We start from the raw sequence: 57,671 nt of genomic DNA on the forward strand, positions 1-57,671 counted from the left end.
TTTAGCGCGGTATTGGTTAACATAAAATAGTACCATTTTTTGAAAATGAAGCTCGCTTGATTCGGTAGCCACCATCTTTGAAAACGCAGGTTGAACAATACAAATCGAAAATAGAATTAGAAAAATTCGCACAAAAACTTTCATTAGTTAGCTTCTCCGCAATAACAAGGATAGGAATTTTGTGAAAATATTTTACATTTGTCTATAAATTTCGCCCGCGAAGTGCAAATTCTTTTCAGCATCAATCATTGGCCGTTAGCACCGGCCTACTTCACAATGTTACTTTGCAAATTCCATGAAAACAAAAATTCCCTGGTCCTCTAATACTCTAAATTCTTTCCAACCTTGTTCTAATGCTATCTCTTTAAAAGTAGCCACGGTTTCGGGGAAATCATCTTGGCGAGGATGTTCCATGCGAATTTTTATTTCCTCACTGCTGTCCGGGAGTGTATCTAGCATCCTTTTTTCTAAATCATTCAACCATTCTTCTCTTGTTTGCATAGGCTTCCTTACCCCATCAATGAGTAATAAGTATCCGCCAGGTTTTAATTTATTTTTACAGGCATTAATAAATAAAATTTTATCAGTGATAGAAAGGTGATGAACGGCATAGCTTGAAAAAATGACATCTACTTCAGAGTGAATTTTCTTTAAAGCAGATAACATATTTTCAGCAATAAATTTTTTCTTCCCCTTCAATTTGGATAAATTTTTCTTGGCCAAAGTCAAAACATCTTTAGCGGCATCTATGCCAATGTAATTTTTTATGGGAAATTTTTTAAGAACAGGAGCGATGGTGCTGGCGTCTCCACAACCTACGTCAATAAAATCAATCGATTCTTCTTTATTGAAATTATTTTTTAAAAAGCTCTCAAAACAACCCATCATCTCATGATGATACAAAGTATTGTTTTTAATCGTTCTTTGATAGCGTTGCCAATTTTCATTAAAATAAGCACTGGCAGAATTGATCTTAGCAGGCATAGTATTGCTTCCATATGTAAAAAATCTATTAATTTTTATTCTATTTTTATATCCATAGCCTATTCTTATATTATTGATTTTAAAAGTAGGTAGATAAAATGCGCAGATTATTTTTTGCTGGTTTACTATATTTCCAACTATTTAATATTGCCTATGCACAAACCTTTTCAGAACAGATTGACGCTGCAGTCCAAGGTGGAAATACCAGCACCCTGGCTACTTTACTAAGCGACCCCGCTAATCAAGACCAAATTGGAACGATTGACGCTAATGATTTTAAAAGTCCATATATGATAGGGGCTTTCAACCAGATTTCGCAAAATGATGTTACTAAAATAATGAGTAATTTAGGAACAACACAATATTCAAACCTAGTGGACTCGTTAAGTGCCAATCCAAATGACACAAGTACTTTACTCTCAAGCGTTTTAACATCTGCTGACAAAAATCAAATCGATTCTATATCACCCGATGATTTTAAAACCAAAAACATGGTTGGGGCCTTTAACCAAATCTCTACAAGTAATCTCTCTACAATTACTAATAGTCTCGGCACGCAACAATATTCAAACCTGGTAGACTCATTAACTGCAAACCCAAATGACACGAGTACATTGCTCTCAAATATTTTAACAGCCGCTAGTGGAACTCAAATCGGGGCTATTTCACCGGATGATTTTAAAACAAAAAATATGATGGGAGCTTTTAACCAAATTTCTACAAATAATCTCTCTACAATTATTAATAGCCTCGGCACGCAACAATATTCAAACCTGGTAGACTCATTAACTTCAAACCCAAACGACACGAGTACATTGCTCTCAAATATTTTAACAGCCGCTAGCGGAACTCAAATCGGGTCCATTTCACCCGATGATTTTAAAACCAAAAATATGGTGGGGGCGTTTAACCAAATTTCTACAAATAATCTTTCTACAATTATTACTAGTCTGGGCTCACAACAATATTCAAACCTGGTAGACTCATTAAGTTCAAACCCAAACGACACGAGTACATTGCTCTCAAATATTTTAACAGCCGCTAGCGGAACTCAAATCGGCTCTATTTCAAACGACGATTTTACTAGCAAAAATATGACGAATGCTTTAAGTGAGATCAAAAAAGATAACCCAAATGCCTACAATTTTATTGAAACTAATAGAAATACTAATACAACTACGCAAGCACTTGATTCTTTTAAAACCCAAGAGTCAAGTCCCCTGGTAGGTGAGACAGCACCGGATTTATAAAATGGAATTAAAAAATGGATATAAAGAAAAAAATCATAATTATCCTTATAAGCGCACCTGTTTTATTTATTGGGTGTGGAAAAACAGAGAAAAAAACACGTAGGAATAGTGACGCTATTCCGGTAACTACCGTTACCGCTAAATTATCGTCAGTCAATGTTCAATATAAGTCTACAGGTAACCTTGCACCCCGAGAAGCACCTGTTATTACAACCCGGATTGATGGACAAATTACAGAAATCCCTATCCATGAAGGGGAGGAAGTCAAAAAAGGACAATTGCTTTTAAAAATAGAAGAAGAGCATATGGCCTTATCTTTAAAGCAAGCACAAGCCCGTTTATTACAAGCGCAGGCATTAGTCAATGAGACACAAAAAAGCAAGGCGCGGGCTGATAAATTAATCGGTAAAGGATATGTCTCCCAAGAATCGTATGATGAAGCTCAGGCTAAATATGAAAGTGCACAAGCAAATTTAGCAGTTGCTAATGCAGATTTATTAAACGCACAGTTCTTAGCTAACCAAACTTCAATTATCTCCCCTATTAATGGGCAAGTAGGCAAGTTATTAGTTTCGGTTGGCGAATATGTTCCCGCAGGAACAAAACTGATGAATGTGGTTAATCATGATCAACTAAGAGCCGAGCTCCCTTTTTCCGAGCAAAAAACCGACTTGCTGGCAAAAGGGCAAAAAGTTACTTTAACTTCTCCTACCGATCCAAATGAAGTGCTTACAAGTACTGTTACATCCATTACCCCGGACATTAATCCAGAAAATCGCGCTGTAAATGCACTTATTGTTTTTAATAACAAGTACAATTGGAAGCCTGGCTCTAGTATACGAGGGGTGGTGTATGCCAAAACTTTTCGCGCATTTTTAGTACCTGAAGAAAGTATTATTGATAATGATGGCCAAACCATGGTTTACGTTGTTAAAAACAATAAAGCGATAGCCCAAAATGTGGAAGTGAGTTATCAAATAGACGGCAGTGCTGCGATTACAAAGGGCTTGGCTCCTAATGATCAAATTGTCACAATGGGAATGAATTATCTTTCAAATGGCACCCCTGTCACTATTAAAGCTACTAATGGACCAAAAAAATGAGTTTACCCACTTTATCCGTTAAAAGGCCAGTAATGGCGGTAATGATAAGTGCGGCAATAGTAATTTTTGGCTTAATTAGTTATTTTAGTGTCGGTATTCAGGCTAACCCAAATATAACGTACCCGGTTATATCAGTTAATACCGATCTTCCTGGCGGGGATCCCGAAGTCATTAACGAAACGATTACCAAGCCTATCGAAGCCGCACTCAATACTATCGCCGGCGTAAAAAATATTAATTCAACTTCTAGTCCCGGCACTTCAAGCATTGAATTAAAATTTGCTTTGGGAACCAATATGGATGCTGCATTCAATGAGGTGCAAAGCAAAATGAATCAGGTCTTCGGGCTATTCCCTACTGGTACCAGACCTCCCATTATCCAAAAAAATAGCTCTAGCGGCTCTCCGGTAATGTTAGTAGGTATTTATGGAAATCAATCACTGGAAGAGTTGGATAATCTGGCCAGAAACGTGGTCCAAAAAAGATTACAAGGACTTCCGGGAGTAGCTGAAGTTAGTGTAGTGGGAGCACAAGAAACCCAAGTTATGGTTGAGCTCAATTTAGCTAAAATGGCTTCTTTAAATATTAGTCCAGCCATGGTTAAAGAAGCTTTTGCCTCTCAACATATACAAATGCCAGGAGGTTTTGTTCTTGCTGGTAAAAGACAATACTCTTTAAATTTAGACTTTGAATTTCATTCCCTTCAAGCCTTGAAAAACATGGTAATTGCTTATAAAGAGGGCGCACCAGTTTATTTAAAAGAAATTGCAACCATTCAGTTAGCAGTTCCTGACCGAGCCAATGCTGCCACTTTAAATGGCAAAACTGCTTTAGGCGTTGAAATAATAAAATTCCCTACAGCCAACACCGTTGAAGTAGTAGAAGGTGTTAAAGAGCGATTGGAGCAAATCCAAAAAGCACTTCCCGAAGGCGTAAGTACACAGGTAGTTTTTGAAGAGGCGCATTATATTTTATCCGTGGTGCATGAGTTAGAAGAAGATACCATCCTCAGTATTTTTGCGGCAGGTTTAGTTATTTGGTTATTTTTACGTAACATGCGTTCTACTTTAATAATTGTAACGGCTATTCCGGTTTCTTTATTAGGCGCTGTACTTGCTATTTACTTTTTTGGATACACCCTCAATATTATTACTCTGCTTGGAATTATTCTTTTAGTAGGAGTTGTCGTAGACGATGCCATCGTGGTTTTAGAAAATATTTATCGGCAAATGGAAGAAAATCATCTAGGCTCCAAAGAAGCAACAATTTCGGGTAGTAATCAAGTAGTGTTTGCGGTAATGGCTGCCACCTTAAGTTTGGTTTCAATTTTCTTACCGGTAATATTTATGGGTGGAACGTTGGGCCTTTTTTTTAAATCTTTTGCAGTGGTAGTCACAGCTGGGGTATTAATTTCTTTGCTCGTTTCTTTAACTCTCACTCCTGTTCTTTGCGCTAACTTTTTACGGATTGTGAACAACCATGGCTCGGTTTATCTTTTTTTAGAAAAATTCTTTCTCTCTTTAGATAGAAAATATAAAAAATTGCTTCATTTTTCCTTACGCTTTCGTTGGTTAATGGTAGTTATTGCCGTATTAACTATAGCCGTTAGCCTTCCCGTCGTGATGGTTATTGGTAAAGGCATGATGCCCGAAGATAGCGAAACAGGTCATTTCCAAATCTTTATCCAAACTACGCAAGGTTCAAGTTCCGACTATACGAAATCAAGAGTAATGGCTGCGGAAAAGGTACTCGCTAAAACACCAGAGGTTGAATCTTTTTTTGCCTATTTACGTAAACCGAATATGGCTATGATAAATGTCAACTTGGTTCCAGAAGAGGAAAGGAATACGCCTCAAACTGAAACGATGCAAGCAGTACAAGCTGAATTAAAAATGATCCCGGGTGGCATGTTTATCGTAAGTAGTTCACAAGCAGGCGGTAGCATGACTTTCGAACTTCATGGGGAAGATTATAAAGAAACCATTCGACAAGCACAGCTATTAAGCAGCATCTTAAATAACGATAAAGACGTAGGCCCTGTCTATATCCACCTGTCCAGTAACCAACCAGAATATCAATTGAATATTGAGCGTGATTTAGCTAGCAGCTTAGGTATTTCCGCAGAAGAAGTAGCTTCGGCGGCTATGATCTTAAGTTCGCAAGGCATCCGTGTAGGTAAATTTAATCGAAGCGGAGGCAATCAACGCTATAACATAGTGATTAAAGCAGATGAAAGCCAATTTGTTACAGGAGAAGATTTAACCCAAATTTATTTACATAACCAAAAAGGTAAACCGGTAAGCTTGGATACGATTACTTCCTTCTCCAGTAAAACAGCCCCCTTGGAAATCACTCGAGCAAACCAAAATTATAGTGTAGGGTTTAATGCATCGCCGAAAATTTCTCTTAACAAAGCCATTGATAAAATTGAAAGTATTGCGGATGAGATATTGCTGCCGGGATATGAAGTGGTAATGACCGGGGATACGGAAGCTTTGGGTAAAACGGAAAAATCCCTAGGATTTACCTTGGTTTTAATATTGATAATGATGTATATCGTTTTGGCTAGCCAATTCAATTCTTTTATTCAACCTTTAATTATTATGGTCGCTCAACCCTTAGCTTTAATTGGAGGCGTATTAGTCTTATGGCTTACAGGACAAACATTAAATATTTACTCTATGATTGGAGCATTATTATTGATGGGATTGGTGGCTAAAAACTCTATTTTACTTATTGATTTAACCAATCAAATGCGAGAGTCAGGGTTTTCCATTCGAGACGCTTTATTAGAAGCTTGCCCACTGCGCATGAGGCCCGTAGTAATGACCTCCAGTGCAATTATTTTGGCTATGCTTCCCGCAGCTATTATGCCCGGAGAAGCATCTAGCTCTCACCGGCCGTTGGCTTTAGTTATAATTGGCGGGATGATTTCTTCCACATTTTTAACTTTAGTGATAGTACCAGCAATTTATTCTTTAATTGAAAATGGAAAAAAGCGCGTACTTGGTTCAAGAAAAATACCCGATTCAAATGTCGCCCCTAACGAGACCGACCTGCTTTAAAAATCTCTAGAGATGTATGCAGCCAGGCCATATTTGTCGGTTCGATTTCGTTCTCAGCAGACTTTTCATTTAGGAGTACTGTATTTTGCAATCCCCTCCAGGACACTTCAAAATAGTACCAATTTACTTTGCTTAAAATAAATTCGAAATGTATAATTAGTTTAAAGAGCTATCCTGCGTATTCGGAGTACACCATGCCTATTCTCTATTTTGATGGTAACGTTAGTGTTAACTCTTTTAAAGGACAAGCGGCAGCAGCAGGACTCGATCCGAAAAAGCTTGTTTTTATTTTTCCAGGCAACTCTACACATCATGCCCCCTCAAAAACTACCCTGTTTTCGGTAAAATCTGGCTCGGGCTTAGCACAAGCAGCCCGCCAAATAGGAGAAGCAGGCTTTCCAACACTGAGCTTACCCACTACTTCCATGGAGCAATGGAGTAGCAATGAGACACAAAAAGCATTTGTAGAAGGTGCCTTGGCTGATTTATACAGGGCGCTTGGGGCAGGTTATAGCTTGTTTTTGCCGGTTAGAGAGCATATGAATAGCCAGTATTTTAACCAAGGTCTGGCGTTTATTGATGGGGCAGTTGAACCAAACTTTTGGGGGGGCATACAAGCCCAGCCGAACAAGAAGTTAGCTGCGTATTATATTGCGGAATTAGATAGATTACATAATTTTATCGACGCATTGGAGCAAAAAGATACCGCTCATTTACAAAACAATCGTTTTTATGCCTATTTTTTGGAAGGACAAAAATTAAAAAGTGAGGATTTCAAGGTTTCGGGAAAATTAACCCACAAAACTCCTCCCGCTGCAAGTGAAAACACCCCAGACCTTCAACCACGCGCCACTCATCCACCGGCTATCTTAAATCAATCGCAATCGGAAAATAGAACACATCGCCAAGACACAGAAACGAATACCAAAGCACCCTATGAGCCCTATTTAAAATTGTGGAATACCAAGTCCACGCCTCTACTTAGCGCGCGAGAATTATTAAACGATTATACCAAGGGAAATTCATGCGTAAAACGCTTTTTTTATGGACATTGGAATCGTCATCATGTAGCGGAAATAGCCAAAATTGTTGACCAGATTGATAAAGGGGACATACGTTCTGCCGCTGATTTGATGGATGCACTTAATGCGATTGTACCAGGTAATCCAAAGGGTTCTTTTGCAAGAAGAAGAGAATTTACTGAACAGCGTTTTATAGACTGCAAGGTGTTACCTCCTACTTACAAGCCATTAGCCGAAAGGAAAATGCCTGCAGAATCTCCCAGTATAAAAATATAGTTATTATTACGCCAGGAACTATTTTTACACTGTCTATAGTGCGTTATAGACGAGCGTTTGAAGATTAACAACCATAAAATTGATTTTAATTATGAGTAGAATATTACTAAAAATCTTAGTACTCTTTGTATTTGCAAATGGACTGCTTTTTGCTCACCCTACTTCCCAATTAACAAGTAACAGACAGATGAATTCAATAAAAAATGATGTCCACTCTTACTCCAATTCAGCAGAAGTGGTAATTAAACATTTAGATTTAAATGTGGAAGTAGATTTTGCAAAGAAAATTATTGCTGGTAAAGCAAAGTACCGAATTGAGAATTTAAATAATGCCAGGGAAATTATTTTTGACTCGAATAACCTAACCATTGAAAAAATAACCTTGGATGAAAAAGAGACTCCTGCGCAGTTTCACTTAGGCCCTACCGACAAGCACCTGGGACAAGCCTTACATGTGGGGATTCAACCTCAAACGCAATACCTCACTATTTACTATCAAACAAATCCAAACGCGGCCGCTTTGCTATGGCTTGATCCGGAACAAACAGCCGGCAAAGAACATCCTTTTCTTTTTACCCAGTCAGAGGCAATCTTGGCGAGGTCATGGATACCTGTTCAAGATAGTCCTGGAATACGCATTACTTACGAAGCAACGGTTAAGGTACCCCCTTCTTTATTAGCCCTCATGAGCGCAAAAAATCCACAAGTAAAAAATGATAGCGGTATTTATCATTTCACCATGGAACGACCTATTCCCCCTTACCTATTAGCGCTTGCAGTAGGAGACATACAATTTAAAGCAATTGGCCCAAGAACGGGAGTTTATGCAGAGCCTTCTGTCGTTAATAAAGCGACTTATGAGTTGGAAGACATGGAGAATATGTTAACCAATGCGGAAAAGCTATATGGTCCTTACGCCTGGGAACGTTATGATGTTCTCGTTCTTCCTCCTTCTTTCCCTTTCGGAGGGATGGAAAATCCCCGTTTAACTTTTGCAACGCCGACCATTTTAGTCGGCGATCGTTCTCTGGTTAGTCTTATAGCCCACGAGCTGGCACATTCATGGAGTGGTAACTTAGTCACGAATGCAACGTGGAATGATTTTTGGTTAAACGAAGGATTTACTGTTTATTTTGAACGCCGGATTATGGAAGAGCAAGAAGGAAAGGATTATAGCGATATGCTTGAGGAGCTCGGCTATTATGATTTAGTCGATGCATTAAAAGAAGTAAAACCCCAATTTACTTCATTAAAGACAAATTTAACCGGTTATGACCCTGATGAAGGCCTCACCCGCATACCCTACGAAAAAGGATATTTTCTTCTTCGCTTTATTGAAGAACAGGTAGGGAGAGAGTCTTTTGATTCTTTCTTAAATCAATACTTTCAAGAATTTGCTTTTCAAACAGTTACTACAGAACAATTCCTTTCTTATTTACAAAATAATTTAGTGATTAATCCTTCTTTATTAGAGAAGATTAACTCCTGGATTTACGAACCCGGTATGCCCAAAGAGATAATCTTTACCTCTTCACAACGCTTTGCAAAAGTAAAAGAAAACCTTAAACGATTTGAGCAAGGAACCCCAGCTACAGATCTTGCCGTTAACCCTTGGAGTACCCAGGAGTGGGAGTATTTTATCCATCATTTACCCAGCACTCTAACTCTTGAAGAAATGAGCGAATTAGATAAGGCGTTTAATTTTACGCAATCAGGAAATATTAAAATTACTTCGGCTTGGTTTTCGCATGTGATTCAACATCACTATACAAATGCCTACGAGGCAATAGCCTATTTTTTACAAAACGTAGGTAGGCGACACTATGTGTTACAAGTGTATAAAGCCTTGGCCGCTACTCCCGAAGGGAAAGCCTGGGCTTTAGAAATATACAAAAAAGCGCGAGTCAATTACCACTCGGTAACCAGAAACAGCGTGGACAAAGTCTTGGGTTATATTGCTTAAGGTAGAAATTTATAATCTGCCAAAGTTTTGACAATTTGGCTCCCTATTCTTCCTCATTTGATTTTAATATGTCGTGATTTATTTGAGAAAGCTAACTATTCAATTACTTTCCCCTTATGTTTGCACGCAGCACACTCCATTAAATAATGGTACATGGTAAATAAAATGAGGGTTTTCTTAACTTAACTTGCCTGCCCTTGGATCAATACAGAAAAATCAAATTACCTATATGAGTTTTAAATATTTTACCAGCATAGATTCGAATATTTCGAATATCAACTATAATAGTTTTATACAAAAGGAGAGCCAATATGCTATCACCACATAACTTTGAGCTAAGTATCCCTAGCAAACATGATAGAGAAATTGCAAAAACATCTGTAAATGCCATTGAAAAAGCTCATTTAGATATGAAAAAAGCCAAGCTATTAATACAGGATATGCAAGTTGAGCTACCGTTGTCAGCTGTGAAACTTCTGCTAGAAGCCCTAGGACAGCTTGCTCAAGGGAATGCTCTTACAATGATCCCGCGACATGCCGCCTTGACAACGCAAGAAGCAGCAGATTTACTCAATGTCTCAAGACCATATTTCATAAAGCTTCTCGACTCAGGACAAATTCCATTTTCAAGAACTGGTAACAGAAGAAAAGTTTTGGCGAAAGATTTATTTAAGTTCAAAGATGAAAGCAGCAAAAAACAAAATCATGCTATTGATGAGCTGGTGAAGCAAGCTCAAGATTTTGGAATGGACTACGATGAATGACAAAATTCACTGCGCTTTATGATGCTTGCGTGTTATATCCTCCATCAATGAGGGACTTATTGATTCAACTGGCTGTAGATGGTTTGCATAGAGCCAAATGGTCTGAAAAAATCCATAGTGAATGGATAAGGAACGCGTTGATTAATAACCCCCATCTTAATATTGAGACATTAACTAAAACAAAAGAATTGATAAATAATGCAGTATTAGATTGTCTTGTTGAAGATTTTCATGAATTAGAAGCTTCCCTAAACTTACCAGACGAAAATGACAAACATGTTCTTGCAGCAGCAATTGTTTCCCACTCGGATGTAATTGTTACTTATAATCTAAAAGATTTCCCTAGAGGATCATTAGAAAAATATGGAATTGAGGCCCAACATCCTGATATTTTCCTTTTGCATTTGCTGGAATTAAATCAGCATATAGTTATAAAGTCGATTCAGGCAATTTATAAGAAGGCTTAAGAATCCACCATATTCGATAGATCAGTATTTAAATAAACTTGAAACGCTAAATTTAAAGGAAAGCGTAACTTCTCTTCGTAAAATACTTTAAAAATACCATCGAGTATTTGAAATATAAATTAAGAAACACAAGAGTTTCTTCAAAATATTAGCTTCTGGAACTAAGTCTTCTCGGCTCCTTCAACGGCAGAAAACTAGGGTTTTGTTTACTCCTCTGCCTTTCATCTTTGTTTATTTAAAATCAGTGTAATAAAGATTTAGGAAAGAATATTTCAATTGCTAGATATTTACTTACAAGTTTTAGCTTATCATCAAGTTGTAAGTCTAAATTCTGTTCATGTGTAAAAACTCGGGCATACCCTACTCTCATTATTGTTCCTTATAGTTCAGAAAGACTAAAAGAATAGGTTAAAATGAACTTTAATTTATGTATAGAGTTTTCGAACTGATTTTTAAGGTTAATTTCAAATTTTGGAAAAAAGATTTTAAGTGCCACAAACCCATTATATATTGAAAAAGAAATTCGTTTTAATATAAGAAGTAAGGCTGATACTGCATGAGTAGTGGAAAAGAAGCAGACTGGGTATGATTTGGGAAGGAGACCAAAATAAATTGTTCTATTTTTAGCCTAAATATAAGTTTTTAGAGTATAATTTGCTTATTTTGGTATCTCACGGCAAAACATAAATGGCAGGACCTAAAAAACACCTATTTGCTGATACGGTAAAAAAGTTATTTGAAGAGCAAGCTAGTAAATATCCTACGGCATTAGCCCTCAGAGATAGTAATACTGAATATAGCTATTTGGAACTCAATGAAAAAGCAAATCAAGTAGCGCACTACCTAAAAGGCGAATCAGTAGAAAAAGGAGATTTTGTAGCGCTCTTACTAGAGCCTGGGTCTGAATTTATTCTTTTCATAATAGCGATTATAAAACTGGATGCTGTTTATATCCCCATTGATACACATGCACCTAAATCCCGTTTAAAAGATATATTACAAGATGCTAATCCAAGCCTACTTATTACAAACGAATCGTTTGAACGTCAACTAGCCGGGATTGAAACTCAAATACTTCTTCCTAGGGTAATTTTTCAAGAATCAAAAACTTTTCAAAAAAATAATTTAAATTCCGATATCTCTACCATGGATCCAGTAAATATGATTTATACATCTGGTTCCACGGGTCGCCCTAAAGGGGTTATTATCCCTCATCAAGCAGTAATTAATATTGCTTTTACTGAAAACACCATACAAATTGGGCCAGGCGAGAAAATGGCCCAGTTTAGTAGCGTGGCATTTGATGGAAGCACTTATGAAATATGGACCTCTCTTTTAAATGGCGCTACTTTATGCATTATTCCTAGTGATGCCAAGTTTAATCACACCAAATTTAGAAAAATATTATTAGAATTTGAAATAGCTTATTTATTTTTACCCACGAGCTATCTACACCAGCTAATAATATCAGCGCCTCATACGCTAGACACAATACACACTATTTTATTTGGCGGGGAACAAATCAGTGTTGATCTGATTACTAAGTTTATTCATTATCGAAAAACTCTAAAACGCGACATAACCCTTATAAATGGTTATGGGCCTACTGAAACCACTTGTTATGTTATTAGACAGGTAATTGATACGCGGCATAGTTATGACAACTTATACTTGGAAAGTATTGGTCGTCCAGTAGCCAACACCAAGGCTTATATTCTAGATGAAGAATTAAACGAAGTACCCGAAGGGGAGCTTTACATTAGCGGCGCTAATCTAGCACTTGGATACCATAATTGCGATCTTCAAAATAATGAAAAGTTCATTTTAAATCCTTTCTCTAATATCCCCTCTCATACAAAACTTTATAAAACAGGGGACAAAGTAACATTACTATCTTCAGGTGACTTGCTATACCTAGGTAGGTACGATGATCAAGTGAAAATTGGGGGTTTTAGAATACACTTAAATGAGATTGAGTCGGCCCTCATCCAACACCCGCAAATAAGTATGGCCTCAGTAAATGTTGAATTAACAGGCGATCATCATAAAACACTAACCGCCTATCTGATTTTCTCAAAGACCAATACCATAATAAAGGCGGAAGAAATTCGGGATTTTATTAAACAAATTCTTCCTGTTTATATGCTTCCTGCAAAATACGTTAAAGTAGAAAAATTTCCATTAACTCTCATTGGTAAAGTAGATAAATCTAAACTTGAAAAGATACCCCACATTGACCTCTCGATTCATATTGACTCCTCTTCTGAGAGCACTATTGAAGAAAAAATTAAAGAAGTTTGGAAGCGTTTATTAAACCGAACTGTAATCGATACCAATAAAAACTTATTTGAATTAGGAGCAAATTCACTTCTTATAGCAGAAGCCTGTACCCGCATTAATAATGAAATAGAATCTGAAATACATATTGGCGATATTCTTGCTCATCCAACCATTCACAAATTAAGTCGTTACATTGAAGGCGATGCTGTATTCGTCACTCCTAAACAAAGACGTAAAGAATATAATACAGATATCGCCATAGTAGGTATGGCTTGCCGTTTTCCTGGAACCCATAGTGTGGAGGAATATTGGGAGAATTTATGTGAAGGAAGGGAATCTCTAACTCGATTCAGTCAAGATGTATTACAGGATGAAAACTCTAATTACGTACCGGTAAAAGGTATTCTGTCCGACATAGAATATTTTGATGCCCATTTTTTTGGATTTAATCCAATGGAGGCAAGCCTTGCTGATCCTCAACAAAGACTACTATTAGAGTGCTCTTGGCACGCATTAGAACATGCAAATATCGCACCCAGTAAAGTCTCGGATAAAACCATTAGTGTATTTGCTGGTATCAGCGATAGTTCGTATTTGCAAGAAAACATCTTAAAAAATAAATTAGTTAGTTCAGAAACCGATGTGTTGCATCAACGTATTTCCACCAGTACCAGTATGTTGAGTACGCAAATTTCCTATCGATTAAATCTTCGTGGTCGAAGTGTTAACGTAAATACCGCATGCTCCACAGGATTAATAGCCGTTGACCATGCATGCCAAGACTTAATTCATGGATATAGTGATGTGGCTTTAGCGGGCGCTGCTTCCATTGTCGTTCCGCAACACAAGGGCTATTTATATCAAGCAGGAAGTATTGTTTCACCCGATGGACATTGTAAGCCTTTTTCAGATAGTGCGAATGGAACAGTATTTTCAAATGGGGTGGGCGTTGTTGTTTTAAAACGACTAAAAGACGCGATTGAAGATAGGGATACTATTTACGCCGTCATTAAAGGGCGGGGCATAAATAATGATGGCGGGGAAAAACTAGGCTTTACAGCACCTAGTACCAGTGGTCAAATTAATTGTATACGTAGTGCCTTAGAGGAGGCTCAAATAAATGCGGAAGAAATTGGGTATCTTGAAGCGCATGGAACGGCCACCGCTTTAGGTGATATTGTAGAAATTGACGCATTAAAAACCGCCTATAAAGAGCACACCATTAAAACCCAATATTGTGCACTTGGCTCTGTAAAAGCCAATATAGGGCATACAGATGTGGTGGCAGGGATAGCAGGCTTAATTAAAACAGCGCTATGCCTATATCATAAACAGATACCCCCCTTGCTGCATTTTAAAAAAGCAAATCCCGATTTAGCTTTGGAAGACAGTCCCTTTTTTGTTAATAAAACTCTTTCTAATTGGAACAATGGTATAAAAAAACGCTATGCCGGTATTAGTTCTTTTGGCGTTGGAGGCACAAATGCCCATATGATACTAAGTGAATACGATAACCATTTTTCAGAAATTTCACCCGCGAAAGACGAAATACTGATTATCTCCGCTAAAAGTGAACAGGCCTTAAAAGAACATGCCTATAACTTAGCTAATTATTTATCTAAAGCAAAAGGAAGTGCCTCAAATCTTGGAAATATCGCTTATTCTCTGCAAGTAGGACGTGAAGATTTCCCCTGGCGAACTTTTGCAGTAGGCAACAACATCGATAGCTTAATTCGAGGATTCCAACAACGAAAACCGGTTTTTTTTGAAGAAAGCACTCAACACAGCATTGTCTTTATGTTTCCAGGGCAAGGTAGCCAATATTTTAAAATGGCGATGGAATTATATGATGCTATTCCTAGTTTTGCGGCTTATCTAGATAAAGGGTTCTCTATCGCAAAATCTTGTTTAAACCGTGACTTACTAGACATTATATGTGATCCGAGCCAAGAAGAAATTCATTTAACACAATATTCTCAGCCTTCTCTTTTTATTATTGAATATGCCCTCTCTAAATTATTAATTGATTATGGGATTAAACCCAATGCTCTAATAGGACATAGTCTTGGCGAATATGTTGCAGCTTGTCTTGCTGAAGTGTTCACCTTTGAAGAAGGTATCACTTTAATATGCAAACGAGGACTTCTAATGTCTTTGGCGCCTAAAGGGGCAATGCTTGCTATAGAATGTGCTGAAGAAGACGTTATTCATTTTAAAAAAACAATGTCCATAGAATTAGCTTTACATAATGCTCCATCTCATTGTGTAGTATCAGGGGATATTGAATCAATTAAGTCTTTGGAAAAGCATTTAATTGCTTGTAAAAAATCCTACCAAAGATTACAAGTCAGCCATGCTTTTCATAGCCGTTTTATGGAAGAAATAAAAGACTCGTTCCTAGAGCTGCTGTCTAAAATCCCTTTATCAGCTCCTTCAATTCCTATCATTTCCAATGTTACTGGAGATTGGCTGCCTTCTGAAAAAGCAATGGATCCTAACTATTGGTATGCGCATTTGCGCCAAACAGTAAAATTATGCGATGGATTTAAAACCATATTGAAAGATAAGCATCCGATTTTTATTGAAGTCGGATTAGGGCACAGTTTAAGTAATTTTATAAAAAATATAATAACTTTTTATGGTTTTAATAATAAACCATATGTAGGAAATGCATTGCCTAATCGCAATAAAGGCTCCAGTGATTTATATCAATTATTTACCATACTAGGCGCATTATGGGAGCAAGGCCTTCCTATTCAATGGGAAAAAATTCATAACACGCAACCTGCGCGTACACCACTACCCCCCTACCCTTTTCAAAGGCAAAAATATTGGATAGAACCCGATACATTCAAACAAAACGATAATAAGTTATATAAGCAAGCATGGTTTCAAAAACCAAGCTATGAGGACCATTTAAGTTCAGAACTTATTCAAAGTCACAGCTGGATTATTTTTAAAGAACCATCCGATATTAGTACCACTCTTATTGAGGTACTCACACAATATGGTGCACATATTATTATAGTCGAGCTCGGTGATAGTTATGAATCCTTACCTGAGAATCATTATAAAATAAATCCTGAAGAGAAAGACCATTATTTTAAATTGATAGACTCTATTAAAGACAACATAAAAGCACCGTATTTTGTTCATCTATTTTCTTTAACTGCCAATCAGAGCCAATTCCTTGAACCAACGGTGATTAATAACTTTCTTGCTTTAGGCTTTTATAGTCTTTTATATCTGTCGCAAGCATTTCTAGAGGCATTAGGAGACAATTGTCCATTAAAAGGATTAGTTTTAACAAAAGGTACGCAAAGAATAACTGGAATGGAATTAAGCATTCCTGTAAATGCATGTATTCATGGGGCATGCCAAGTAATCAGCAAAGAGTATCCCTCCCTTGAGTTTCGTTCAATCGATTTAGAGATGAGTAAAGCGTCCTCTCCTACCAGTATTTCCTTTTTAGTAAAATACTTAACCGACTCATGGGGTACTTACTATACGGGAATTGCATTAAGAAACAATATCTGCTGGAAATTAACTTATCAACCAATTACGGACAGCTCTGAAAAAAATCCATTTAAGGATGGGGGAGTTTATCTTATTACCGGTGGAATAGGAGATATGGCCCTTTCTCTTTGTGGCACTATTGCAATGCATGCAAAAAATCCAAAATTGATTTTACTTTCAAGATCCCCAGTTATCGAAGAAGAAACTTGGGGAGAAATAATAAAAGAAGCTGAGCATCCGTATTATCAAAAAATTCTTTCTTTGCAGAAATTAAAAAATGCGGGGGCTTTAATTTACTGGCATCAAATTGATATTACGCTTTCTGAAGCCGTGGAATCTATAGTGGAGTATTACAAGCAAAAATTTGGGCTTATAAATGGCTTACTCCACACCGCCGGGACAGCCGGCGGGGGGATTATTCCCTTAAAAACCAAAGCTATGACAGAACAAATCTTCTTACCCAAAATTCATGGTACATACAGTCTCGCAAAAGCTTTTAAAAATCACCAACTGGACTTTGTAGTTTTAATGTCTTCCCTTGTTTCTCTTTTAGGAGAGCCTGGGCAAATAGATTATGCAGCAGCAAACGCAGGATTAAATGCTTTTGCAATCACAGAGCTATTTCAATCAAATAAGGTGATAAGTATTAATTGGAATACTTGGAAAGATTTAGGGATGGCTGTAAAAAATATAAATGCGATAAGCTTCATAAACCGAGGTAACGATATCTCCTCAGCACAAGGTCAAGAGTTATTCTTCAAGATATTAAAAAGTGGTTACTCTCACGTAGTTGTCTCAAATTATGATTTGGAAGAGCACGAACTCGTACTAAAACAGTTTCAAGAAAACAAGTTATCCTCCATTACCAAAACTTCACGCAATTTGTTCTCAGTTACAAATGACTATTCAGCTCCTCAAAATACGGAAGAGAAGCAATTGGCTACAATTTGGCAGAATGTTTTGGGAATAGAGGCCATAGGGATTGATGATGATTTTTTCAGTATGGGCGGACACTCGTTAAATGCATTACAAGCGATCGATAAAACTAACAGACTATTTAAGAGCTCTCTCTCAGTCCAGCAATTATATAAACATCCCACAATTCGCGCATTTAGTCTTCTTCTGAATAAACATAAAACGGAAAGTGTAGATATTATCGTTCCCCTGAAACCCCAAAACTCAAACCCACCCTTCCTTTTTGTTTGTCACCCAGCCAGCGGCATGATTTATTGCTTCAACACGTTGTGTTCTCAACTTTCACACCCTATATCAGTTTTTGGAATGCAAGACCCGAGCATAACAGGCGGTGAATTACTGTTTGATAGTATTCATGAAATGGCAGAAACCTATCTAGCATCTATCAAAAAAATTCAACCGAAAGGCCCTTATTATTTAATGGGGTATTCTTTTGGAGGGAATCTAGTCTATGAAATGGCAAAGTTACTAAGAGATGAAAACGAAAAGATCCAATTATTAGCACTTATTGATAGCTGGTGCATTTTTTCAAAAGACCATAAAGATGAGCTTCGTTTTAAAACATTATTTCAAAAAACTAATCAACACTTTTCAGACCAACTAATTTCGCTTGCCTGGGACAGAATGCAATTATTAATGGACCATGTACCTTCTAGTATGAATCAAGAAATGATCTTGTTTAAAGCCACGGAATTGATGGATGAGTATAAAACTATCGATCATCCAACAAATGGTTGGTCTCGATATAACAAAGGCCTTATTACTTGTCATACAATAAATGCCACTCATGAAACAATCTTAAATGATATAAATAGTTCTTATATTTTAGATATACTTAATAAAAAAGGAGTTTTTGAATCATAGTTAATGGAATATTACAAAAATGATGGATTATGAAAAGTATTGAAGAAGATAAAATTACTACTTTTGGTGAAGCCTACACCTTGTTAGGTATTTCATTGATTGTAATCGATAAGCAGTTGAATATTAAATATATCAATGACTTTTGTAAAAAACTCTTAGGTATTCAGAAATCTAAAGTGATAAATACTTCAATCATCCCTTTCTGGAAAAGCTTAGGCCTGCCTTCGTTAATAAATTCAAATGCAAAATTGATAGGAAAACCTATACGCATAGGTCGTCATTATAAAAAATGGGCCAAGAAAAAAATACTAATAGATAATATACCTCATTATTTTTTAGTGGACGAAGATGTTACTGAGATTGAGGCGATTAAACATGCCGTAAGCAGCGAGTGCGCAAAAGTTACAGGACATCGCTTTAATAATAAATTGTCTACTGTGGAATACATCCATGAAATTTATAATTATCTAACAAACATTATTAATAAAATTCCTTGTTATATCTATTGGAAAAATACGAAGCTTGAATATATTGGTTGCAATCAATTAGCTGCTGATTTTGTTCATTTCGACTCACCGCAAGAGATTATAGGCAAAACTGATCTAGACATCTTTATCGATCGCAAACTTGCAAAAAGCTACCAAAAAGTGGATAAAATAATTCTACGCACAGGAAAGTCAATTTTAAATGAACCGGGTTTACTGGTTAATGAAGATCACAAAACCCTTCATACTTTAGTCAGCAAGGTTCCTATACATGATATAAGGGGAAAAATAATAGGGCTAGTTGGCATCACAGTAGATATAACAGAACTTATGGAGGCAAAGGACTCCGCCGAAGCAGCATCTCGTGCCAAATCTGAATTTATAGCCAACATGAGCCATGATATCCGCACGCCTTTAACAGGCATTATAGGCATGTCACACATTTTAGAAGAAGAAGTACATAATCCTGAAGAAAGACAGCATGCCCATTGGGTGAATGTAAGCGGAGAAAAATTGTTAGGCTTGCTGAATGGTGTTCTAGACATGGTAGCCACCGATTCTGCAAATGAAAATGAATTAAAACATGAGACATTTGATTTATATCAGGTCGTGAAGGACGTATTAGAACTCCAAAGTGCTGCCGTTAAAACTCGCCAATTAGACATTAAGAGCCACATAGAAGAGGCTGTTCCTCGATTTATTATTGGCGATAAAATGAAGCTACATCGGATTTTATTAAACTTAATTGGGAATGCGATTAAATTTACAGAAAAAGGACATGTTGGGATTGATGCGAAAGTGAAATCAATGAAAAACGGCGTAGCACATATTGAATTCTTAGTCTTTGATACTGGTATTGGCATTCCAGAGGAATTTCTAGATAAAGTTTTCGATCGCTTTTTTAAAGTAAGTCCTTCCTATAAAGGGATTTATACGGGAAATGGGATAGGATTACATATTGTCAGAAAGTATATTGAATTATTAAAGGGAACCATAAGCTTAACCAGTAAGGAAGGTGTAGGCACTACCTTTTCAGTGGTTTTGCCAATGGAGATAGATAAACGTCCTCGCTCTGATTTTTTAACAAACACGAGTATCTCTCAGGTTACAGAACAAGTAAGTTTAACATGCAAGGAAGATTCATTACCCCCCTCTTCTAATGTAATTACTGAAAGCGTTAAGCTTGAAATGATTCAAATTTTATTGGTAGAAGATAATTTTATCGCTCTTACAGTGTTAAAAAACATGGTAGAAGGATTGCCGGCGCAAGTTTTTGTAGCGGATGATGCTGAAAAAGCATTTTCATTAGTCCAATCTCAATTATTCGATTTAATAATTACTGATATTGGCTTGCCAGGGAAATCTGGTGATGAATTAGCTAAGGAAATTAGAAGATGGGAAGAAAAAAATAATAAAGAACCCACCCCTATTATAGGTTTGACGGGACATAATGCTCAGGAAATCAGTCAGATTTGTTTGGAGGCAGGAATAAATCAAATTTATTCAAAGCCTATGCAACTCGAAATTTTACAAAATATTATTAAAACCTATGTAAAAACTTCAATCACCTAACCAAGTGGGTCTGAAGTCATAATTAGATTTTTATTGACTTAGATTCTAGACTTAGTAAAAACAACAAGCTACACGAGAATTTTATGAGCAATTCCTCCGCCAATGAAGTTAATCAAAAAGGTGAGCCTTTGGATGAAAATTCCGGGTATCTGAAGGATTTACCGCAAAACGAGGAAAATCTTTTCCAGTTGGATGACTTTAAGTTATTTGATGTCGATGAAGCAATTTCCTTGAATGCTAGCAAAGACAGTTTATATACCGTGTTAAAAATGATGATCGATGAGTCTCTGCTTAACTCTGACGTTGAGAAAATGAAAGCTGCCTATGAAAAAGGTGATTGGGAATCGGTACAAAAATTAGCGCATAAAATTAAAGGAGGAGCTGTATACATTGGCGCCACTAGAATGAAAATGGCTTGTCAATATCTTGAAAGATACTGGAAAGTAGGAAAAAGGACACTACTCGAAAAACTGTATCAACAAACATTGCTTGTAATTGATGAAACACTTAAAGCAATATCTATTTGGTTAACTAAAGAAGCTAGGTAGTCTTTATTCAAAAAAACTTTTTAAGTTTTTGCTAAACAAGCATCATTCTTCGCCAAATCCTGGATTACCATCTTGGTAACCGATGCCACTATATCGTTTCTAATCGGCGCTTTTTTATTTTTATTCGTGTAATAAATTGCAAGTACGATGGGCTGGCAGTGAGGTGGCCATATAACTGCTATATCGTTAGTTGTTCCATAGAGAGAACCGGTTCCTGTTTTATCTCCTACTACCCAATCTTTAGGTACACCTGCCCTTATCTTTTGGTCTCCGGTGGTATTTGCCTTAAGCCACTGGATTAATAAATCTTTTTGATAATTGTTCAAATGATTGCCAATTACCAATCGCTGCACGCTTCTTGCCATGTCTCTCGGGGTAGAACTATCACTGATGTCTTTCCCTCCAGAAAGTGCCTCTTCGGGCCAGTTATGATCTTGACGAAAGGAATCGTTATGTAAAGTTCTGGCGAAACCATTTATTTCATCGAGCCCACCTAGTTGCTTCACCAAAAGATTCATAGCCGTATTGTCACTATAAGAAATAGCCGCAGCACACAGTGCTTGTATACTCATGCCGGCATTTACATTTTTTTCAGTAATGGGAGTCCAATTAGTAAGATCATCTTTTGTATAATGGATTGATTTGGATAAGAGATTTTCGTCATGCATGCTCTTATGTAATACGGCGGCCACTCCTATTACTTTTGATGTACAACCCATAGGGAATCTTTCATCTGCGCGATAGTGAAGGGTCGTATTATTAGCGGTGTTTATTGCAAAAAATCCAATTCTGGCGTTAGTCGAATTCTCTATTTTTTCTATGCTTTTCAACAATTCATCATTATTTGCATAGGTAGTAAAAGTGAAAAGGAGAAGCGAGATTTTTACTAAGATTCTAAGCATTGTATTGCCAATTATTAAATCAAATATTTTACTTTAAATTTGGAGTGGTAGCTATTTTCCATGACAATTTTTATATTTCTTTTCACTGCCACAGGGACAAGGACCATTTCTTGAAATAGGCTGTAGAATTTTCTTTTTTGGTTTGGGATAAGTGCCCCCCACATAAAACCACCTACCCTCTATGCGATGAAATTCGCTCACTTCATGCAGCGTTTGCAATTTATTTGCTGTGGAAAATTGGGCAATAAATTCCACATAGCCCAAGTTAGAATTGATAATTTTTTCCTCTTTCACTTCCAAACCTTGCCAGGTAACTGAGGTAGCCCAAGCTTTTGCTTCCTTTTCATTAAACTCTTTAAGCGGCTTTCCTGTCATTGTTTGTTTAATATATTCGATATTTGCTAAAGCATATGCAGAATAGCGAGAACGCATCAGCGCTGCGGGTGTCTGTGGGAGACTTTTGCCTGTATGATAAGGCTCGCAGCAATTAGCATAGATTTCTAAATTACAAGGACATTTAATCATACTATTTAACATTTTAATTAGGCGGGGTGATAGATAGCTCTTGCCCCGCATTTAAGGGCTGTTTTTGTTGCTCTGTGCAATTATTTATCACTATTTTTGCTTGGGCAGTTCCATTACAAATTATCATTTGTCCGTATTTATTATAAATACTAATCGTAATGGCATGTGGTATTACTTTACTCGGATTTTCATCTGTAACATTAACACGATATCCTTGGGGATTATCCATTTTTTCAAATTTCTCCAGCATACATTTAGCTAAATCTACTCCTACTTTATTTTCATTTTCATAACAAATATTCATGGTATGAATAACGAGATTTAACTTATCCTGCATAGGGGTGGCATATATAAATTGAGTAAGACAAAACATATACGCAAACGTAATTGCTTTCATTACACTTCCTTATAAAATACCCTTAATTTATATAGTTTAGCCATAAAGGATAATCCTTTCCTTTGGGTTTATCGAAAACACATACTCGAGGTTTCGGTACTTTCATGTTCATCGGAAGGAGGTACTATATTATCTCGCATTACAAATTCTTTCAGTCCAGGAACATTTTCTAATAAATAGTCAAATTCCGCAGGTGATAAAGAGTTTTTGTATTCATCATCTTTTAACAAAAAAGGAATTACATGTGGTTGGCTTATCCCCAAACTAATAATCCAATGAGGTAAACAGGTGGGCCTTTTGGTAAGTAATATATTTTTGCAGGTGTCGTCTTGCATGATTGCCAGACTATCGTCTTCGTTCATGGAAATAAAGCTTAACAATTTGGCAAAAAGTTTATCGGACGTACTATTTAAAATCGAATCAAGACGACTACGTACCCTTTGCTCAGAATAAGTCTCCAACCCTATTAGAGCTGGCATTTCGAGAGGAGTTTCGCTCAAATTTTCCAGCATTTTAATTACCACGTCAAAAGGTAAACTCTTACTCATTAACACTCCTTTTTATTCTCTTAATCCTTACTTAAGAATTAATATTTTACAATGTGTATAATAAATATATGTAGCGCGATTTTGGCTTAACTGTTATTTATTGCAACATTAGGATAAATTATGCCCAGCATAGGTCAGTTATACACTGAGTCCAGATTAATTGCAAAAACAATTAATCGCATTATCGTAGAACCTGATTATGTAAGCTTAAGTGATTGGAAAGCGGAAGCTCAGTTATTATCTAGCGCCCAAGGCGCTTGTTTATCCTCAACTACACTGCTGGTCAAGGGCAAACATGTACCTACTTATGGAATTGATGGGCGTTGCTATGGTTTATTATTTAATGCCGCGTTATGCAATATTTATGATGTAAGCGCTACTGATTCTAATTCGAACAGAATATCCAAACTAAAAAAACGAGAAGAGCGGCTAGGGATTGATTTACTTCATGAAAATAGCGAAGGAATAAAAACGTTAGATGAATTAAGCCTTGAAATACAAAGTGGCGCTGATGGACAAATGAATGAAGTCCTCCTGGACGCCTGGAAACCCTCTTGTGTAGGTTTGTTTGTTCGTAAAGTAGAATTAGGGGCACATGCCAGCCCTGCTGCTGTAAAACATTATTATCAATCTTTGCTTGAAATTGCTTTGGTAAAAAAATATTTAATCCAGGCTTTTGCCTTCCCTCCGGACTTTCCGATTTATCAATATGAAGAGAGGACTGGAAAACTTTATACTTTTCCTAAACTGGAAGAATTGAAGGCGTATGCTGCAATAGAAGGTATAAAAGAAGATCGTTTCCCCCGTTTATTTAGTCTATTAGATGAAACCCATTCCTTTGCACCAGTTTTGCCGCCCATAACTGTTCGCGAGTATCTTACCCGGTTTGACAAATTTGATATTTCCCCATTTGCAGACGATATCCTTTCAAACTTAATTACATCATTTGAACCTTGGGATGGTAGCAAACTTACTGAATCCAGTATTCTGGAGCAAGTAGTAGATACTACGACAGGAATCAATGAGGAGATGCTTCTTGAGACTATTGAAAGATGTCAAGTTAACTATCAAGCAAAAGTGTCTGCGGCATTCAAAGCAGCTATAAAAGCAGAGAAAGAAAAAGATGATTCACATGATGAGGCGTCTCCATCTCAAGTCCTATAATTATCATCTGAATTTTCAGCTTATTTCTGTCACTCGTGTCATCTTCTCGAGCTTAAGAACCCAGGTAAGAAAGTCCTACTTTAGACCTTTAATTATTAAAATCATATCATCATCGTTCTCTGGCAGGCCTCTGCCATCTCGGTTACTTGTGGTAAGGTATAAACTACCTTTTTTGGAAAATTTTACTTCCCTTAATCTGCCAAATTGACTATTGAAATACTCTTTTAGTTCTTTAGTTTTTAGATTAAAAGAATACAAAGTTCTGCCTCTCAGCCCACCAAAATAGAGAATATCATTATGAATATCAGCCCCGGAAGGAGCCCAGGTTTCATCTCCACTTTCTAAAAAAGGGCTTTCCATGCCCTCTTTTTTTTCTTTTCCTTTAATAATCGGCCAGCCATAATTTTGCCCAGGCTTAATAAGATTAATTTCATCATGTTTACTGGGTCCATGCTCAGTAGCCCAAAGTTGGTGCTGATTATCCCAGGCTATACCTTGGGGGTTTCTATGGCCATAGGAATAAACAGGAGAGCCTGCAAAAGGATTATCGTTGGGAATACCTCCTTTATCGGTGATTCTTAAAATTTTACCAGCTAAAGAATTCAAGTCCTGTGCTAAATAAGCTTTGTTAGCATCCCCTGTAGTTATATATAAATATCCATCTGGACCAAACCGAAGACGTCCTCCATCATGTATTGAAGCTCCAGGTATACCGTCAATAATAATCTTGGGATTAACGATTTTTAGATTTAATAATTCAAAACGGACTACTTTATTTAAATAATCACCTCTCTTGTTATAGGTATAATAAAGATAAATAAAATGATTTTTTTCAAAATTAGGATGCACTGCCACGCCCAATAGCCCAGCTTCACTAACTGCGCTGACATCGGGTAATGTAGCAATTTTCAGAACTTTATTATTTTCGCTAATATCAATTAACTTAATTTCTCCGGCTCGTTCTGTAAAAATAATTTTATTATCAGGTAAAAAATCGAGCGCCCAGGGAATATCTAGACCTTTGGCAAGAATAGAAATGGGGGAAGAATTAGAGATATCTTTGGCAAATACAGGCAACTGCGCTCTTTTTCCTAAAAATTCATACCACACCAAACCTCCTATTATCAGAAGGCTAAGTAGCAGAATTAAAATTCCTTTTTTTAGTTTATTCATTTCATCATCCGTCCCTTCATGTAAGCGATTATCTTAACCTTGAAACAATCCGTAACTGGAAGAACTTTGTACTGATAATAGTCTATGGTCTTTATAGTTCTCCTTCCCTATTTCTTTTCCTCCAATAACTCGCCCTCTTCCCGAAAAGAAAGCATTATCTTTATCAACATGTTTATGAAGAAGACGCGTGCTAAGTTCTAGCGCTATAGCAAAGTAAAATTCCAGTTTTGTTAATTCAACTTGATATTCACTATCCGTTTTTTTACCCAATAATTTATCCAGCTCTTTAGAAAAGGAATTAATTCGATAGGGCTGCCAGATATAAGCCTCAATACTGATCAAGCTAATGCTTAACACAGACCAGGCAGCGAGAACTAAAGAACTTTGTATTAAAGATATACCGGTAATACATAACAAAAAGAGACCAAATCCACCGATAAATGCTTTCAATCCCTTCTCAGTTATATTTTTTAAACGTGTAGCACGATGCTGTTGAAACAAATAAGCATAGCGGTCTTCTGCGTGAAGAAGCTGGTCGGTACGACTAATCCCCCAGTACTCCAGGCGGTTTCTATGGCCTTGTATATGTAATATTGTGGCATTGTACAAATTTTTTAAGGTGTCGATTTGCTCCCGATAGTACTGCAACCACACATTTGAATCGTGCCGCATCTCAAGCAAACGTTTCATATTATGTTGATATACATTTTGTGCAACTTGACAAACATTGTGTCGATTGCGCATCCAATATATATCCGAAAGATGGTTACTACAATAACCCTTTATATAGGATTCAACGGCGAGTATATTTTGTTTTTTATCTTCACAGAGGAACAATTTATATTATCCATTTAACGGAGCCTGTGGAAAAGGAGGTTTTAAAACTTGCCTTCCTTCTATTCAAGCACCCTATCCAAGACAACGGGAAGTTTGCAAAAATTTTCAAATCGTCAATATATTTAATAGTCTTTACGGCTTGTAATCTTCAGAAGAGCTAAATAGACCAGACCCTGATTCTACTTTTGCAGTTAAAATATTTACTCGTTTTAATAAACGGTGATCATTTAAAGTTTTAATTTCGAGCTCTAGAATTTTATCTTTTATTTTGGAAAAAAGGGCGAGTAACTCTCCTACCACAACCGCATTATTAAAAACACCTACCGCGCAATGATCACCTAAAGGATGATCTTCTAAAACGGTTAATATTTTTTCAATTTCTTCAGGAGACCACGTAGGCCTTTCCACTATTTTATTAACAGCCCGCACCAATCCCGTTACCGAAAAGGAATAACAATTAGAGCTAATAAGATTACAAAACTGATTTTGATTAATAATGCGGTCGGCTTCTTTCAATAATTGCGAAACCTCTACAGGGGTTAGAAATACATTGGTCGGATAACCTTTAAAATTAAAACGTTGCGACAAATAGGATTGTTCATTATCAACTTGAGTGCGAAAAGAAATACCTCGTACCAACCAATTAGATACATCCAAGGGGCTTTGTCTTCCATAAACCGAAAATGTATCACCGCTTCTAAAAGCAAGGGCTGAATGACTAATTGGAAACCTTGGTATAGGCAGGCCTTCTTTAGTTGCGAATAACAATTCTAAAGGACCAGTAAGTTCCGTTAAGGGTCTCATCTTCGCAAAAGGGATTTCAATGGATTTCACACCTCTGGCATACGAGCGCAAACTCTCGGCACTTCCTTGAGTAAAAAAATGAAATAAACGTCCAATCATAAATACATCCAATTTTTCGAGGCTATGATAATGCTTTCAATTACTTATATCCATTTTTTTTCAAGCTGGAAGCTTCTTCAATTAACTGATGCTTCGCTAAAATGGGGTGGAGATCAGACAATAAGAGAACTTTAACGACTTCATTATTGCTAACGCCTCTGCCAAAATTGTCCAAGGCTGCACGTGACAAGCTTTGAGCAATTTTTGCAATAGAATCTTTTTTATCATTCCGCTGAGGCAATTGTGAAAAAGTATGCTCCGACCTTTCATCAATAATTTTTATCATTAAGCCCATAGCATAAATGGACGCAGAGTAACAATTTGAAGAGTATAAAGTGCAGTGCTGGGATGCGCATATTTTATTGTTGGTTTCTGTAATTACTCTTCTTATTTCCCGGCCTGTCATTAATACTTTATCTTTGCTTGCTTGATGATCGCTACCTACTACACGAAGGGCAATAGAAGAGTGGTAAAAAGGTGATTTGCGGGATAGGTCTACAAAACCCTGCTTGCGAGCAAATCCCACTTCAAAAATTTGCTCATCGGTAATTGTATCTAAATCAAAATTGAGCATTCTCTCAGGCTTGACTACTATTTTCGTAGAAGCGTTTGAAAAAAACTCTACTTCAAAATCACTGCCATCAAAAAGTTGATAATGCTTTTCATTATCTAGATAAGTACCTAAACTTTTAAAAAAAAGAGGAGAGCTATTAATCGAACGAGAAATTCCTGCTTTATTCTCCCTCTGTTCATCACGAACATAGCCTGGACTTTGGCGGCCAAATATTAGAATATTTTTCTCATCTGCCTCTATGACACTTCCTTGATCGTCCATACTTTGCGGCCATGATTCAAGCTCCTCCTTGAGGGAAAAAAAATCAGTTAGATCCTGAGAAAGATATAAGCCTCCCGCGCCAACCGATGTTCCGGAAGTAAATTTTCGATTAAATACCCTAAAAGCGCTTTTAAACATACACTACACCTTTTCAACATCATTTGAAGCGCAGTATTTTATCAGGGATATGATCAATTTTACACCGATGTGTCAATTATTTCTTTACTGAGGATAAAAACGAAATAATTTCAGTCACCGGTGCTAAATAGATTGAGCAAAATCCAATAATTTATAACCTTCTCATTTTAAGCGGGCGGCTTTCAACCTTGCTACTATACCAGACGGCTTGAATAAATATTTTTAAAATGTATTATTAATGTTTTGTTTGACCCATAAAAAATCATGCTTGCCGACGTTAAAATTATTCCCTACTTACCTGAAAATACAGTTCACACCTTTTTTTCCCAGCTTCCGCCCTTGCATACATTTCACTGTACTCCTTTAACATCGAGCCTGGTTTCAGGTTTACGCGAAGAGCGGGGAATCAATATTTCACAATGCGAGGACGTTGAATTTATATTAAGAAGTTTAAAGCCTTTGACTTATGTTTCCCTTAATGAAGAAAGGAACGACATCAATTTTAGTCAGTTAGCTCCAGGTTCTTTTTTGGTAATGGACTTTATTGCATTAGGCCAAGATAAACTGGAATTTTATAGAAAAACGGTGCAACAAATACACCCGGGGTGTGGACTAGGGTTTTCCCATAGAGCTTCGATAGAATTGGTCAGTGAGGTATTAAAGCACATAGCTCCCGGTGTGTTTTTTGTACTTAACCCTTACTACAGTCTGTCTGAAATAAAACGCCTGGTACAGACTATACCTAAAAATACCATCATCCACTTACCGAAAGACACGCGTTTGGAGGTAATAGAATTTTTACAACGCCAAGTAAGTACGGGGAAATTTTTTAGATTATCTTATTCAAATATACCCACCAGCAGTGAGAGAAGAGGATATGGCGAATCCCAACAAACTTTGCCGAGATTTACTAGAAGAGACTATTCTCCAGGAAACGAATTAGCCCATCCAGGGATACAGACTTCTGGTGAGGTAAGCAGAAATTATCTACTATTTCTTGCACATAATTTACCTCCCGGCGTTCTATTTAACCCTGGCAAACAAAAGTACTTAGAAGAGATAGTACCCATACTGCGCGATGGTGTGATATTTTATCCTCCCAATGCAAGGATTCCCTATCTCCTAAAACTCGCTCGTATTATAAACCCTAAATCTATCTGGTATTTATCGAAGCCAGATGATATGACCGCGTCAAATTTTATAAACTTAACACATCAGTTGCTAAAAAGAGGCTGTAATCTCCGCCTTGTAAACTTACCATCCTACGCACAAGCCTTAGTAGACGTTTATAATCACCCAGCCAGCCATAACTTAGAAAAGCCATTAGAAAACACACAAATCAATACACCCGGCTCATTTAACCCAATGCTTCGAAATTTAATTTATCCATCACCTATGGTAGCGGCTTCGAGTCAGGCCACATCTTCTAGCTCGCAGACAGAAACCCGCACCCACATACCTGGTTTGGCAAACACTGCTCCTTCGCAGGTGCCTGTATTTCAAAGACCTCAACAGACAATGTTACCCTCTATTTCTTCACTGCCAGTAAGTCACTCTCCTCAATCGCTCTTCTACAGATACCCTCAATCGGTAGGACCGTCAATAAAAGAAGGTATACAAGAAGCCGCTTTTCAAAGAACAGCAAGCCAGCAACAACCACTACCTTCGATTGATACCGTGCTTCGAAGTATACAAATGCCTATTACCTCTCTCTCTGGCATAAGTGGAGCTGCATTTCATCCCGGTATTTATTCACTTAACCCGGTTAATTTGGCGCCAGGCAACCCAGGGTACACACGACATTTGGTTAGGACGCATGGTTCTGTAAAAGGCGTAACTCATTTTCAGCCGCTTCCAGGAAGACCTAGTCAAATAGGTCACTTCGCCAATCCGGTTCCACCTAATGACGAGGTGTCCCTTGAGCCACCATTTGCCAAGAAACCGAGATTTGGTCAATAGGCAATAGTATATTTCTAGAAAAACTTACCAACTACAATATGTTATCATTCCGCAATTATTTCAGGAGAATACAGTGATTACTTCTGTGGGCAATCTATCAGTATGGGAAGAAAATAGAGGAATGCCTTGCTCTTTGTTATTTCTTCATGGTCACTGCACGAATAAAAATTTTTTTAATCAGCAGATGAATGCAGATATTTTTAAATCTTATCATCGCATTGCGATAGATTTGCCCGGATATGGTGAAAGTGCACCCCCTATTGAACCATTAAAAACCTATAGTTATCCTGGGTTTGCTGAAGCAGTAACAGAAGTAGTTAATCAGTTAACTATTAAAAAATTAATTATTGTGGGATGGTCCCTTGGTGGACACGTTGCTTTGGAGATGACATCCAGGATCCCTCAATTAGCTGGTCTGCTTATTACAGGAACGCCTCCTTTTGAAGTATCGCTCCAAGGAATGCAAAAAGGATTCAAAGCACTTAGTCCTGAAATTATGGCTTGTTTTGGGAAAAAAGATATAAGCGTAGCAGAAGCTAAATTACTAGCCAAACCCTGTGGTTATGATGGTAGTGAAGAAAAAAAATTTCTAATCGACGCGGTCCTAGCTACTGATGAAGGCGCAAGATTTCTCTATCCCCAATCGATTATTAACGGAATAGGCCGAAATCAATGCGACATTATTGCTGAATGGGAAAAGCCTATCGCTGTGGTAGCAGGAGAAAAAGACAGTGCTATTAATTATGATTATGTACGAAATGAGTTACATTTTAAAAATCTTTGGCGAAATAAAGTACACACCCTTGCTAATGCGGGACATGCGATAATGCTTGATGAACCGGATGCTTTTAATCTTCTTATAAAAGAGTTTGTTGAAGATACAATTAAAGATTTTACCCTCTAACTCTGAACAAAGAGGTGGCCCCGAAACCTGCTGGTCACCCAGGGTTTAACCTACCTGGCAAGAGTAGTAAGATCTTTCAAATATATTCCCTATTGACTCTTGAGAGCCATGCTGATTTGAATTAAAATTCGACAAACAACCTATTTTTTGGATTATAATTATGGCTTATCCTTACAAAGAACGGCAAAGTTTATTAGAGCGAATCATAGGCATTGAAAATTCGTCGGAAAAAGAACGAGCATTACAAGGATTTATTGAAGCGGAGGAAGCCATTTTAAACGAAGGACAATTTAAATTGCGCTCACAAGCGCTTGATACTGCAAGACTCCTCCTTATTAGTTTAAACCAAGAGAAAAAATGTATCGAACAAGATGCAAGCGAACACGCAGTTCCAGGCCTTGAGGGATTTTCTATATAAGTTAGGGTTGTGTAAATTGAATCGCAGTCACCAAACACACTCTGGTAGACCGTAATGTTGGCATGAGGCACCCATAATCTGATCACTGAGAATGAAATTAATAGGGATTATCCAAAAAAATTTTTCATAATCCGCTTACTTAAGAGCAATTACTTTTCCCTGAGTTAAAGTTTCGATCTCATTAGCACGCAAGCTAAAAACTGCGTTAGGGGTGCCAGCAGCAGCCCAAAGAATAGTATGTTGCAGTAACTCTTCATCAATAAAAACAGAGGTAATCGTTTGTTTATGCCCCACAGGAGGAACGCCACCAATAGCAAAGCCAGTTATTTCACGAGTAAAGTGCGCATCCGCTTTAACAATCTTTTCACCTACCCATTGCTCAATAATTTTTTCATTCACACGATTAACGCCACTGGCCAATACTAAAACAGGATAATTTGTTTTTGCAGTACAAAACAACAAGGACTTTATAATTTGTGCTACGTCACATCCTATGGTATTTGCAGCATCATTTGCAGTACGGGTACTTTCAGAAAGTTCAATTACTTCAAAAGATATACCTTTTTGAGCGAGAGCTTCTTGTACCTTTTGAGCACTTTTGCTTAATATTTTATTTTCAGGCATGAGAGACACTCCTTCATTCCGCCAAATTTATAATGCGTACGTAATAACGCACACGTCTCATCCTACCATTGTGCGCCATAGCGCACAATAGCTTCAAGGAGTAATTGGGCTTGAAATGTTTACATTGTTATCCGTCGCAACCTAAGCGCATTCAAAATCACGGAAACAGAAGATAGTGACATTGCTGCGGCAGCAATAATTGGATTTAAGAGGAGCCCTGTTAGTGGATACAATAAGCCTGCAGCTACGGGCACGCCCATTGCATTATAAATAAAGGCAAAAAAAAGATTTTGGCGTATGTTACTCATGGTCTTTTCGGATAAAAAGCGAGCCTTGGCAATACCAAGAAGATCTCCTTTAAGTAAAGTAATGCCCGCACTTTCAATGGCAACATCAGTACCTGTTCCCATAGCAATCCCCACATCTGCTTTTGCTAATGCTGGAGCATCATTGACGCCGTCACCCGCCATAGCAACCATCAATCCTTTATCTTTAAGTTCGCTCACAATGCGGCTTTTATCTTGCGGCATAACCTCTGCCATAACTTTCTTTATTCCCAGGGTATCAGCTACCGCTTCTGCTGTTTTTTTATTATCTCCTGTTAACATCACCACTTCTATACCACTTTGTTGTAACCTGGAAATGGCTTCTTTTGTAGTTGATTTAACAGGATCTTCCACCACCAAGAGAGCGGCTGTTTTACCATCTAGTGCAAGGAACATAACAGAGGCGCCTTTACTACGGAATTCATCAGCCTTTTCAAAAAGAGTTGTAGAAGCATTTCCATACTCCTGCATTAGTTTTACATTGCCAATAGCAATACGCTGGCCATTTATTTTTCCTATTACTCCCTTCCCGGTAAGTGATTCAAAACCCTCTACTTTATCCCATTGCAATTGTTTTGCTTCAGCTGCTGTGACGATAGCTTTAGCAATGGGATGCTCGCTTTGAAGCTCTATTGCCGCAGCAAACTTTAGAATATCTTCTTCATTAAATTCCTCAGAGGGAATAATATGGGTTAGTTTAGGATGTCCTTCGGTAAGCGTACCTGTTTTATCAATCACAAGGGTATCTATCTTTTCCATGCGCTCCAAGCTTTCAGCATTCTTAATTAACACTCCACTTCGAGCTCCCTTTCCTATACCAACCATAATAGACATGGGCGTAGCTAAACCCAACGCACAAGGGCATGCAATAATAAGCACTGAGACTGCGGCAACCAAACCATAACTTAATGAGGGTTGTGGTCCTAACCACGCCCACATAATAAAAGAGAAGATTGCAATCAAAATAACAGCTGGTACAAACCAGCCAGATACAGTATCTGCTAACCGCTGAATAGGCGCACGACTTCTTTGGGCTTCACTTACCATTTGGACAATGCGTGCTAACATGGTATCGCTGCCTACATGCATGGCGCTCATAATAAAACTACCGGTCTGGTTAATCGTAGCCCCGATAACCTTAGCACCTACTTCTTTGCTTACAGGAACAGGCTCCCCTGTCACCATTGACTCATCGACAAAGCTTCGCCCTTCTAATATCTCACCATCCACTGGAATTTTTTCACCAGGACGCACGTGAAGCTTATCACCCACTCGCACTTTATCGAGTGATATTTCTTCCTCATTACCCTCTTTTTGAATACGATGAGCACTTTCTGGTGCTAAATTTAGCAAAGCTCGAATAGCGCTTCCAGTCTGTTGGCGAGCTTTCAACTCTAATACCTGACCTAGTAATACCAGTGTGGTGATTACAGCGGCTGCTTCAAAATAAACGGCTACAGTCCCTTCCCTATTTTGAAAAACAGTAGGAAATAATTCAGGAAATAATACCGCAATAACACTATAAACCCACGCCACACTAATCCCCATGGCAATTAACGTAAACATATTTAATTGTCGGGTTTGGAGCGATTTTGCCCCACGCAGAAAAAAAGGCCAGCCACACCATAATACTACTGGCGTTGCCAAAAGAAGCTGTGCCCATTGAGAAGTATTAGCCCGTACCCAATGTTGTAATCCATGTCCACCCATCTCCAGTAACACAACAGGCAAAGTGAGAAACAATGCAATATAAAATCGACGCTTCATATCGCTATATTCTGGATTCACCTCTTCTACTGAGGTTACTCTTTCAAGCTCTAGCGCCATACCGCAAATTGGACAGTCCCCGGGGGTTGATTGTCTAATTTCTGGATGCATAGGGCATGTATAAATAATGTTTTCATCACTTTCCGCAGTAAAGCTCTGCTGTTTTTGTATATTCTGTTTTTTATGGCAGCAATGCCCTTTGGCGTTATTTCCCTTGGCGGGAGGCTGGTGATCGTGGTTCATTATTCCTCTTTATTTCCCTAATACAGAAATTATTTATATTTCTATCATTTTTTTAAACTAGCATCATTCGGTAAATCAATTTTAATTTTGGATCCAAAAGTCAAACGTAATGAATTAATGATAGCAAGAATATCGATACATTCTTGAAGAATTGCCCCAACAACCGGGCTTATAAAGCCGGTTGCTGCAAATCCCATTCCAATAAGACTTAAAAACATTCCACCAATGGCACTTTGTGCTGCAATAGCTCTCGTACTAGCACTCAAATGAAGTAACTCATCCACTTTATATAAGGTATTATCCATAATAACGGCGCCCGCAGCTTCAGCAGTAACATTACTGTGCTGCCCAAATGCAATACCCACTGTAGCGGCAGTTAAAGCGGGAGCATCATTGATACCATCGCCCATAAATACTGTAGGAGCTTTTTTGCTTTCATTACGCACAATGGCTAACTTTTGTTCCGGGCTTTGCGAGGCATGTATTTCTGTAAACGGAATTAATTCCGCGAGATAAATAACCTCTGACTCCCGATCCCCTGAAACTAGCATTATTTTTTTAAACTGATGCGATGGTGTCAAATGAGTAATAAATGATTTACTTTCCGCCCGTGGCGCATCATGAAAATGTAAAGCAGCCGCATACTGATCATCTATCAAAATAATGCATTCCAAGCCTGGGGTAACAGGGGGAAGTAAAGATTTACATTCAGGCATCAATTCTAATAATTTTTTTCGACTCGTAACCTTCACTTTCCGATTATTAATAGTGCCATTTAAACCCTGCCCTGGCTTTTCTGACACGTTTGAGGATTCTATTAATTCAATGTGGTGTTCTTGAGTTGCTTTAATCACAGCACTAGCAAGAGGATGTTTTGAATAACGCTCAAGACTCCCTGCATACAGGAGTACTTGCTCTTTGGTAAAATTCGGAGCGGTATAAATTTCAGTTAATGCAGGTTTTCCATAAGTCAGTGTTCCCGTTTTATCGAAAATAGCGGTTTTACAGGTTGGCAATTGCTCCAAAACGACAGGGTCTTTTATGATAATGGCTTGCTTTGCAGCACGTGAAATAGCACTAATGATGGTAATCGGAATCGCAATTAATAGAGGACACGGTGTTGCAATTACCAGTACGGCAAGAAAACGCATGGCGTCATTAGTAAAATACCAAGTACCAATTGCAAATAGAAGTGCTACCGGCGCAAAAAGAGCTCCAATTTGATCGCCTAACCTTCGAATAGACGGACGTTTTTGCTGAGCTTCTTCCAGGACTTTTACAATAATTGCATATCTGGAATCGACAGGAAGTTTAGTTGCTTTAATAATGAGCACTGACTCTCCATTGATAGCACCCGATAAAACAGATACACCGGGAGCTTTAGAAACCTGATAAGGTTCTCCAGTAAGATAAGATTCATCCATAGAGCCATTGCCTTCTATTACAGTTCCATCTACCGGACAAGCTTCATGCGGATAGATAACAATTTCGTCATCAATCTCAATGTCTCCCAATGGAATATCTTCAATTACCCTGTTAATCCTGCGATGAGCGAACGTGGGCATCCGTTTTACTAATGCCAATAAAACAGAAGAAGCCTTGCGCCGCGCATAATGCTCTAATGTTTGCCCACTGGCTAACATTAGAATAATTAAAGATGCAGCTAAATATTGCTGTAAGATTATCCCAGTGATTAAAGCAATTGCAGCAAGAGAGTCAGCACCCAAATTTCTTTTAAGCAGTTTCAAAAAAATTTGCAGAATTAACGGCAAGCCCCCAAAGATAATTAAAATTAACAAAGGAACATTCGCTAGCGGGTTGTTTAAAAAACCAAGAAGAAGATAGATAGCAATAGTTACAAGAGAAAGAAGCACAATAAACAATTGCCACTTCGATTGTAAAAAGCTCAATAACATACCTGTTAATTTTTCGTTCTTCATTTGATAGCTGCTGTTTTTTTATTAATTACAATAACCGCGGAACCTGTAAATTTCCCATATCGGAGATCATCAAGGGCTTCATTCACTTCTTCTAGAGCATATGTATGGGTTTCAGTTTTAACGGGTATAGTTGGGGCTAACGATAAGAACTCTTCCCCATCTTTTCTAGTTAAATTTGCCACAGAACATAGCGTTCGCTCTCCCCACAAGATTTCATAAGGAAAACTCGGAATATCACTCATGTGAATACCCGCACACACAACAATTCCTCCTTTAACCGTATTTTTCAATGCTAATGGAACCAATGAACCCACAGGAGCGAAAATAATCGCTGCATCAAGAAGATGAGGCGGGGATTTTTCCGCATCTCCGGCCCAACTGGCACCTAACTTATATGCGAATTCTTGGGCGATGGAATCACCTGGGTTTGTGAATGCATAAATTTTACGCTCTTGTTTATATGCAATTTGTGTCAATATGTGTGCAGCCGAGCCAAAACCGTATAATCCTAAATGTTTGGCATCCATGGTTTTTAATAATGCGCGGTACCCAATAAGGCCTGCGCAAAACAAAGGGGCCGCTTGAATATCTGAATAACCATCCGGTATAGGGAAGCAAAATTGCGCATTCGCCACACAATATTCTGCAAATCCTCCGTCAATCTGATATCCAGTAAATTTTGCCTCATCACAGAGATTTTCTCGACCCGCCAAACAAAATTGACAAACACCACAGCTGCCACCTAACCAGGGAACACCAATTCGCTGACCAACGGTAAAGGAATGAACATTTTCTCCTAAGGCTTCGATTATCCCAACAATTTGATGACCTGGCACCAGAGGAAGCTTTGGAAACTTCAACTCACCATCGACAACATGCAGGTCGGTTCTACATATGCCGCATGTAGTGACTTTAATCAGAATCTGGTAAGCATTGGGAAGGGGTTTTTCAATTTGGGTATATATTAATTTTTCATGACTATTTCTCATGAGCATCGCATGCATTTTCATTTAGAATCCTCGCATAATATTGCAGAATCTAAATAAGAAGGTATTTCACAATCCCAGTGAAATTTTTGCTTTATTTGAGATTTTAGTGCTTCGGCTGCTCCCATTTCACCATGCGTGATGAATATTTTACGTGGATCTTTTTTTAAATGTGCCAGCCAATTAAGCATTTCAGTAGAATCTGCATGTGCAGATATATTTTCTATCTGTACTATTTCGGCACGTATCGGGACCATTTGCCCAAACATCTTTATTTCTTTCTCGCCTCGTAGCATTCTATCGCCACGAGTGCCTCCAACCTGAAAACCACTTAGTAATATAGTATTTTTAGGATGGGGCGCAAAATAACGAATATGATGGATAACGCGTCCTCCAGTTGCCATTCCACTGGCCGAGATAATAATTACCGGATATTTTTGATTATCTAAAGCGATAGACTCATCAATGGAGTTAATATAATGAGCCACTCCGCACACTGCTCTATTTTGTTCTTTTGTTAATTTATTTTGATCGGTATAGATAGCAAAGATTTTTGTCGCATCGGTAGCCATTGGGCTATCAACAAACACTGGAATATCAGGAATTTCTTTTTTAGATTTTAATTCATGCAGGTAATAAAGTAATGCTTGTGTTCGTCCCACAGCAAAAGAAGGAATGAGAATGGAACCGCCACGTTTGACCGTACGATTAATAATGGCTTTCAGCTGAACTAAAGGATCAGACGCAACATGGGTGCGATTGCCATAAGTTGATTCAATAACCAAAAAATCGGATGAAGGAGGGTTATTCGGTGCAAACATCAAAGGATCGGCATTTCTACCCAGATCGCCTGAGAATAATATAGAAGTATCTCCCTGCTCTAGGCGAATAAAGGAAGCACCTAAAATATGACCCGCATAATAAAATGTAGCATGTACCCTGTTAGCAATTTTAATCCGCTCAGCAAAAGGGACTATATGAAAATAGCTTAATGAGTCTTCAGCTTCTTTTTGCGTATAAAGTGGTAAGGCTGGATGATGTTTGGAGTATCCTTTACGATTTGCGTAACGCGCGTCCTCCTCATGAAGACGACCACTGTCTGGCAATAAAATACTACATAAATCTTTCGTTGCGGCTGTACATAAGATTTTTCCTCGAAAACCATTTTTTATTAAAAGAGGAATATAGCCGCTGTGGTCAATATGCGCATGAGTCAATAATACATAATCAATTTTTCGAGGGTCAATAGGAAGAGGCATCCAATTCCGCAACCTTAATTCTTTATACCCTTGGAAAAGACCACAATCTACCAATATATTGCTTTGAGCAGTTTGAACAAAGTATTTCGACCCAGTCACTGTTTGGGCGGCACCTAAAAATTGAATTCTCATCAAGGCTCTAATAGAGAGATAATATATTGATTATAGATTTATTTTTTAATATTTTAGCTATAGAGAAAATTGCAAGGCAAAGAAGCTGCAGAGAATGAAACACTGCGCCAAGATGTAAGATGCTTTTCCACCAGATCTTATTAGAATCACCCTGGGAAAAGCGCTACTTTTATCCACCCCTCTTTGCGCGCATCAAATTGTTTATATGCATCGACAATATCTTCAAGCGGTTTTCTTTGCGTTAAAATGGACAACGGGTTGATGCGATTATCTTCAATTAGAGACAATAACTCAGGAATATAAGCGCGATGCGGGCAATTGCCCATTACGATTTTTAAATTTTTATTCATTGCCTCTCCAATGGGATACACATTAAATTCTGGGGGATATACACCAACAATTGAGACCGTGCCGCATTTAGCAGCCAGTTTAATTGCCTCCCGAAGCGCATGGCTCGGCGCGTTTCCTGGAACCCATTCATCATTATTTAATGCATGAGGCGCAACTTGCAAAACTTCTTCTTCGTATGTTTTTTTGTTTTTCTCTGCTTTCTTGGCCGCTGGTCCTTTAGAGGGGGCGTATGCATCAATACCAACTGCGTCAATAACAACATCACACAGGGAGCCTTTTGTGAGTTCTTTAATAATTTCCAAGGGATCCTCTTTATTAAAATTAATACATTCGGCTCCCTGACTCTTTGCCATTTCAAGTCGTGAAGGTATAGCATCAATAGCAAATATCCTTGACACCCCTCTTAATTTACAACTAGCGATAGCAAATTGCCCCACCGGACCACAACCCAGTACAGCAACAACATCCCCTTTTTTTACATTCGCTATATCCACTGAAAAATAAGCAGTAGGGAAAATATCCGACACTAAAATAGCTTGATCATCTGATACAGCATCTGAAAGTTTAACCAAGTTATTATTTGCATGGGGAACTAACACATATTCAGCCTGACAACCATTAAAAGGCCCCGTCATTTTAGGTCCACCATAAAAAGCAGTGCCTGCATCAGGCCCGTTTGGATTTGCATTATCGCACTGAGAATAATTTGCTTTACGGCAATTAAAGCAATAGCCACAAGCAATAGTGGAAGGAACAACTACCCTATCCCCCGGGTTTAAGTTCCTCACGCCTTTCCCTACTTCTTCTACAACACCAACTGCTTCATGTCCTAAAATAGTTCCATTTTCCATCGGGCCCATAGTTCCACGAATAAAATGTAGATCGGTTCCGCAGATAGCCGAAGTAGTAATTTTTACAATTGCATCAAAATTGTTTTGTATAGTGGGTTTTGCTACGTCTTCCAAACAAATTTTCCCAATCCCACGAAAAATGAGCGCTTTCATAAAACCTCCTTGTTAAACAGGGTTCTCTTTATTTCATTCCTTGATACATATAAGCCCACGCTTACTGCAAAATTAAGCTTCCTTTTAAGCTTCATACCCTGTTAAATTTCCAAAGCAGCAAAGGATCGAGCGATATTTTTACGCATTCTGTTTAATTTTAGTTATTATTCCATCGACAAACAGGTATCTCTCTATCTTTTTGCTATCCATCTATTGATCATAGTAAAAATATGGAAAATACGCCTGAAGCGGAATAATTCCCTGGGACTTTTATCGAATATCAACCATGCAAAGTACTAAAGAAGCCCCCTTGAATATGCGCTTATTAGTATCTTCCTGAGGCAATCCAACTATCATACCCTTGTAATGAGGGCCCTGTTAGATTGGCGCGCGACTGAATAAGATCAGCGGTCCTCACTGCATCAAGACGAGTTATAGCTTCCAGATCATTATGCGCCAGGTAAAAACCGACCTCTCCCGCAGCTTCTGCAGCTTTCGACCATGCTCCCCGCATTAATGCAAACGTGAAACCAAGACCAACATTTGAATCTAAAGGAAATAAGAATACATCACATTCTCTCTTAGCATCATAAAAGGTTAAGTTTCGCGGTAGGGTTGTTTCGTTAAATTCAGGACACGGAAAAAACGAACGGTCTTCTCGGCAATATTCTTGGGCAGCGTGAGCAGGTATGTCACGCTGAGCTAGACCAATTTGGAGCCACGCGGCGGTAATTAAGGCTTGCGAATTGGTAGCGATCCAATTCTCATAGCCCTCAATATAAGTTTTAAGCGCGTGTATTAATGGAGTGAAATCAAAATGACGCGTACGCTGTTCAACACCATGTTGGGTGTAAGACAGCCCTGTATTTTCTATTTCATCAATACGATTTAACATCTTGGCTTTAGTAGTAACATCCATGTAGCTCTCAAGCATTCGACACATATGCGTATCTTTCGCCCAGTAAGCATACTCATATGCGGAGCAGTGAAAGGTGCGACCAGAAAAATCTGTGAATGTCCCTTGATGAAGTAACGCCGCCTGTATCTTTTCTATATTCCCTTTGTAAACATCTTTAAATAACTTCTCTGCCTTATCCTGATCACCATACGCGACTCGCTGTAGAAATTTATCAAACAAACGACCTGGCTGGAGAAAAGCGTGTATGTTTTTTGAAACACATACTAGACTGCTTTTATCCGCTTCGGTGTTTAATTGAGCAGCAATCTCTGAATACAATTCTTCGGGTAGCCCTTGTAAATCAAATGTCAGCTCAGGCAACGATTTTCCAATCGCACTCGGCAGCTTAGTTATTTTCAGTAAGTCAAGTAGCAGATTGGACTTTTTCTCCGGTGATAAATTAACAAATCGCAAGAAAGCTATTTTTAACCTCATAGGAACACTTATATCGTCAGGATTATCAATAATCCAGTTCACAGCTTGGATATAATATTCGTTGTCTTGGGAGGGCATAGCAGAATCTCAATATTATTTTTGTCAATATTTTAACACAAAAGAGCAAAATAAGGACAATCATTTGTCATCACAAGTTCGACCGGGAGATATTGAGCTAATGGATATAATTAAAAATAAGAATTGCTTTCTTAGTTTGATAGCCTAACCCCACTTACAGACCAAAGGATTAACAGCCGCCAGTGAGCAAATTTATTTGCTTTCGCAAAGCAAATAGTTTGAGTTCCTTAGTGGTAATTAGCCGATGATGCTGTTACGTTACTCCTATTTATAATTGCAGAGAAAGTTAATTTTGAGTATTTTTGAATTGATACAGCATGCCGGATTAGGAGGGATCATATTTCAACCTGAAACTCTTTCCGGTGGCGCCTTGCATAAGATGATAAAATTACAAACATCAAAAGGCGTGTTTGCTGTTAAAGAAATCAACCCACATATCGTTGCGAAAGAGAATTTTAAAACGGCTTATGAACTGGCAGAATCCATTGCTGAACATTTCAAGATTGCCCATATTCCTGCGATAAGCGCCCTGCGGATTAACGATCAATATGTGACCAAGCTAGGTCGGAAAGCTTATATCATCTACCCCTATGTAGATGGGCAAATATTATCTGAAAAAGAAATAACAACTGCTCATGTTTCCAAGATTGGTAAAATATATGCCGCAATGCATGCAACCAGGCTCAATATTCCTGGTGTAGATGTCAGTCATTACGATTTTTTCAATAATGACGATTGGATTCAATTGATTAAGAGCTCTAACTCCCAGGAGCTCAATAACTTATTGCCTAACATCCTAAACTGGAACAATCATTTTGAAATCAGCATACCCATTTTAAATACAGAATTAGTGATTACTCACCGTGATATGCATTCAAAAAACGTGTTATGGGATGCAAATGGTACACCCCATATTATCGATTGGGAAAGTGCAGGCTTAATGAATCCCGGATTGGAAGTTATTGGATATGGCTTAGAATGGAGCAGAATTCTTTTGAATCATGCGATTAATTGGTCTTTATTTGAGGCATTAATCAATAGTTACCATGAGCATAGCACTGGAAAAATAAAAACTGATCCACAAGTAGCATTTTGGGGCTGGCTAGGTCATTGTGTTTTAGGCTGGACAGCCTTTAATATTCAAAGAATGATTGGGAATATTTCCAAGGAACAACAGGAAATTAATTTAGGTAGAAAAATTATTGATAACGTAATGCTCCCATGCCTCAATTATATTGCTGAGCATGAAAAAAGTATCTTAGATAAGCTCTCAATTGGCAATAAGGAAAACCATCAGGTTTTCAAGACTTCATTGCCTGAGAATAAGCCAACTTAATAAGTGATGTGGTATGTTGAATCAAGTAATTTATTCAAATTCATTAAATCTTAATTCTTATAATCTAATTGATGGTCCTGTTTTTATCAAAGATAAACTAGGACGCTATCTATGGGCGAACTCGTTTTTTATTGGCCATTCAGCGGGCTACGGCTCCCTTGGAGACATAGTCAATAAAATTGATACTGATTTCCCTTGGCATGAATACGCAGATGAACTCCGGTTGCATGATAAATCGGTCATAGAAACGCAGCAAAGCCAAAATCATTTTGAACAAATTGTTAGACATGACAACACCTTCGTTAATATTCTTTCTAGGAAGTCACCGCTCATTGATAATCATGGCAAGCTTATGGGATTAATTGGTTTTAGTATTGCACTTCCCCAAGCAAAAGGCATAACAGTATTAAGTAAACGCGAGAATGAATGCATTCGTTTGTTATCGAAAGGATATACCGATAAAAAAATTGCAAAACAATTAAGTATCTCTCCTAGAACCGTAGAGACACATCTCACTGCTGCAAAACGCAAGTTAGATGTTACAACACGAGCAGAGTTAATTGCCCTTTTTTGCCGTGTCTATCCGTAATACTCCTGATATTTGATAATCGCATGAACCATTATACTTCTTTTGTTTTCCATCTAAGGAGTATAAAAAATGACATTGAAAAAATACAAAAATCAGCGTGGCTCACTTCTTGAACTGACCTTTCTGCCCGACAATAAAACGGAAGGTTATTTTACTTCAGCAGTCGCATCAAAAGAATGCCCACAAGCGATTGGTCAAAGACACCCTATCATTGGATACTGGATAGGAAATGCGCTAACATTCAGCGTTATTTATGAGCAATGTGGCTCGCTATATAGCGTCGTTGGAAATTTTGATAAAATGCAAAATAGCATCGATGTCATCGGATTAATTAATCACCAATCCGATGACATCGTTGGCAAAGATTGCAGTGCTCGTTTCATCTCGCATGATACTTATCATCTCTGTGATTAATATTGTAAGTTCTCTGTTAGGATAAAAATTATATATTTGCCCGGGGTCCTGAACAACTCTCTGGGCTATTCTCACAAGTTTAAACGTAAATCGAAGTAGACGCCCCGCACTCATTTTACTTTCTTGAATTTGAAATCAAACCGAATATTTCTCTACTTTCCTCTGCCTGTAAATTAGGAGTAGCAGCCACCACGATTTCCTCTTGGATTTCCACGGGAAGAGCCTGAAATAGAGCATTATTCCGTGTTAATTGGCTCATCATATAGGCACTATAAAAACCAGTTGCATAAGGACTTTGTGGCCAGTATTCCCGCACATCAAATAAAGGTTCTTGAGTTATATATTGTGTTGATTTTTTTAAAATTGTTTTGTATTCACGCAAAATGCCTAATAAATCAGATTCTCGTCTCGTTCTACCTACTTTGGTTGCGAGCACTTTCAGACTGCATTCAAGCTGAATAAGGGTATTACGGGCAGTCATTTCGATTGTAGGAATTTTGGTAGGAGACAAAGACAATTGCTCTAACTTTTCTTGAATGTCTTTATACTCTTTTTGAGCTTGAGCTCTGGCTTTCTGATCAGCGACATAAACTGGCTTGTCCCTAGTCACAGTTCTGTACCAACGCTCTGGGAGCTGCGGATACACTAATTTGAGACTAAAATCACGTATTTCTTCCTGGGCAGTCTCGTAGTGAGAAAATTTCATTGCTGTCTCTGCATCATATTTTTTCCCTCGTAACCTAGACTTTAAATCGGATATCTTTTGACAAAGATTATCGTATTGATGACATTGAGCGTTTAAACTTGATAATTCTTGCTTGATTCGGCTCAGTAATTTTTTAATTTGGATATCCAGATTACTCTTTTTTTCTATTAATTTTTTGTTCTGATAGGGTCTAATTTTTTCTACGAAAGTTAATGGTGCTGGCTTATTGGATTGCAAGACAACTTGATTTCCTTCTGATGCTGGAATCATAGGGTGTGCTTGAACCCCCTCAGTCCCAGGGACTGTTTGCAAATCCATAGTTTGAGATTGTGGTCTTGCTAAGCCATACATCCAATGAATCAGAGAAACTCCCCAATGAGCAAGCTGAGAAATCCCTCCGCAAATTGCGCTATAAGCCCCACCGATTAATATGCGAAGCGGAACTCCAATAACCACCGCACAAACTGGACCTACAACATTGTGAATTATCTGAGTTAATGCATTGGGATAAGTGGCATATTCAGAGGATCTGCATCCAAACCACATTATTCTTTCTATCCAGTCTGTGACTAATGCATATTGCTGTTGAAATGTTTGACTAAATTTGGACATATATTATTTCCAATCAAAACTTAACGAAATATTTATATAAAGGCTCGAGTTAAAGCCATAGTAAATACATCCCCAACAAGAAAAGTGATGATAAAGCTGATCCATAAAGATTTTCCTTCCAGACCAGACGCTTCTTTCAATGCAAAAAAATAAGTGATGATTTGCCAGATGAAGCATAGAGTAAACAATAAGTTCGATACTGTTCCAAAAACACTAAAATGCAGCTCAATTCCTTTTGAATAATCTATCTTAAACTCTTCTGGTCGTATTAATTTTTCTAAAAAAGTGAATATAACTGAGATAAATAATGGATAACGGGACAATGCTACCATTCCAAAAAAATCAATCGGGCGGATTCTCTTTTTCCTGTAAAGAAGAGCAGCGAGAAGAAAAAATGCAGCCAGGACGACAGAAGCAATTATGTTTTGGTAACAAAGTAAAAAGAAATTGGGCTTTACCGTTGTTTTTATTCCATCCGGCAGAAGATAACCAAGCACACCATCGTAATAAATATTCGCATAAGAACCCAGGATACTCATCAGGACTAAGAGAATAAAACCAAGCAGCAATGCTTTGATACCCGCAATTCTTTTAAAAGGATTGATTAGAATAGAGTTCTCAAGATTAGCAAACACTGATTTTTTCTTAAGTGCATTAGACAGCAAAAGGTAGTCTTCTTGCGAGATTTTACGCTCTTCTAACATGGTTAACAGTCGTTTTTGTTCTTGATTCATAGCCCAATCCTCACAAACGTTTTAGCATAATAGCCGCATCCTTGGCAGAAATTTTACCTTCCTCTAGCAATGATAAAATTTCTTCTTTGGAGCTTTCTTTTTGCAGTTCGATGTTGTCCAAAGTTTGAATTAAATTATTCAGGCGATTTCTTAAAGTGGGATACGATACTTTTTGAATCGTAGCCATTTCTTTAAGACTGCCGGAACACCGTACAAAGTCTAAAATAAATTGCAAATCTTCCTCGGGAAGTCTTAGTAAACTGGATATCTCAAATCGACCTTCAAATTTAGTAAGACAATCCTCACACTCTATCTTCACCACATTAAGATGTGTTCCTTCACAAGATGGACATTGCGTAATTATTTTTCCCATAAAACCTCAAATTTAGTTTGAATCATGAAAAACTTTTATCTTATTCAACTAGGATAATACCGGACTGCCTCGTTGACCTCTTCCTCATCGTTTATTGAAGTACGAAGCGGTGTTTCAGTCACGTTTACTCGCTGAGTTGCTTCGTCCACTTCAATCATTACAGCTCGATCATGAAATTCACCAACATCCCGATGCGCAATACTAATAATCGTCGAGTCTTTCAACATCGATTGGGTAAGACTGTAAACCAGATTTTCATATTTTTTACTCATTGCTGCTGTGGACTCATCTAAAATTAATATCTCTGGTTTGCGAAGTACCGCGCGAGCAAATGCAATTTTTTGTTGTTGTCCACCTGATTTTCTAGACCAATCTTCTAAAACTGACTTATCTTCTGGAGTATCCAGTTTTTCAATAAACTCCTCTTCTCCCACAGCCTGCAACGCCACTCTGTATTCCTCATCTGTAAATGTGTCAAAGGGCTCAGGATAAGCTAATACCGCTCTTAATGTATCATGTGGCATGGTCGGTTTTTGCGGTAGAATATAGATTTTGTGACGCGGAGGCAGCTTGACTTCTCCATGCCCATATTTCCAAGTACCAGCTATTATCTTCGTAATGGTTGATTTTCCTATGCCATTTTCACCTTGAATGACCGTATGCGTACCTTTAGGAAATTTCACATTAAGCTGGGACATCATCAGTACAGTACTACTAGACTCTTCGGAGGCGGGCCTCACCATATCCAGATTTACAATCTCAATACCATCAAGAGCAGCATCTTCAATTCGATCAATATTTCGCTCGGGTGTATTTAAACCACCCTCTTCTAATGCCCTTTCTAATTCCATAATCCGTTTAGTACTTATTTTATAAATTGCTAGGTCTTCGTAAGAATTGATAAACCAACTCAAGGCAGACTGAATGTAACTGAATGAATAGCTTATTTGCATGATTTGAGCGAAAGGAAGAAGCCCAGCAAAATAAGCTGGGGCGGCCATAAGATAAGGAAAAATGATTGCGACTTGTTGATAAACCCCTTTAAATGCACTGAGACTTAATTGTATAACAATTTTTTGACTCCAATTGTTATACAGTTCTCCAAATTTACGAAGCAATTTACGAAGGTAATACATCCCTCCACGTTCCTGTGCAATATTTTCTGAATCTTTATCAAGAATAAATAAATCTTTTCTGATGTCGGCTTCGAGAGATTCTTCTTTCTTATTCAATTCAGGAAGCCTCCGGCCAATTAAACTGGTTATGAAACTTGATCCGGCTGCAAAAAGAATAGCACTCCAAACCATGTATCCAGGAATGGTAATACTGGCACCAAGTACAACAAAAGAAAGACTACCGCCCACTACCCATAAACTTCCAGTGAATAAAACTAAGGTTAATACAGAGTTTAATAAATCAAGACTTAATGTAATGCTTTTTTCAGTGAATACTTTGATATCTTCTTGTATTCGTTGCTCAGGATGATCAATTTGATCAGCATGTCGGCTTACATCCACGTATTTATTATCCTCATTGATATAGCTTGGGAGTATTTTTGCAGAGAGCCAATTTCTCCAGCGCGCTCGCAATTTTTCAACACAAAAATCTTTTAAAGCATTTACAGCACCCCATGAGCCGACGATCAAGGTAAATGTTCTCATACTGCTAAAAAACAGTGAGGCATTCTTTGCGGTCATTGCCGCCCAAAAGGTAGTCATCCACCAACTCAATGTAAAAGTTAAGGCAGCGATGGTGACGACGCTAGCAACTGCTCCAATGAGCAACAACCATGCTTTTAAACGATCGTTGGAATGAAAAAAATAATCTTTAGCTAGGCTGAGGGCTTTGCGATAGGGGCTAGGGAAGATAGTTGTATTCATTTTTAATTTTACTCTTTCATGATTTCAATTTAACTCTCCCTTTCTCCTGATTCCTAATGACCATTTTATGATTATAAATAAATAAAATCAATAATAACTTTAATTAAATTAAAAATTAATTAAATAATATTTAAATTTAATTCATGTGGCTGGAGTATTCCTAAATTTATGAGAATTACTTGAGGTTTCTGCTGTTGCTGCTGATGGTGAAAATTGACCGAAGCGTAATAAACCAGCTTGTCTTGTTGCTGGAAAAACAGGTTGCTCACTATCGGCAGGAGCAGTTGTCAATCCCCGGCATTCTTGTAAACCTAAAACCCTTTGATGAACTTCAGATTTTTCAAACATCTTTTTTACCTCAAAGACATTACGACTAATCCTAACTCTCCACTCTGCAGGAATGGTTTCATCGGTGATGATTTGCTCTACTCCACTCACAAAAAGGCGAGTATATTTGCCGTGTTGTAAGATTAACCCTGCTTCTACTCCCCTTTGAAAATCAGCTGAAGAAGTAATTTCTGTAGCAAATTTTCTATCTTGCACAGCAACGGTAGCGCCTTTTAGCCAAGATTCAGCATCAGGCATTTCTCTAGTCATTGCAAAAATTGCTTGATCAATCTGATCCATGCCCGCTTTCTTTCCTAATTCATACAGAATGTCATCTGTATTGGTACGCTCAAATTCTTCTGAGGTACACAAATGATCTGCTGCAATCGAGCTCATGAACTCATTTGCTGCGACAATTCGCTTCCCAAATTTATCTTGCATGGAATTTAAAATAGTAATTAATCTTTGATTCATACCCCCGATCGTAGTTACCCATTGTTGGCGTAGCATTAAATCGTTAACTACATAATCCTGATCGTTATAAACTGGTCTTAATAATAAACGTTCAAAAATTTCTGGAGTAAAAGGTAATATTTGGCTGGGTGCTAACAACTGTTTGGGTAGCTGACCTGCTTCATCACAGCCATATAAAAACCAGGAATATATTTCATTTAATAAAGTCGTCTGGCCATGTGCTTCTGTGACCAGTCTAGATAATTCTGAAGTAGTATCATTCACTTCTTTTAATAAAAGCGCATGAAACTCTTTACGCAATTGTTGATACCTTGTCCGCACAAAAGCCACCGCTTCTGCTATAACCGTATCATTTGGATTAAACCAGACCATTTGGGCATAGCGTGGTGGATAGTCAGCCATATTTGGATACATAGCGTGATGATACCAATGAGCTCTACCAATATCATGTTGAGTACCTTGCTGCTGGTAAGTCAATGAGCCTGCAGGATAATGACCGCCTACCCAATTATTCCAAACATCTTCTTGATAAGTAAACCAAGGGCATGATGGGACAGCAATCGGATTGGAATTCATGATATTAAACTGCTGGCCATTGGTCATGCGCAAAATAATTGAAATGACATAAGCATGCTGGCCACTCCCAATTGACTGATAATCATACACATAGAATAAAGTGCCAATACCCAACATTTCCTGCTCTAGGCCTAATAAAAACAAATATGGTGATAATGACCAAGCAGTATTGGATACTAAAGGAATTGGTAACAAAGGAAATTGCAAAGATTGCATACTGTGAATGTCAGTAATACGTGCAAAATCACTTTTATGCAGCATATAACGCAAATGCGGCCAATTATCAGACTCGCGCAAATTACTGCCATAGATTTTTAAATCAATTCGTGAGGGTAAATGGTAAAGGCGCGCTATATGCGCATACGCTGCTAAGCGTTGTCCGTCTTGTGTTGCAACGAAACTATTATAAAGGTCAACTGCCTCTTTAGGTTTAGAGAGTCCATGAGTATTCATGGTGTAGCTACCGCAATGGGGTGAACCGCAGCTCATATTGTTGAAGCGTGCTGCAAAAGGCATATAATATTCATAATGAGTGAAAAACTGACTATAGTCCTTCCCATATGGACGTATGTTATAAAAATTTCCAGCTCTTTGATCTCGTGTTGAAACAGGTATTCGTTGGTGAATGAATATGTTATGCAATTTCTCAGCAAATTGAAAAGCGATGGGTTTGCCGGTTGCTGCCTGCGTTTCTTGCTCGAATTGCGCACGTCGCATCTCAACATATTCATTCAGTTTATTTAAAGTTAGGCGATGTTGTTCTGCGAGCTTAATAAATACATTTTCACTGACAATGGTATTCAAGATCTCTAGCCAATTTATACCCATCTCAGTCAATCTCTTGAGTGTATGCAGATGTTCATCTGTTAATTTATAAAATTCACCACTATCTTGTCTGAATTTACAATGCAATTTTAATAAAGCATCCATTGCCTTTAACCACACCACTGGGTTTATAAGCTGTTTTGGAAGTGATGAGATAAAGTTTTCCCTAAGAAATGCCAAAACTTCGGGCAGTCTGGAAAAATGAAATGGATTTATTTCACCTGCGTGACTAAAGCTACTAAAATTAACTTTTCTTTCCAGAATAGGTTGGTGGGAGGCGAGAGCTTGTGTTTTTGCCACAATTGCTTCTTCGTGATCCTTAAATTTTTCTTTTCGCACAAAGCGTTCACTGGTTAAATCAGCAGCTGCTATAGCTTCTCGCAATGAATCCAACCGTTGATCAGAAATAAGGCATCTTAAATCGCCAGCTTCCAGTTGGATTACTTCATGGATGCGCGCCAAATTCCTTCCATGAGAAAAGCTATCTTGATTTAAGGTAATTAATTGTCTAATGGTCTCAAGGCTTAATTTCTCTAGGCCTAAGAATCCACGGATTAAATTTACTTCAATATGGTCCATTTTTTGCAGAACCAATTCAAAACTTTCGCGCATTTCTTTATGCATGCAGTGAATTTGTTCCGAAATTAGTTGCAGCGCGCCCATGATGGCGCGGATAGCTTCATCATTTCCTTCTGATTCTTGGAAACAGCTCAGTAATCCAGTTAATCCGGCAAAAACAATGTTCACACCAGACCAACTTAAGGCACCTGCTTGAATCATAGCCATTGCCGCAACTGACGCTTGAGTAGCAGAATGTAGCGCCATCCCGTAACGAACAATTTCAGGGTTTTTGCTTAATTTCCCTAAGAAAACTGCAGCTGATGACACACAACTTAACTGCTCATGACGGGTAATGAATAGCTCAATTTGGGGTTCAGTTAATTTGTGAGCGGCAGTCCCGGTAAGTTGATAAAACTTACTGTGCCGATCTTGCGCTACTCTCAATATTTCTACTTTTTCCAAAATATTGGCTAATTCAGCGGAAGAATAGGTTCTGTTTTCCTCTAATGCAGCCCCTGGGGCATCGGTAGAGCGATGCCCTTGATGTTCCATAAAGGCAACGAATTGCCCGAAATGTTCCTTGGGCAAAACAGTTTGTAAATCAATTAGCAAATCAGCCTTAACTGGAGATTGAGGTTCCGTTTCAAAATGTTGTGCCAATTTTGCGATAAAAGCCTGGCTTGTTTGTTGACTGAGTGTCGGAAGGTTGAATTGTGGCATATTAAACTCCTATCGCCAGCGTTGCCGGATTGCTGTACTAAATGTTGTGAAATCTGTTACTGTTTTATCCAAACTACTTTGAGTTGATCTAAAAAATGTAGCCGTAGCTTGAGCAACACTTGAAGATTGGGCAATTCTTTCAAATTCTCTATTATTTTGTGTTGTAGCGTTTACAACAAGCTCTAGTTCTTGATGCAAAACTGCACCTGCCGTAGGTGCACTTAATACTGACGCAGAAGTAATAACAGGCTGGCGCCTTGTTTGTGATTGAGCAGAAACTTGTGTATTTAGGGTTAATCTTGTGTTAAAAAATGAAGGACTTTGGTCTGAATTCGTTATAGCCAGACTATACGTTGGTGAGCTGGTTGGCGCCACACTTGCTGTCGAGTGGCTAAAAATACGAGCAGCATTTTCTATGGTTTCTCTCTCTTCTAATGCTAATGCTCTTACTAAACTCTCCAACTCTGAAAGTCTTGTACTTTCGTCTGATGCAGCGCCATTTGCCATTGCAAACCCCGCATGGCAAGCTTCTCTTGTAAAATCACCGGCAGCCTTGGCCGTACTTTCCATTACCTTTTGCGCTGTTTCTGTCAAAGCGGCAACGGATACAACCCTAGCAACAATGACAGCTGTCCCTGCAGCTATGGGTAAGTCTGGCAAAGTCACGCAAAGCAGTGCTGAGCCTGCTGCGACTTGGGTAGTAATTTCAGCCCCAGCGCCGATTGCCCCACACACAATTTTTTCGGTCATATCACTAGCTTGGTCTTGAGCTACGCTTTTTACGACTTCAGCAGCTTTATGAATATGGTTAAACGCACGAGGAAGGTGTACTCCGTTACAATGCAAAACTAAATCTGCCTGTTGTACTGATTCAGAAACAACATGAGCTATTTCTCCAACTAATAAAAGCTCATGTGGTTCTCTTTGTATTTCACTTCCAGAAGTAGTCTGAGAGGTATTTTGCTCATTTGTCGGACTCATCATTGTTAAACCTTTCAATTCAACATATCTTTGCAATGTTGCAAACGTAAAGATGAAAATTCTATATAATGAAAATAATTTAAACAATACGGTAAAAATACCTAAGGATAAGCCCTAATAAATGGCATAAAAATGAACATTGTGATATGATACCTACCTATGAACCTAGAAAATACCATCGCTTTAACTACAAGCGCAGAAATGAAAAACATTGTTCAACCATTAGACCAATGTTTTAATATCAATTATTTTGGGCATGTTAAAATTTACCCGGATAATAGCCATATTGTGCTATCGACTAATCCTGGGTGGGTAGAATGTTTTTATACCCACTTTCATAAGCACGGGGTTGCTCATAAAAGCATAGATTCATATCAATCAGGATATTTTTTATGCTCCGAAATGAAAGATCAAACCACCTTTAAAGTCATGCGAGATGATTTTAATATTGATCACTGCATGAATGTTGTCAAAGTCCACTCCGATTGCGTTGAAATATTTGGTTTTGCAACGGAATCAAAAAATAAGTTCATGTCAAGTTGGTATTTAAACAATATTGATTTGGTCGAGCAATTTATTCTTTATTTTAAAGACAATGCGCAAGCATTAATTAACTCTGCTGAACAAGACCGTTATATATTACCTCGAAATTTGCCAGCAGAAGATGATATGTTTGCAATAGATCAGGATAAGCGCATAAATTTTTTAAAACAAATTTCCTGTCAACGTTTTTATCAGAATGGTTCTAACATCTATTTAACACAAAAAGAATTTTCCTGTGTTTTGTATGGAATTAAAGGGTTATCAAGCAAACAAACAGGACGAGAATTAAGCATTTCGCCTCGGACAGTTGAGGCTCATTTAAGAAATGTCAAAGAAAAATTACAAGTACACAGCATGGTAGAAGTAGCTGTTAAAATGATTCAAGAATATCCCTGGTTAAAACTCCATTTGTCAGACTCCACGAGTAACGAATAATTTTCAAAAAATCCTGATACTCAATGATATCTCCAGATGGGCATTGTACTTTAAGCATGTGACAAAAGCGGAAACATCACTTGATGGTTGTCAAATAAGTTGGTCTTTGTTTAAATAGATGTAACCCTCAGATGTTTCAATCTAACGACACAGGACCAAGGCGTGAATTGCACATTCTGGTAAGCTGGTTTTTTAGCGTCATCATAGATAAGCTCCAAATCTTACATCACATTTGATAACTGCAATTTCTCGAGATTAACCATGAAAATATTAGAAACTAACCGTCTCATTCTTCGGACTTGGACAGAACAAGATATTGACCCAATGGCCGCGATTGACCAAGATCCAGAGGTATGTAAATTCTTACCTGGTATTGGAAGTCGAGAAGCAACAGCTGATGGGATTCAAACCATGATGAAGCATTATGAGGAACATGGGTTTACTTTCTACGCCGTCGAATTGAAACAGACCCATGAAATGATTGGTTTTCTTGGTTTGAAAACTCCATCATTCCAAGCCCATTTTACTCCTTGTGTCGAAATTGGCTGGCGCCTCTCATCGAAACATTGGAATCAAGGCTATGCTACTGAGGGTGCAAAAGCCGTATTACACTATGCGTTTACCCATTTAAATCTCGACGAGGTGGTTTCATTTACAGTCGTTGCCAACCAAGCTTCAAGACGGGTGATGGAAAAAATTGGCTTAAAACATAACCCAGACGATGATTTTGATCATCCAAGACTTGACGACGATAGTCCTTTAAAACGGCATGTGCTTTATCGACTTAGCAAAAAGGATCTTAATGTCAAAAATAAATAGACCACAAAACTTTCGGAGTTTTTTCTTAGAAATGGCGATGCCTTATCGCTGGTGGTTTTTTGCCATGCTGCTTGTTGGTATTTATTCATCCATCCATAGTGTGTTACAGCCCTATGTTTTAAAAATTCTTTTGGATGCCGTCGCTCATGCCGAAAATAAAAAATTTCTTGATGTTAGCCTGAAGCCAGCATTATTACTTATTATCTTGGGATTTGTCATTACCATTGTATGGCGTCTTTATAATTATATTGTTTTGCGGTCATTACCAAAAATGAAGGCGGATATCATTGCTGCTACTACCTCATATTTAAGAGATCAGTCATACATTTTTTTTCAAGACCATTTAAGTGGTTCAATTAGTGCAAAAATTTCCGATTTAACAAGTAACATCCAGAATATTGTTAATGCTTGGTTTAATATATCGAGGCAAGGTTTAACCATTATCCTTTCTATTGCTATGGTGGGTTTGGTTAGTCCTTATTTCAGCTTGATTTTTTTCGTCATCTCAATCGCTTTTATTGTTACGGCCTATTATTGCTCTAATAGTATTAAACCTTATGCCAGTGCCTATGCTGAAGCACGGGCAAAAAATGTTGGAAATATTGTTGATTGTTTTTCCAACGTGCTAAGTATGCTTTTATTTGCCAGAGAGAACTATGAAGCGCGATATTTAGAAAAAACAACAGCGAGCGCTGTGGAAAATGACAAATCCATGCAATTTAAAAATATGCTAAATGCTTCATTACTTGGCGGGTTTGCCTGGATTTTACAAGGGTCATCTATACTGTTACTGCTTTTTCTTGGTAATAAAGGAATGATTTCTGTTGGGGATTTTGCATTTATCTTTATATTAGCAATGACAGTGATTGATCAGATATGGTTTCTTACTGAGAGCTTATTAGTTGTGGGTGAACAAGCAGGGCAATGTCAACAAGCCATTGATACGATTTTTACAGAGCATTATCAAAAACCCAACCCGGAAGCTCCCTCCCTTAATATTACTCATGGGGAAATTACCATTGATCAGGTTAATTTTGGATATAAATCAGATGATATTGTTATTAAAGACTTAAATCTCCATATACCCGGCGGTTCTAAGGTCGGTTTAGTTGGATACAGCGGCGTCGGAAAAAGTACATTGGTTCAACTCATCATGCGTCTCTATGATGTGCAAAACGGAAAAATATTAATAGACCAACAAGATATCAGAAGGATAAACAAACAAAGTTTACGAGAAAACGTAGCGTTTATACCCCAACAACCCAGCTTGTTCCATCGAACTGTTTATGAAAATATATTGTATGGTAAAGTTGATATCAGTTATGAAGAGGTAATCAACGCTTCTAAAAAGGCTCATGCGCATGAATTTATTGTTAACTTACCACATGGTTACGATACAGTCGTTGGAGAAAGAGGTTTAAAATTATCCGGCGGACAATGTCAACGAATTGCAATTGCAAGAGCGATTTTAAAAGATGCGCCTATTTTGATATTAGATGAAGCCACGAGCTCCCTGGATTCTTTAACAGAGAAATTGATACAAGAATCATTACAGATTGCAATGAGTAACCGAACGGTTATTGTGATAGCCCATAGACTATCAACAATTTTATCTATGGATAATATTCTAGTGATGGACAATGGCAAAATTATTGAAATGGGCAACCATAAACAGCTAATCGAGGCAGGAGGTTTTTATAACACATTATGGAACGCTCAAAGCGGACATAGTTTTATTTAAATTGTCTCGTTAACAGCCCGGTTGTTAGTACTCCAAATCGTTGTCGAGATGTTCGCATTTTAATTATTCAGATGATTACTTAATTAACTATTAAATGATTAACTGAGCTTCGGTTTTTAATTGATGTGCTTCTTGAACAATCCATGAGGCAATCAAGATAATAAACCTGTATATAAAGCTCCGTTGGGTTTGAATGTACGTGGTAATGTCAGAGAATGGTGTTCGTTTTTTCGCGGTAAGGTTATACCCTTCTTTAAAAATAGCTGCAAAGTTGTCTTGTGCTCCAGCATCCCCATGAATGTCTTACCACAATGTTTTAGATCTCATAATTAATCAGTTATACGCAGAGAACCTGAAAAACTGTTTCTTTCTTCCAAGCTTAAATTAACTGCATTATTAACATTAGCTTTAAATTCACGTATTTGTTTTTCAACAGAGGTCTCCGGGAAAAATCTTCCAGTAGCTACCTTAACCACGCCAGCAGTTATACCCACCGTAGCAATATACCCAATTAAAATGGCGAAATTGCGAAACATCTCGCCCCATTTTTTATATTTGGCAATGTATTGAGCTTGGGGTGTATTAAACAATGTGTTAACTGCACTTGTGATTTCATGAGGATTACTAATATAGATAGAGGTAAATTTACAATGCGCAATATCTTCCAATTGAGTCTTCAAAAAGGCTACATGATTCGCCTGATTACCCGCAGGAAAAGCACACTCCAAACCATTGATTAATGTTTCCACAGCCGCATTAAAGTAATATTGTCTTTGTTGATGCAACCTGATTTTTTCTTTATCCTCAGTAAAGTTTCTGGTCTCTATTTGTTGCTGTTCTTGTATGCATTCTTTGAAAGTTTCCGCAACAGGATTAGAAGGCTCATCAACGGATACTAAGCATGACTTTTCATTATCTGAATTAACATAGGATAAAGATGAAGAGGCTGAGGCAGCGTGCGTACATGCTAAAAAACTCATTTTTTCAGTAGTATCAGTAATATCAGCAGATTGAGATGTTCCAACATTCTTAGATGATGACGGTACAGAAACAGGGTTATTTTCAGGTAAATCCGAGTATGCTAA

Annotated in this window: 44 protein-coding genes (2 of these 44 only partly in view); 20 read left to right on the top strand and 24 right to left on the bottom strand. The window is 37.9% G+C overall.

Features of this window, described 5'->3' with window-relative positions; all coding sequences use genetic code 11:
* Positions 1-144 carry the beginning of a CAP domain-containing protein gene (locus EL206_RS05170; protein WP_065310964.1) on the bottom strand. 345 nt of this gene lie to the left of the window's left edge, so 144 of the gene's 489 nt are visible here — the first part of the coding sequence; it begins with the start codon at positions 142-144; its stop codon lies beyond the left edge, outside the window.
* Between the two features lie 135 nt (positions 145-279).
* Entirely contained in the window at positions 280-984 is a 705-nt protein-coding gene (locus EL206_RS05175; RefSeq protein ID WP_058462662.1) for a class I SAM-dependent methyltransferase, read from the bottom strand.
* Between the two features lie 98 nt (positions 985-1,082).
* Between EL206_RS05175 and EL206_RS05180 the strand changes: the two genes are divergently transcribed.
* From EL206_RS05180 to EL206_RS05230, 10 genes are all read left to right on the top strand, one after another.
* Positions 1,083-2,234: a hypothetical protein gene (locus EL206_RS05180; protein WP_058462661.1), complete on the top strand. Its 1,152-nt coding sequence runs from the start codon at positions 1,083-1,085 to the stop codon at positions 2,232-2,234.
* Between the two features lie 14 nt (positions 2,235-2,248).
* Positions 2,249-3,337 carry an efflux RND transporter periplasmic adaptor subunit gene (locus tag EL206_RS05185; RefSeq protein ID WP_058462660.1) on the top strand — a complete coding sequence of 363 codons (1,089 nt, stop codon included), beginning with the start codon at positions 2,249-2,251 and terminating at the stop codon, positions 3,335-3,337.
* Positions 3,334-6,402 (top strand): efflux RND transporter permease subunit, encoded by a 3,069-nt coding sequence (locus tag EL206_RS05190; protein WP_058462659.1) that lies wholly within the window; start codon positions 3,334-3,336, stop codon positions 6,400-6,402. The genes EL206_RS05185 and EL206_RS05190 overlap by 4 nt, the downstream gene beginning before the upstream one ends.
* Positions 6,403-6,596: 194 nt before the next feature.
* Complete coding sequence (locus EL206_RS05195) at positions 6,597-7,700, top strand: DUF5617 domain-containing protein (RefSeq protein WP_058462658.1); 1,104 nt, start codon at positions 6,597-6,599, stop codon at positions 7,698-7,700.
* A gap of 187 nt (positions 7,701-7,887) precedes the next feature.
* Entirely contained in the window at positions 7,888-9,663 is a 1,776-nt protein-coding gene (locus EL206_RS05200) for a M1 family metallopeptidase (protein ID WP_232048518.1), read from the top strand.
* Between the two features lie 311 nt (positions 9,664-9,974).
* Entirely contained in the window at positions 9,975-10,427 is a 453-nt protein-coding gene (locus EL206_RS05205; protein WP_058462657.1) for an excisionase family DNA-binding protein, read from the top strand.
* Positions 10,424-10,894 carry a PIN domain-containing protein gene (locus tag EL206_RS05210; protein WP_232048519.1) on the top strand — a complete coding sequence of 157 codons (471 nt, stop codon included), beginning with the start codon at positions 10,424-10,426 and terminating at the stop codon, positions 10,892-10,894. Before EL206_RS05205 ends, EL206_RS05210 begins: the two co-directional genes overlap by 4 nt.
* Before the next feature lie 687 nt (positions 10,895-11,581).
* Positions 11,582-18,529, top strand: a complete 6,948-nt coding sequence (locus tag EL206_RS05220) for a type I polyketide synthase (RefSeq protein ID WP_065310963.1) — start codon at positions 11,582-11,584, stop codon at positions 18,527-18,529.
* Positions 18,530-18,558: 29 nt separating this feature from the next.
* Entirely contained in the window at positions 18,559-20,586 is a 2,028-nt protein-coding gene (locus EL206_RS05225) for a PAS domain-containing sensor histidine kinase (RefSeq protein WP_058462656.1), read from the top strand.
* An 83-nt stretch (positions 20,587-20,669) separates the two neighbouring features.
* Positions 20,670-21,134, top strand: coding sequence for an Hpt domain-containing protein (locus EL206_RS05230; protein ID WP_058462655.1), 465 nt, complete (start codon positions 20,670-20,672; stop codon positions 21,132-21,134).
* 20 nt (positions 21,135-21,154) lie between these two features.
* Here EL206_RS05230 and bla read toward each other — a convergent pair whose 3' ends face one another.
* From bla to EL206_RS05250, 4 genes are all read right to left on the bottom strand, one after another.
* Positions 21,155-22,036, bottom strand: coding sequence for a class A beta-lactamase (gene bla / locus EL206_RS05235; RefSeq protein ID WP_058462654.1), 882 nt, complete (start codon positions 22,034-22,036; stop codon positions 21,155-21,157).
* 51 nt (positions 22,037-22,087) lie between these two features.
* Positions 22,088-22,561 carry a YchJ family protein gene (locus EL206_RS05240; protein WP_058462719.1) on the bottom strand — a complete coding sequence of 158 codons (474 nt, stop codon included), beginning with the start codon at positions 22,559-22,561 and terminating at the stop codon, positions 22,088-22,090.
* Between the two features lie 13 nt (positions 22,562-22,574).
* On the bottom strand, positions 22,575-22,958 hold the full coding sequence (locus tag EL206_RS05245; RefSeq protein WP_058462653.1) for a hypothetical protein: 384 nt from the start codon (positions 22,956-22,958) through the stop codon (positions 22,575-22,577).
* A 68-nt stretch (positions 22,959-23,026) separates the two neighbouring features.
* The gene (locus EL206_RS05250; RefSeq protein WP_058462652.1) at positions 23,027-23,506 is read right to left on the bottom strand and encodes a hypothetical protein; all 480 of its coding nucleotides are present in this window, start codon (positions 23,504-23,506) and stop codon (positions 23,027-23,029) included.
* A gap of 120 nt (positions 23,507-23,626) precedes the next feature.
* Here EL206_RS05250 and EL206_RS05255 point away from each other — a divergent pair, with 120 nt between their 5' ends.
* Positions 23,627-24,670 (top strand): hypothetical protein, encoded by a 1,044-nt coding sequence (locus EL206_RS05255; RefSeq protein ID WP_058462651.1) that lies wholly within the window; start codon positions 23,627-23,629, stop codon positions 24,668-24,670.
* A 75-nt stretch (positions 24,671-24,745) separates the two neighbouring features.
* On the opposite strand, the gene EL206_RS05260 is transcribed toward EL206_RS05255, so the two are convergent.
* From EL206_RS05260 to EL206_RS05275, 4 genes are all read right to left on the bottom strand, one after another.
* Complete coding sequence (locus tag EL206_RS05260; protein ID WP_058462650.1) at positions 24,746-25,843, bottom strand: PQQ-dependent sugar dehydrogenase; 1,098 nt, start codon at positions 25,841-25,843, stop codon at positions 24,746-24,748.
* Positions 25,844-25,876: 33 nt separating this feature from the next.
* Complete coding sequence (locus EL206_RS05265) at positions 25,877-26,533, bottom strand: hypothetical protein (protein WP_131739773.1); 657 nt, start codon at positions 26,531-26,533, stop codon at positions 25,877-25,879.
* 279 nt (positions 26,534-26,812) lie between these two features.
* Positions 26,813-27,583 carry a hypothetical protein gene (locus tag EL206_RS05270; protein WP_058462648.1) on the bottom strand — a complete coding sequence of 257 codons (771 nt, stop codon included), beginning with the start codon at positions 27,581-27,583 and terminating at the stop codon, positions 26,813-26,815.
* Positions 27,584-27,623: 40 nt separating this feature from the next.
* Positions 27,624-28,556, bottom strand: a complete 933-nt coding sequence (locus EL206_RS05275; RefSeq protein ID WP_058462647.1) for a hypothetical protein — start codon at positions 28,554-28,556, stop codon at positions 27,624-27,626.
* Between the two features lie 264 nt (positions 28,557-28,820).
* Here EL206_RS05275 and EL206_RS05280 point away from each other — a divergent pair, with 264 nt between their 5' ends.
* The 3 genes from EL206_RS05280 (at position 28,821) to EL206_RS05290 (ending at position 31,837) form a co-directional block, all read left to right on the top strand.
* A complete protein-coding gene (locus EL206_RS05280; RefSeq protein WP_058462646.1) occupies positions 28,821-30,515 on the top strand; it encodes a hypothetical protein in 1,695 nt (564 codons plus the stop codon).
* 73 nt (positions 30,516-30,588) lie between these two features.
* Positions 30,589-31,419, top strand: a complete 831-nt coding sequence (locus EL206_RS05285) for an alpha/beta fold hydrolase (RefSeq protein ID WP_058462645.1) — start codon at positions 30,589-30,591, stop codon at positions 31,417-31,419.
* 160 nt (positions 31,420-31,579) lie between these two features.
* Positions 31,580-31,837 (top strand): hypothetical protein, encoded by a 258-nt coding sequence (locus tag EL206_RS05290; RefSeq protein ID WP_058462644.1) that lies wholly within the window; start codon positions 31,580-31,582, stop codon positions 31,835-31,837.
* Positions 31,838-31,972: 135 nt separating this feature from the next.
* Here EL206_RS05290 and EL206_RS05295 read toward each other — a convergent pair whose 3' ends face one another.
* From EL206_RS05295 to EL206_RS05325, 7 genes are all read right to left on the bottom strand, one after another.
* Positions 31,973-32,461, bottom strand: a complete 489-nt coding sequence (locus EL206_RS05295) for a YbaK/EbsC family protein (RefSeq protein WP_058462643.1) — start codon at positions 32,459-32,461, stop codon at positions 31,973-31,975.
* A gap of 119 nt (positions 32,462-32,580) precedes the next feature.
* Positions 32,581-34,797 carry a copper-transporting P-type ATPase gene (locus EL206_RS05300; protein WP_058462642.1) on the bottom strand — a complete coding sequence of 739 codons (2,217 nt, stop codon included), beginning with the start codon at positions 34,795-34,797 and terminating at the stop codon, positions 32,581-32,583.
* Positions 34,798-34,841: 44 nt separating this feature from the next.
* The gene (locus tag EL206_RS05305; RefSeq protein ID WP_232048520.1) at positions 34,842-36,737 is read right to left on the bottom strand and encodes a heavy metal translocating P-type ATPase; all 1,896 of its coding nucleotides are present in this window, start codon (positions 36,735-36,737) and stop codon (positions 34,842-34,844) included.
* A complete protein-coding gene (locus EL206_RS05310; RefSeq protein WP_058462717.1) occupies positions 36,734-37,741 on the bottom strand; it encodes a zinc-dependent alcohol dehydrogenase family protein in 1,008 nt (335 codons plus the stop codon). Before EL206_RS05310 ends, EL206_RS05305 begins: the two co-directional genes overlap by 4 nt.
* Positions 37,742-37,743: 2 nt before the next feature.
* Complete coding sequence (locus EL206_RS05315; RefSeq protein WP_058462641.1) at positions 37,744-39,114, bottom strand: MBL fold metallo-hydrolase RNA specificity domain-containing protein; 1,371 nt, start codon at positions 39,112-39,114, stop codon at positions 37,744-37,746.
* 146 nt (positions 39,115-39,260) lie between these two features.
* Entirely contained in the window at positions 39,261-40,469 is a 1,209-nt protein-coding gene (locus tag EL206_RS05320; protein ID WP_058462640.1) for a zinc-dependent alcohol dehydrogenase, read from the bottom strand.
* Positions 40,470-40,794: 325 nt separating this feature from the next.
* Positions 40,795-41,940: a hypothetical protein gene (locus EL206_RS05325; protein WP_058462639.1), complete on the bottom strand. Its 1,146-nt coding sequence runs from the start codon at positions 41,938-41,940 to the stop codon at positions 40,795-40,797.
* A 292-nt stretch (positions 41,941-42,232) separates the two neighbouring features.
* On the opposite strand from EL206_RS05325, the gene EL206_RS05330 reads away from it, so the two are divergent.
* The 3 genes from EL206_RS05330 (at position 42,233) to EL206_RS05340 (ending at position 44,279) form a co-directional block, all read left to right on the top strand.
* Positions 42,233-43,276, top strand: a complete 1,044-nt coding sequence (locus tag EL206_RS05330) for an aminoglycoside phosphotransferase family protein (protein ID WP_058462638.1) — start codon at positions 42,233-42,235, stop codon at positions 43,274-43,276.
* A 13-nt stretch (positions 43,277-43,289) separates the two neighbouring features.
* A complete protein-coding gene (locus EL206_RS05335; protein WP_058462637.1) occupies positions 43,290-43,865 on the top strand; it encodes a PAS and helix-turn-helix domain-containing protein in 576 nt (191 codons plus the stop codon).
* 69 nt (positions 43,866-43,934) lie between these two features.
* The gene (locus tag EL206_RS05340) at positions 43,935-44,279 is read left to right on the top strand and encodes a hypothetical protein (RefSeq protein ID WP_058462636.1); all 345 of its coding nucleotides are present in this window, start codon (positions 43,935-43,937) and stop codon (positions 44,277-44,279) included.
* A gap of 115 nt (positions 44,280-44,394) precedes the next feature.
* Here the strand turns inward: EL206_RS05340 and EL206_RS05345 are convergent, their stop codons facing one another.
* The 6 genes from EL206_RS05345 to EL206_RS05370 form a co-directional block, all read right to left on the bottom strand.
* Positions 44,395-45,597, bottom strand: a complete 1,203-nt coding sequence (locus tag EL206_RS05345) for a hypothetical protein (protein ID WP_058462635.1) — start codon at positions 45,595-45,597, stop codon at positions 44,395-44,397.
* Between the two features lie 32 nt (positions 45,598-45,629).
* Positions 45,630-46,331, bottom strand: coding sequence for a hypothetical protein (locus EL206_RS05350; RefSeq protein ID WP_058462634.1), 702 nt, complete (start codon positions 46,329-46,331; stop codon positions 45,630-45,632).
* 10 nt (positions 46,332-46,341) lie between these two features.
* Positions 46,342-46,704, bottom strand: a complete 363-nt coding sequence (locus EL206_RS05355) for a DUF2089 domain-containing protein (protein ID WP_058462633.1) — start codon at positions 46,702-46,704, stop codon at positions 46,342-46,344.
* A 44-nt stretch (positions 46,705-46,748) separates the two neighbouring features.
* Entirely contained in the window at positions 46,749-48,584 is a 1,836-nt protein-coding gene (locus EL206_RS05360) for an ABC transporter ATP-binding protein/permease (protein ID WP_058462632.1), read from the bottom strand.
* Positions 48,585-48,725: 141 nt separating this feature from the next.
* Entirely contained in the window at positions 48,726-52,067 is a 3,342-nt protein-coding gene (locus EL206_RS05365; RefSeq protein ID WP_058462631.1) for a hypothetical protein, read from the bottom strand.
* A 9-nt stretch (positions 52,068-52,076) separates the two neighbouring features.
* The gene (locus EL206_RS05370) at positions 52,077-53,051 is read right to left on the bottom strand and encodes a hypothetical protein (protein WP_058462630.1); all 975 of its coding nucleotides are present in this window, start codon (positions 53,049-53,051) and stop codon (positions 52,077-52,079) included.
* A gap of 156 nt (positions 53,052-53,207) precedes the next feature.
* On the opposite strand from EL206_RS05370, the gene EL206_RS05375 reads away from it, so the two are divergent.
* From EL206_RS05375 to EL206_RS05385, 3 genes are all read left to right on the top strand, one after another.
* On the top strand, positions 53,208-54,026 hold the full coding sequence (locus EL206_RS05375) for a LuxR C-terminal-related transcriptional regulator (protein WP_058462629.1): 819 nt from the start codon (positions 53,208-53,210) through the stop codon (positions 54,024-54,026).
* 261 nt (positions 54,027-54,287) lie between these two features.
* The gene (locus EL206_RS05380) at positions 54,288-54,845 is read left to right on the top strand and encodes a GNAT family N-acetyltransferase (RefSeq protein WP_058462628.1); all 558 of its coding nucleotides are present in this window, start codon (positions 54,288-54,290) and stop codon (positions 54,843-54,845) included.
* The gene (locus EL206_RS05385; RefSeq protein ID WP_065310961.1) at positions 54,829-56,586 is read left to right on the top strand and encodes an ABC transporter ATP-binding protein; all 1,758 of its coding nucleotides are present in this window, start codon (positions 54,829-54,831) and stop codon (positions 56,584-56,586) included. Before EL206_RS05380 ends, EL206_RS05385 begins: the two co-directional genes overlap by 17 nt.
* A gap of 329 nt (positions 56,587-56,915) precedes the next feature.
* Here EL206_RS05385 and EL206_RS05390 read toward each other — a convergent pair whose 3' ends face one another.
* On the bottom strand, positions 56,916-57,671 hold the 3' portion of the coding sequence (locus tag EL206_RS05390; RefSeq protein WP_058462627.1) for a hypothetical protein. Its footprint extends 2,301 nt past the window's final position; 756 of the gene's 3,057 nt are visible here — the last part of the coding sequence; the start codon falls outside the window, past its right edge; its stop codon occupies positions 56,916-56,918.

It is taken from the genome of Legionella adelaidensis (assembly GCF_900637865.1).
Classification (GTDB): domain Bacteria; phylum Pseudomonadota; class Gammaproteobacteria; order Legionellales; family Legionellaceae; genus Legionella_A; species Legionella_A adelaidensis.

Bases quoted from the DNA above. Each gene is read 5' to 3' on its own strand.
- EL206_RS05345 (WP_058462635.1), bottom strand. From the start codon at position 45,597: ATGTCCAAATTTAGTCAAACATTTCAACAGCAATATGCATTAGTCACA.
- EL206_RS05230 (WP_058462655.1), top strand. From the start codon at position 20,670: ATGAGCAATTCCTCCGCCAATGAAGTTAATCAAAAAGGTGAGCCTTTG.
- EL206_RS05375 (WP_058462629.1), top strand. From the start codon at position 53,208: ATGAACCTAGAAAATACCATCGCTTTAACTACAAGCGCAGAAATGAAA.
- EL206_RS05295 (WP_058462643.1), bottom strand. From the start codon at position 32,461: ATGCCTGAAAATAAAATATTAAGCAAAAGTGCTCAAAAGGTACAAGAA.
- EL206_RS05380 (WP_058462628.1), top strand. From the start codon at position 54,288: ATGAAAATATTAGAAACTAACCGTCTCATTCTTCGGACTTGGACAGAA.
- EL206_RS05360 (WP_058462632.1), bottom strand. From the start codon at position 48,584: ATGAATACAACTATCTTCCCTAGCCCCTATCGCAAAGCCCTCAGCCTA.
- EL206_RS05305 (WP_232048520.1), bottom strand. From the start codon at position 36,737: ATGAAGAACGAAAAATTAACAGGTATGTTATTGAGCTTTTTACAATCG.
- EL206_RS05210 (WP_232048519.1), top strand. From the start codon at position 10,424: ATGACAAAATTCACTGCGCTTTATGATGCTTGCGTGTTATATCCTCCA.
- EL206_RS05320 (WP_058462640.1), bottom strand. From the start codon at position 40,469: ATGAAAGCGCTCATTTTTCGTGGGATTGGGAAAATTTGTTTGGAAGAC.
- EL206_RS05185 (WP_058462660.1), top strand. From the start codon at position 2,249: ATGGATATAAAGAAAAAAATCATAATTATCCTTATAAGCGCACCTGTT.
- EL206_RS05205 (WP_058462657.1), top strand. From the start codon at position 9,975: ATGCTATCACCACATAACTTTGAGCTAAGTATCCCTAGCAAACATGAT.
- EL206_RS05370 (WP_058462630.1), bottom strand. From the start codon at position 53,051: ATGATGAGTCCGACAAATGAGCAAAATACCTCTCAGACTACTTCTGGA.
- EL206_RS05310 (WP_058462717.1), bottom strand. From the start codon at position 37,741: ATGCATGCGATGCTCATGAGAAATAGTCATGAAAAATTAATATATACC.
- EL206_RS05220 (WP_065310963.1), top strand. From the start codon at position 11,582: ATGGCAGGACCTAAAAAACACCTATTTGCTGATACGGTAAAAAAGTTA.
- EL206_RS05200 (WP_232048518.1), top strand. From the start codon at position 7,888: ATGAATTCAATAAAAAATGATGTCCACTCTTACTCCAATTCAGCAGAA.
- EL206_RS05340 (WP_058462636.1), top strand. From the start codon at position 43,935: ATGACATTGAAAAAATACAAAAATCAGCGTGGCTCACTTCTTGAACTG.
- bla (WP_058462654.1), bottom strand. From the start codon at position 22,036: ATGCTTAGAATCTTAGTAAAAATCTCGCTTCTCCTTTTCACTTTTACT.
- EL206_RS05240 (WP_058462719.1), bottom strand. From the start codon at position 22,561: ATGATTAAATGTCCTTGTAATTTAGAAATCTATGCTAATTGCTGCGAG.
- EL206_RS05245 (WP_058462653.1), bottom strand. From the start codon at position 22,958: ATGAAAGCAATTACGTTTGCGTATATGTTTTGTCTTACTCAATTTATA.
- EL206_RS05195 (WP_058462658.1), top strand. From the start codon at position 6,597: ATGCCTATTCTCTATTTTGATGGTAACGTTAGTGTTAACTCTTTTAAA.
- EL206_RS05275 (WP_058462647.1), bottom strand. From the start codon at position 28,556: ATGTTTAAAAGCGCTTTTAGGGTATTTAATCGAAAATTTACTTCCGGA.
- EL206_RS05385 (WP_065310961.1), top strand. From the start codon at position 54,829: ATGTCAAAAATAAATAGACCACAAAACTTTCGGAGTTTTTTCTTAGAA.
- EL206_RS05290 (WP_058462644.1), top strand. From the start codon at position 31,580: ATGGCTTATCCTTACAAAGAACGGCAAAGTTTATTAGAGCGAATCATA.
- EL206_RS05265 (WP_131739773.1), bottom strand. From the start codon at position 26,533: ATGAAACGTTTGCTTGAGATGCGGCACGATTCAAATGTGTGGTTGCAG.
- EL206_RS05280 (WP_058462646.1), top strand. From the start codon at position 28,821: ATGCTTGCCGACGTTAAAATTATTCCCTACTTACCTGAAAATACAGTT.
- EL206_RS05250 (WP_058462652.1), bottom strand. From the start codon at position 23,506: ATGAGTAAGAGTTTACCTTTTGACGTGGTAATTAAAATGCTGGAAAAT.
- EL206_RS05180 (WP_058462661.1), top strand. From the start codon at position 1,083: ATGCGCAGATTATTTTTTGCTGGTTTACTATATTTCCAACTATTTAAT.
- EL206_RS05350 (WP_058462634.1), bottom strand. From the start codon at position 46,331: ATGAATCAAGAACAAAAACGACTGTTAACCATGTTAGAAGAGCGTAAA.
- EL206_RS05300 (WP_058462642.1), bottom strand. From the start codon at position 34,797: ATGAACCACGATCACCAGCCTCCCGCCAAGGGAAATAACGCCAAAGGG.
- EL206_RS05255 (WP_058462651.1), top strand. From the start codon at position 23,627: ATGCCCAGCATAGGTCAGTTATACACTGAGTCCAGATTAATTGCAAAA.
- EL206_RS05335 (WP_058462637.1), top strand. From the start codon at position 43,290: ATGTTGAATCAAGTAATTTATTCAAATTCATTAAATCTTAATTCTTAT.
- EL206_RS05175 (WP_058462662.1), bottom strand. From the start codon at position 984: ATGCCTGCTAAGATCAATTCTGCCAGTGCTTATTTTAATGAAAATTGG.
- EL206_RS05260 (WP_058462650.1), bottom strand. From the start codon at position 25,843: ATGAATAAACTAAAAAAAGGAATTTTAATTCTGCTACTTAGCCTTCTG.
- EL206_RS05270 (WP_058462648.1), bottom strand. From the start codon at position 27,583: ATGATTGGACGTTTATTTCATTTTTTTACTCAAGGAAGTGCCGAGAGT.
- EL206_RS05315 (WP_058462641.1), bottom strand. From the start codon at position 39,114: ATGAGAATTCAATTTTTAGGTGCCGCCCAAACAGTGACTGGGTCGAAA.
- EL206_RS05225 (WP_058462656.1), top strand. From the start codon at position 18,559: ATGAAAAGTATTGAAGAAGATAAAATTACTACTTTTGGTGAAGCCTAC.
- EL206_RS05190 (WP_058462659.1), top strand. From the start codon at position 3,334: ATGAGTTTACCCACTTTATCCGTTAAAAGGCCAGTAATGGCGGTAATG.
- EL206_RS05355 (WP_058462633.1), bottom strand. From the start codon at position 46,704: ATGGGAAAAATAATTACGCAATGTCCATCTTGTGAAGGAACACATCTT.
- EL206_RS05365 (WP_058462631.1), bottom strand. From the start codon at position 52,067: ATGCCACAATTCAACCTTCCGACACTCAGTCAACAAACAAGCCAGGCT.
- EL206_RS05325 (WP_058462639.1), bottom strand. From the start codon at position 41,940: ATGCCCTCCCAAGACAACGAATATTATATCCAAGCTGTGAACTGGATT.